Below are 57671 nucleotides of genomic sequence, written 5' to 3'. Positions count from 1 at the left end.
GGCCCCTCGTGCTCCACATTCCCGACTGGGAGGCGTACCGGGCCGCGCGCGGCACCTACTTCGACGTGACGGCCGAACCTCCGGGCCTGGTGGCGTACGGCCAGGACGAGCTGACCGACATCCTGGCCACCGGCGCCCACGACACCCCGCACGCCCGCGAGCTGCGGGCCGCGTTCCGCACGCGGTTTTGCCCCTACGACGACGGGCGCGCCGCCGAGCGGGTGGTGCGGCACCTGTTCCTGGGCGAGCCGCTCACCGCACTGCCGCCCGTGCTCCCGCCCGCCGAACGGCAGCCCGCGCCCTCGCCCGCCGCCTGCCGCCGCGCGGCCACCGGCCCGACGGCCACGCCCACCCGCAAGCCGCCCGAGCCGGAGCCGCCCTCCGCGCAGCCCGTCCCCGCGAACTGAGCCCCGCCGTTCGCGAAAGCCCCTCCCGCCCACAAGCCCCCTCGTCCACAAAAGGACTGGTGCGCATGCCCCGCTTCAGCGTCGTCGTCCCCGTCTTCAAGGTCCAGGGATTCCTGCGCGAGTGCCTGGACTCGGTGCTGACCCAGTCGTTCACGGATCTCGAACTCATCGGCGTCGATGACCACTCCCCCGACGGCAGCGGCCGGATCCTGGACGAGTACGCGGCCCGGGACACGCGCGTCCGCGCGCTGCACCTGCCCGTCAACGGCGGGCTCGGGCGGGCCCGCAACGCCGGGGTGGAGTCGGCGCGCGGCGACTACCTGCTCTTTCTCGACAGCGACGACAGCTACCTGCCCGGCGCGCTGGCCGCCATCGACCGGCAGCTGCGCGCCTGCGGCGACCCGGACCTGCTGGTCTTCGACCACCAGCGCTCCTACTGGTGGGGCAAGGCCGAGCCCAGCGTGTTCGGCGACCAGCTGGCCGGGCCCGGCACCCGGACCTTCACGGTCGCCGAACGTCCCGAACTGCTCACGCTCTTCCACGTCGCCTGGAACAAGGCGTACCGCCGCGCGTTCTACCGGCGCGAGGGCCTCGGCTTCGAGCCGGGCCTGTACGAGGACGCGCCGCTGTCCCACGAGGCGATGGTGTGCGCGCGCTCCATCGGCTGTCTGCCGCGCGTCTGCGTCGACTACCGCCAGCGCTACCAGGGCGCTATCACCCGCTCCCCCGGGCGCGAGCACTTCGACATCTTCCCGCAGTACGCCTCGCTGTTCGCCTTCGTGGCCCGCCGCCCCGAACTGGCGGCCCACCGCGCGGTGCTGTTCGAGCGGATGGTCTCGCACCTCGTCTTCTGCCTGCGGCGCCGCGACCGGGTCCGGCCCGCCGACCGGCGCGCCTACTTCCGGCAGGCGGCCCGCCACTACCGCGCCCACCGGCCGCCCGGCTTCCGCCCCCCGCCCCACGCGGCCCGCGACTTCGGGATGCTGGCGCGGCGCTCCTACCCCCTGTTCGCCGCCCGCGAGCGGGTGCGCCGCACGGCGGGCACGGTGCGGCGCACGAAACGGCGGGTGCGCCGCACGGCGGGCAGAGCCGCCTACCGCGGCTACTACGCGCTCCAGCGCCGACTGCCGCTCCGCGCCGACCTGGCCGTCTACTCCGCCTACTGGGGCCGGGGCGTGGCCTGCAACCCGGCCGCGATCGCGGACAGGGCGCGCGAGCTGGCCCCCCAGCTGCACGCGGTGTGGATCGTGCGGCGCGACGCTGTCGCCGCGCTGCCGCCGGGCACCGACTACGTGGTGCCGCACTCGCGCCGGTACTGGTGGGTGCTGGCCCGCGCGACGTTCTTCGTCAACAACGTCAACTTCCCCGACCACCTGGTCAAACGGCCCGGCCAGCGGCACATCATGACCCACCACGGCACCCCGCTCAAGACCATGGGCCTGGACCAGCAGCCGTACCCGGCGGCGGCCTCGATGAACTTCCGCGACCTGCTGCGGCGCGCGGGCCGCTGGGACTTCAGCGTCACCGCCAACCCGCACTCGGCGGAGGTGTGGGACCGCGTCTTCCCCTGCCCCTACGAGGACCTGCCGGCCGGATACCCGCGCAACGACCGCCTCGTGACGGCCACCTCGCGGGACATCACCGCCGTACGGGAGCGCCTGGGCATCCCGCGCGGCCGGATCGCGCTGCTGTACGCGCCGACGATGCGCGACTACCGCCGGGGCTATGTGCCCCGCCTGGACCTGGAGCGACTGAGCGCGGGGCTCGGCGAGGAGTACGTCCTGCTGGTGCGCACGCACTACTACTACGGCCGCGACCCGGCACTCGGGGAACTGCACGCCCGCGGCCTGGTGCGCGACATGTCGCGGCACCCCTCGACGGAGGACCTGTGCCTGGCGGCGGACGCGCTGATCACCGACTACTCGTCCGTGATGTTCGACTACGCCAACCTCGACCGGCCCATCGTCGTCCACGCCCCCGACTGGGACAGCTACCGCGACGCGCGCGGCGTCTACTTCGACCTGCTCTCCGGCCGCCCCGGCGAGACCCCCGGCCCGGTCACCCGCACCGAGGACGAACTGACGGCCGTCTTCCGCGACGGCACCTGGCGCGGCCCCGCCTCCCGCGCGCTGCGGGCCGCGTTCCGCACCCGCTTCTGCCCGTACGACGACGGCCACGCCGCCGAACGAGTGGTCCGCCGAACCCTCCTGGACCAGCCCCCCGAAGCCCTCCCGCCCATGATCCCGCTCACCGACCGACACCCGGCACCGCCCGCGGAAGCACCCGCCCCGCCCCCCGTCATCATCGAGACCCCCCACCCCACCCCCACCCCTGGCACCCCCCCGACCCCAGAGCCCCTCAACTGAACGACGCCCCGAAGGGGCGCGGGACTGTGTCATATGCGGCTTCGCCGCGTGGGCGCGCCGAGAAGGGGGCGCGGGCCCCCGGCCAAAACCCCAAGGCCCGGCCGCGAAGCGGCCTCAGCTCACGGGCAGCCGCCCATACCCCTCCCCGCCCGAAGGGCGACCCGCCCGGGCAGGGCGACCGTTACGGACGGGCCCCATCAGCCACCGCACCAACGCGAAGCGGCTGTCCGTGCCCGCCCGGCAAGGGCCCCGCTCCGGATCCGCGGCGATCTCGCCGCACAGCACGTGAACCTCCCCCCGCCAGGCCAGCTCCAGGGTCCGGCGGCGCCGCGGGTCGAGCCGCTCCAGGACACCCCCGCCGTGCGCCCCGATCAGCCGGGAGGCGCCCACGCACACCCGGTGCCGCGCGCTGTCGTCGAGGGCGAGGAAGTCCGGGCCGAACAGCTGGAACAGCTCGACGTGGAAGTGCCGCCGGTGGAAGCCGTCCCGCAGCGGCCCGGGGCCGAGAAAGCGGCAGGTCGTCTCGAAGATCCGCTCCGTGCAGCGCAGCCGCACCTCTGGCCCGGCCCGGTAGGTGATGTTGCTGGAGTCGGCGCGGCGCACGGCGAAGTAGTGGTCCTGGTCGGCCAGTACGGAGATGCGCCCGGCGCGGAAGCACGCTTCCAGGACGAACGGCTGGTCGCTGAAGACGGGCATGGTCTCGTCGTACCGGATGCCGTGCCGTTCGATCAGGGAGCGGCGGAAGAGTTTGGTGTTGGACAGCGCCCAGGGCAGGCCGTCGCCGACCAGCCGGATGGCGGGCGAGGTGCGGGCGAACACCCCGGTGGGCACGGTGCGTTCGCCCACGGCCGCCATCTTGCACAGCAGGATGTCGGAGCGGCAGCGGTCGGCGGTGGTGACCATGCGCTCCAGCGCCTCGGGGGCGAGGTGGTCGTCGGCGCCGAGGAAGAAGACGTACCGTCCGCGCGCCAACTCCAGGCCCCGGTTGCTGGGTGCGGCCGGGCCGCCGGAGTGGGGCTGCCACAGGGTGACCACCCGCCCGGGGTGGCGGGCCGCGAACCGTTCGATCTCCGCCGCCCCGCCGTCGGTGGAGCCGTCGTCGACGACGATGACCTCCATCCGCCGCTCCTCGATGGTCTGCGCGTCGAGCGAGGCCAGGCAGTGGGTGAGGTAGGGCATGGTGTTGTGGACGGCGACGACGACGCTGACGTCGGGCACCTGGTTCATCGCACTGCTCCGTTCCCGATCTCCAGGCGCCGCACCCCGGCCCACAGCGCGGGGTCGGTGACGCGGCGGCCGTCCACCAGGACCCGTACGTGCGGCAGTTGGTCGGCGGCCAGTTCGCGGTAGGCGGCGTGGTCGGCCTGCACGAGGGCGGCGGTCACGGGCTGGTCGGTGTGCGGGGTCAGCCCCAGTTCGGCCAGTTCGCCCGGCTCGTACATCGGGTCGGACACATACGGCCGGGCGCCTCGCGCGCGCAGTGCGGTGACCGTGGGGAAGACGCCGGAGAACGCGGTCTCCTTCACCCCGCCCCGGTAGGCGGCGCCCAGCACCAGGACCTCCGCGCCGCGCAGGTCGCCGTAGGCGTCGGCGAGGAGTTCGACGGCGTGGCCGGGCATGCCCTCGTTGGTCTGGCGCGCGCTGCGCACCACGGCGGCCTCGGGGTCGTTCCACAGGTACATGCGCGGATAGACGGGGATGCAGTGCCCGCCGACGGCGATGCCGGGACGGTGGATGTGGCTGTAGGGCTGGGTGTTGCAGGCGTCGATCACGGCTTCGACGTCGATGCCGGACCGGTCGGCGAAGCGGGCGAACTGGTTGGCGAGCGCGATGTTCACGTCCCGGTAGGTGGTCTCGGCCAGCTTGGCCAGCTCGGCGGCCTCCGCCGAGCCCAGGTCCCACACCCCGTTGGGCCGCTCCAGATCCTCGCGTACGTCGAATTCGAGCACCGACTCGTAGAAGCGCACCCCGTCCTTGGCGGAGGCCGGGCCGATGCCGCCGACGAGCTTGGGGTAGCGGCGCAGGTCCGCGAACACCCGCCCGGTCAGCACCCGTTCGGGGCTGAAGACCAGGGAGAAGTCCCGCTCGGCCGCCAGCCCCGAGCCCTCCTCCAGCAGCGGCGCCCAGCGCTCCCGGGTGGTGCCGACCGGCAGGGTCGTCTCGTAGCTGACGAGGGTGCCGGGGCGCAGCCCGGCGGCGACGGCGCGGGTGGCGCTGTCCATCCAGCCGAAGTCGGGCGCCCCGCGCTCGTCCACGAACAGCGGGACGACCAGGACGACGGCGTCCGCGCGGGAGACGGCCTCGGTGGTGTCCTCGGTGGCGGTCAGCCGCCCGGCCGAGACCGCCTCGCGCAGCCGCTCGTCCAGGCCCGCCTCACCCGGGAAGGGCGTCTCCCCGCTGTTGACGCTCGCGACCACGCGCGCGTCCACGTCGGCTCCCGTCACCCGGTGCCCCTTGGCCGCGAACTGCACGGCCAGCGGCAGCCCGATCTTCCCGAGCGCCACCACACAGATCCGCATTCCCGTCTCCTTCTGGCTGATCCCGTCGGTCCGGCTCCCCCGCCGGCTCCCGCACCGGCTCCCGCTGCATCTGCTGCTCCTGCTGGTTGTGCTGCTGCTTCTGCTGGTTCTGCTGGTTCTCGTGCTGGGGCCGGGGGGTGGCGTGCAGCAGTCCGGTGTAGAGCGCGTCGAGCGCGCGGGCCTGGGTCTGCCAGGTCCACCGCGCCAAGAGCCCCGGCGCCTCGTACGCGGCGCGGTAGCGGCCGGGGTCGGCGAGCACGGCCCGTACGGCGCGCACGTAGTCGGCGGTGTCCTCCGCGCGGAAGACCTCGCCCTGGCCCGTCTCGCGGGTGGTGGCGGCCATGGTGCGCACATCGCTGACCACCAGCGGCAGCCGGGCGTGCGCGTACTCGAAGAACTTGGTGATCAGCGCGATCTCGTGGTTGGTCCAGTGGTGGATGGGGATCGCACCCACGTCCGCCTCGGCGAGGAAGGGGACGACCTGCCGGTAGGGCACATACGGCAGGACATGCAGCCGGTCCCCGGCGCCGAGCGCCTCGGCCCGCGCGCGCAGCTGCCGTACATACCAGGACCCGGGCCGGTTGACGACCAGCGCGGTGTGTACTTCGGGCAGCGCGGGCAGCGCCTCGACCATGGTCGCCAGGCCCCGTTGCGGCGCGGCACCGCCGCTGTAGACGACGAGCGGGGTGCCGGGGCCGATACCGCACAGCTCTCGCAGGCTGGGGACTTCCTCTTCGCCCTCGGCCTCGGACTCGGCATCGGACTCGTCGGAGACTTCACAAGCACCAGGGGCACTAGGGGCACCAAGCACACCGGGCACACCGGGCACATCAGGGGCGTTGAGGACGACGGTGGGGTCGCGGGGCAGCCCATGGGTCTCGCGCAGGAGCCCGGCCAGCGTGTCGGAGACCGTGACGACCGCATCGGCGCAGGGCGCGTACTCGCGCTCGTGCGCGACATGCGCGGGCAGCCAGCGCGCGTCGTCCAGCCAGGGCCGCACCCCGGGCAGGTACTCGTGCGCGTCCCACACCAGCTTCACGGGCCGTCCCTCGGCCAGCGCGCGGGTCTTGGCGCGCGCCCCGACGCCCAGCATCCGGAAGTCGTTGGCGTGGATGAGGTCGGGGCGCAGTTCGTCCACGACCGGCCCGTAGGCCAGTTCGAAGTCGTAGAGGCTCGGCCACAGCCTGCGCCAGGCGCGGTCGCCCAGGACGCGCTGCCAGAACGCGATGCCGGCCCGGTCCAGCAGGGTGCCGGAGGCGCGTGCCGTCAGCCCCTCGTCGAGCTGCCGCTTACGGAAGCGCACCCACCGGTTCGCGAGCCGCGCCGCCGCGCGGGGAAGGGCCAGCCGCGCGGCGGCGTAGCGCGGACCGGACAGCATGGGGACGGCGGCGCGAAGCGCCGAGGCGGAGACGGAGGCGGAGGCAGCGGCGGGGGCGAGCAGGAGTGCGGCCCGGCGTGTGCGCAGTTCGTGGCGCCACGCCTTGACCCGCTGGAGGCGGTATCCGGCCGTCGTGCCGGGCTTGTAGGCCAGCGGCCTGGCCAGCAGGGGACGCCGGGACTCGCGCGGGGGGTGGGCGAGCGGCATGGGCACCGGCAGCAGCCGGACCTCGGCCCCGCCGATGTGCCAGGAGGCGGGCTTTCCGTTGGGCGAGCTGCCCAGCAGCGTCACCTCCCACCCGGCCTCGGCCGCCGAGCGCGCGGTCTTCTGCACCCGGGAGTCGGCGACCACCCCGTTGCACACGAGCATCACCACGCGTCCGCGCTTTCGCTTTCCCTCGGACGGCACATCGGGCGAAGCGGCTTGGAAGACCTCGGGGTCGGTGTCGAACTCCACGGGCCACCCCTTTCTCTCGACCCCTGAAATAGCGTATCCGCGCCTTCTGGAACGAGTACTGCCGAGAACGCTTATTCACCCGTTGAGCCTTTGCGGTGATGCGTAATGCGCGCGCGGGTGCGAAGAATCCAGCCCGCGCGGGCGCGAAGAATCCCGGCCCGCGCGGGTGCGAAGAATCCCGGCCCGCCTTTTCCTGCCGTACTCCGCGTTTCCGGACCGGGAATTCGCCACGTCCGGAAGGCGGAGTGCACGAGTGCGGCGAGGGCGCGCGGGCGCGCTCAGCTCAGGAAGCCGTCGAGCACCCCGGCCGTGTAGCGCCCGTCGTGGTAGGTCCGTACGTACGCCCGGGACTCCTCGCCCGTGCGGACCGCGAAGGCGCGGTCGTCCAGCAGGGATTCCAGCGCCGTACGGAGCGTGTCCGGGGTCGCGTTGACGAGGGGCGGGACGGCGCCGACCTCCTTATGCACCCGCTCGTCCAGAAAGGCCACTACGGGTTTGCCCGCGGCCATGCCCTCGCAGGCGAACGTCCCGTAGGTGCCGATGGCGAACTGGTCGATGACGATGTCCGCCTCCTTGACCAGTTTCCGCATCGCCGGCCACGGCAGCCCCTCGGTCAGCCGGAAGTCGATGGCGCCGCTACGGTCCAGTTCCTCCAGCACCGGCATCACCCGTTCGGTGCCCTTGGTCCAGCGCCTGGACGGCGCGTGCACGACGACGGGGCGCGCGCGTTCCATGACGGGCCGCTCGCCGGACCGGCCCGCGCAGCCGTCCCCGCCCGCCCAGCCCTCGACGTTCACCACCAGCGGAGCCCAACTCGCCCCCGGCAGATCGTCCAGCAGGTCGGGCGTCGTCACGAACAGCGGCAGCCCGCTCTCGGCGGCCACCCTCCGGTTGCGCGCGCTGTTGCGGATCAGTACGGCCAGGACATCCTCGGGCGCGGTGTGGAAGAGGGATTGCGCGTAGCGCTCCATGTGGCGCTCGGGGTCGCGCACATCGCTGCCGTGCGCCAGGAGCGCGACCTCGATCCCGGCGCCGCGCAGCGCGGGCAGATCGTCCTCGATGTGCTGGCCGTTCAACCATCCGAACGCGGGGGTGAAGGCGTCCGCGAGGTAGTGCGTATAGGAGCCGAGCACCCTGTTCACCCGGTCGAGCTTGACCTCGCGCCCGCCCAGCTGGCCGCGCGGGATGCGGACGTCGGCCGGGTATCCGCTCAGCGGTCCCGCGGTGGTGTGCGCGGTCACCTCGGCCGCGACGTCGGGCCTGGCGCGGCACACGGCGCGGGCGAACCCGGACAGCTGGCCCGCGTAGTTGGCGCAGCCCAGGCCGAGCCGTACGCGCGGCTGTCCGGGCCGGCCCTGGGGCGGGACCGGCCGCCAGTCCGGCACCGAGAGCGCGGCCTCCGGGTCGGGCTCGCGGGGGCGCTCGCGCCGGCTCGTGCCGGGCCACGGCAGCTCGCGCGGTACGAGAACCAGGCGGCCCTCCCCCGCCACCCCGGCACGGCCCTGCCCTTCACGTCCGGCGCGGCCCTCCTCTCCCACCCCGGCACGGCGCTCCCCCTCACGTCCGGCGCGGCCCTCCTCTCCCACCCCGGCACGGCGCTCGCCATCTGCCACGGCGCGGCGCTCGCCGTCCAGCGCCGCGCTGCCCGGCTCGGCCGCCGGCGCGGGGGCCGCCCCGGCGAGCGTCGCGTACAGCCTCAGCAGCCGGGGCGACTGCCGCTCCCAGGACAGTTCTTCGAGCAGGGCGGCGCTGATGTTCCGGGTGAGCACCTCCCGTTGCTCCAGTACGCCCCGGACCGCCTCGGCCAGCGCCCGCGCGTCCCCGGCGGCGCAGAGGGCGCCGACGCCGTACCCGTGCACGAGGAGTTGTACGGCCCGCACTCCGGTGCTGACCATGGGCAGCCCGGCATGCAGGTACTCGCCGACCTTCGCGGGCAGCGCGACCTCCGCGTCCGGTGTCACCTCCCGGCACACCAGGCCCAGGTCGGCGGTGGCGAGATACCCGGCCACCTGGGACTGCGGCACATACGGCAGCACATGTACGCGCTCGCGCACCCCGGCGCGCGCGGCACTGTCGAGCACGGCGCGCAGTTCAGGGCCGCGCTCGCCGTCGACGACCAGCGCCAGGTGTGCGCCGGGGAGTTCCGCGAGCGCCTCGACGGCGGTCGCCAGGCCCCGGTCGGGGGCGATGCGTCCGGTGTGCACCAGCAGCGGAACCCCCGGCTCCAGTTCGCAGGCCGCCCGTACCGAGGGCCCGCCCCGGTCGGCGCGTGCGGCGCGCGCCGCCTCGGCCACCGGCGCCTGGCCGACGATCACCGGCGTACGGGGCAGCCCGTGGCGCTCCTGGAGCAGGCGGGCCAGGCCACCCGAGGTGGCGGTCACCGCGTCGGCCCGGCCGATGAACTCCGCCTCCACGGCCGGGCAGGCGCTGGCCCGCGCCCGGTCCGGCCACCGGGTCCCGGCGACGTCCTCGTGCGCGTCGTAGAGCCAGGCGGTGCGCAGGCCGCGGGCCCGGAGCCGGGCCGCGCTGCGCGCCCCCACGGCGATGGCGGTGACCCCGGCGGCGTGGATGACATCGGGCCCGACCTCCTCGATGACGGGGCCGAATGCCAGGTCCCAGTCCAGCAGCGCGGGCCAGTCGGCGCGCCAGTCGCCGACGGGCCCTGGTGCTTCTTCGGCGCGGCGTGCGCGCTCCCTGCGGTAGAGCTTCACGCGGCTCTGGTGTGCCTGTCTGCGCAGCCGCACCCAGCCCTTGAGGGCCTGGGCCCGCACGCGGGCGGCCGGGTTGGCGGAGGTGTCGCCGAGCCAGCCGACCAGCGCGGTGCGCTCGCGCACCCAGGCGGCGTGCGCGGAGCGTGCGCTGGCCAGCGCGCGGTCGTCGGGCAGGCCCCAGTGTGCGAGCCGGGCGCGCGGCCCGCGCGGGGTGGCCCGGCGGGTCCGGGAGCGCTCCTGCATGTCGGCGGCGACCGGCACCCGGATGACGGTGAATCCGTCGCCGCTGTGGGTCTCGCGCCGGGTGGAGGCCGAGCGGGCGACGACGGTGACGTCCCATCCGGCGCGGGCCGCGGCTGCCGCGGCCTTCTCCGCGCGGGAATCCCCGCCGAGTCCGCCCGAGCTGATGACGGCCAGGCGCGGGCGGGTGACGGAATTCGCCATGGGAAATCTCCTGAACTCACCGCGCGGTCCACTGTCCGCGCCGCTGCCTCATTTCGGAGAAATCACCCTGGCACGCGGCCCGGCGCAGCGGAAGGAACGCCTCCGCCGATACGTCCGCTCAGCTCAGAAAACCGTCCAGCACACCGGCCGTATAGGTGCCGTCGTGATAGGTGCGCACATATTCCACGGATTCTCTCGCGGTGCGGACCGCGAATTCACGGTCGTCCAGGAGGGATTCCAGCGCGGTACGCAAGGTGGCGGGTGTGGCATTGACGACGGGCGGGCGGATGCCGACATTCCGGTGGACCCGCTCGTCCAGGAAGGCGACGACGGGCCGCCCCGCCGCCATGCCCTCGCAGGCGAACGTCCCATAGGTGCCGACGGCGAACTGGTCGATGACGATGTCCGCGTCCCGCACCAGCTCCCGCACCCGCTCCCAGGGCACGCCGGTCGCCATCCGGAACTCGATCGCGCCGCAGCGCTCCAGCTCCTCCAGCACCGGCACCACCCGCTCGGTGCCCTTCGTCCAGCGCTTGGACGGCGCGTGCACCACCACCGGGCGCCTGCGCTCCATCACCGGCCGCTCACCCGCCCAGCCCGCCCAACCCTCGACGTCCACCACCAGCGGAGCCCAGCGCGCGCCCGGCAGGTCGTCCAGCAGGTCGGGCGTCGTCACGAACTGGGGCAGCCCGCTCTTGGCGGCGACGCGCCGGTTGCGGGCGCTCTTCTTCGTGAGCGCCGCCAAGATGGCCTCGTCGGCGGCGTGGAAGTGCGAGTGCTCGTAGCGGTTCATGTGCCGCACGGGGTCGCGTACGTCGCTGCCGTGCGCCAGCAGCGCCACCTTGATCCCGGCCGCGCGCAGCGAGGGCAGGTCGTCCTGGATGTGGCCGCCGTTGAGGCGGCCGAGCGCGGGGGTGAAGGAGTCGGCGAGGTAGTGGGTGTAGGTGCCCAGCACGCGCCGGGCCCGGTCGAGCTGGAAGGCGAGGTCACCGGTGCGCTCCCCGACGGCGTAGAGGTCGGCGGGGTAGAGGACGCTCTGGTCGTGGGTGTGCATCACGACCTCGGCCGACAGGTCCCCGCGGCGCGCGCACAGCGCCCGCGCGAACCCGGCCAGCTGTCCGGCGGAGTTGGCGCAGCCCATGCCCAGGCGCACGGGGGTGCTCTCCAGGGAGCGCCACCCGGGCAGCGCGCGCGGCGCACCGGATGCCGGGGCGTTTCCGGCTCCGCTGCCGGGGCCAGGCTGTCCCGGCCTGCCCGCGCCGGGCTGTTCGGATGCCGACCAGGGCACCTCGCCGGGCACGAGCCGGGCCGCGGTGCCGGGACCGGCCAGCCGCTCGTAGAGGGCGAGCAGTCCGGCCGACTGGTGTTCCCAGGACAGCTCGCGCAGCAGCGGCCCGGTGATGCGCGCCGCCAACTGTTCCCGGCGGGCCAGCCCGCTCCGCACGGCGGTGGCGAAGGATGCCGGGTCGTCGGTGGTGAACACCTCTCCGACTCCCGTGCGCTCGACGAAGTCGCGCAAGGTCCGCACCGAACTGGTGATCATCGGCAGGCCCGCGTGCAGGTACTCGGCGGCCTTGGTGGGCAGCGAGATCTCACAGTTGGGCACGTGCCGGAAGCAGATCAGCCCGAGGTCGGCCGAGGAGAGGTATGCGGGCACCTGTTCCTGCGGCACATACGGCACGACGTGCACCCGCTCGCGCACGCCCAGCTCCTCTGCGCGGGACAGCAGCGCCTTGAGCGTCGCGTTCGGTTTGGGACCCGCCACCAGCGCCAGGTGTGCGTGCGGGAGTTCGGCCAGGCCCGCCACGGCGGTGTCCAGGCCGCGCTCGGGCCCGATCCACCCCGCGTACACCAGCAGCGGCACATCGGGGCCCAGCCCGCACGCGTCCCGTACGCAGGAGCGCCCGCCCGCCGAGGCGGCGACGGCCTCCCGTACCGGCGCGTTGGCGACCACCAGCGGCTCCTCGGGCAGCGCGTACGCCTCGCGCAGGATGCCGGCGAGTTCGGCCGAGACCGTGACCACCGCGTCGGCCCGCCGGATGAACTCCCCTTCCACGCCGGGGAAGGCCGAGTCGCGCGCCGCGTCCGGCCAGTCGATGCCGCGGACGAACTCGTGCGCGTCGTAGAGCCAGCAGGTGCGCAGGCCGCGGGCGCGCAGCCGGGCCGCGCTGCGCGCCCCCACCGCGATCATGGTGACGTCGTTGGCGTGGATGACGTCGGGCTCGATCTCCTCGATGACGGGGCCGAACGCCAGGTCGAGATCGACCAGTTCGGGCCAGTCGGCGCGCCAGTCGCCCCGCGCCTCGACGGGGCCCTCGGTGCGGCGGCGCTCCCAGTGGTAGAGCTTGCCGCGCCCCTTGTGCGCGTACCGGCGCAGCCGCACCCAGCCCTTGAGCAGCTCCCTGGTGAGCGCGGCGCGCGGATCGTCCGTCCCGGCCGCCCGGTGCAGCCAGCCGATGCGAGCGGTGTGCTCGCGCACCCACGCGGCGTGCGAGGCGCGGGCCCGCAGCCAGGCCCCTTCGTCCGGCAGGCCCCACTGGGTGAGGTGGTTGCGCAGGCGCGGGCGGCGGCGCGCGGCACCGGCGATCGTGCGCATGTGCGCGTTGACGGGCACCTTGACCACGGTGACCGGGCCCAGCACGGACCGCTCGCGACGCTTGGAGGGACTGCGGCCCACCAGTGTCACCTCCCAGCCCGCCCGCACCGCCGCGAGGGCGGTCTTCTGGACGCGGGAGTCGCCCGTGATGCCGTTCCCCACGATGACGGCCAGCCGGGGGCGGCCGCCGGTCCGCAGCCGGTCCGGCCCCGCTCCTGCGCTCGCTCCCGTGCTCGCCCCGGGCGCCGTCCCCGCCCCGGCCCCGGGGTCCGCTCCCCGCCCGGTCCCGATGCGCGCTCCCGTGCCGGCCCGGGGGCCCGCTCCCGCCCCCGTCATGCCGTGGGCTCCGCGAGACGGACCGGGCTGTGCCCGTGGTCCCCCGGCGCCGAGGGCGACCCCGAGGTGATCACGGCGGAGGCGACCTCAAGGGGCGTCGCCGTCTCCAGCGCTCCGGTCTCCAGCACTCCGGTGGTGCGGCGCGCTGAGGCCAGCACGGCGGCCGAGACCTCGACGGTGCGCAGCCCCTCCCGGGCCGTGACGATGCCGCCGCTCCCGCTCCCGCCCCGGACCGCGTCCCGGAATCTCTCGTGCTCGACGACCAGCGGCTCTCTCTTGGGGAAGGCGTAGCGCACGGTGTCGCCCTCGGCGACGCCCCGGAAGGCGCGCAGCGCCTCCCACTCGGTGGCCACCGCGCCGTTGGCGTGGAAGGTCAGGTCGGCGGTGAGCGTGTCGGCGACGAAGCAGCCGCGCTCGCCCGTGACGGCGGCGAACCGCTCCTTGAGCGGGCTGAGCCAGTTCACCAGGTGGCTGACCATGGTGCCGTCGGTCAGCGAGCCGACGACCGCGACCATGTCCTCGTGGTCCCGGCCGCTCTTGGAGACCGTACGGGCCGACAGCGACACGTACTCCTGTCCGGTGATCCAGCTGGTGAGGTCGATGTCATGGGTGGCCAGGTCCTTGACCACGCCGACGTCGGCGATCCGGTGCGGGAAGGGCCCCTGGCGGCGGGTGACGACCTGGAAGACCTCGCCCAGCTCCCCGGCCTCCAGCCGCTGCCGCAGCTGCTGGAGCGCGGGGTTGAAGCGCTCGATGTGGCCGACTCCGGCGACCAGGCCGCGCTCCTCGAACGCCGCTACGAGCCGCCGGGCCGCCTCGGAGGTGTGGGCGAGCGGCTTCTCGATGAGCGCGCACACTCCGGCGTCCGCGAGCTGGAGCCCCACTTGTTCGTGCAGCGCCGTGGGGCAGGCGACCACCGCGTAGTCGATTCCGCGTTCGAGCAGCCTCGCCACGTCCGTCAGCACCGGGACGCCGTGCAGGCAGCCGTGCGGGTCCCCCGCCGGGTCCACGGCGCCGACCAGTTCGACGCCGTCGAGCGAGGAGAGGATCCGCGCGTGGTTGCGGCCCATGGCCCCCAGCCCGATCAGCCCGGCGCGCAGGACCCGGCCCCCCGCTTCACCGTCCGCAGCCGCAGCCGCAGCCGCCGTTGCCGCTGTGGCTGTCGCTGGCGCTGTGGCTGTCGATATGGCTGTGGCCGGCGCTGGCCCTGTCGCTGTCGATATGGCTGTGGCTGCGGCTATCGCAGTCGTCGCCGCTGTCGTCCCTGTCACCCCTGTCACCCCTGTCATCGGGTCACCCCCACTGTCCGGGCCGCGCTGTCGGCGGCCTCCACGATCTGTTCCAGGTCGTCGGCGGTCAGCTGCGGGTGCACCGGCAACGAGAGCACCCCGGCCGCCGCCGCGTCGGTCACCGGGAGGTCGGCTCCCAGGTGCGCGTAGGGCTTGAGCCGGTGAATGGGCGTCGGGTAGTAGACGGCGCAGCCCACCCCGGCCGCGTCCAGCTCCCGCCGCACCGCGTCCCGCGCCTCGGCGCCGCCGGGCACGCGCACCGTGTACTGGTGGTAGACGTGCCGGGCGCCGTCCGCGACGAAGGGGGTGACCAGCCCGGTGGAGCCCAGCCCCTCGTCCAGGACCCGGGCGTTCGCCCGGCGCTGCTCGGTCCAGCCCGCCAGGCGTGCGAGCTGGACGCGGCCGATGGCGGCGGACACGTCGGTCATCCGCATGTTGGCGCCGACGATCTCGTTCTCGTAGCGCTGCTCCATGCCCTGGTTGCGCAGCAGCCGCAGGGTGCGGCCCAGCGTTTCGTCCGGTACGACGACCATGCCGCCCTCCAGGGCGTGCATGTTCTTGGTCGGATAGAAGCTGAAGCAGGCCGCGTCGCCGAAGGTGCCCACCGGCCGCCCGTGCAAGGAGGTGGCGTGGGCCTGGCAGGCGTCCTCGATCAGGGCGAGCCCGTGCCGCTGTGCGAGCTGGGTGAGCCCGCCCATCGGCGCCGGGTGCCCGTACAGGTGCACGGGCATCAGCGCGGCGGTGCGCGGTCCCACGGCATCGGCCACGGCATCCGGATCGAGGCAGAAGGTGTCGGGATCGACCTCGGCGAAGACGGGTTCGGCGCCGGCCAGCCGTACGGCGTTGGCACTGGCGGCGAACGAGAAGGAGGGGACGATCACCTCGTCGCCCGGCCCGAGTCCCAGCGCCAGCAGCGCCAGGTGGAGCGCCGAGGTACCCGAGTTGACGGCGATGCACGCGCGGCCCTCGACCAGCGCGCCGAACTCCTCCTCGAACGCCGCCACTTCCGGCCCCTGCACCACCCGGCCACCGCGCAGCACGCGCACGGCGGCGGCGACCTCCTCGTCACCGATGACCGGCTTGGCGGCCGGAATCATGTCTTTTCGCAGCCCTTGCATGGCGGTTGCCCTCCGGAGACCCCCGGCAGATTCGCCTTATGTGGACCCGCATCGGGGGGCGTTGTTGCACACCGGGCTTACTAATCACCCGTTCCGCCCACACGCGTGCGCCCGAACGGGGGAGCGAGGAGGCCGCCACGAGAGACGCAGCGTCATGTCATGGGGTGAGTTTCACGGAGCGTCAACGTGTCCCAGCACAGCCGACCCGTCCGGCGCCACCCGCTCCTCATAGCGCTCGCCCGTCTCCGGGCACTCCCACAGCCCGGGCGCCTCCAGGTCGGGCAGCAGCCGCGCCCCGGCCCGGCCCACCCAGCCGACCCTGCGCGCGGGCACGCCCACCACCAGTGCGAAGTCCGGCACATCGGCGGTCACCACCGCGCCCGCCGCCACCATCGCCCACCGCCCGACCCGGACCGGGGCCACACACACCGAACGGGCACCGAGCGAGGCACCGTCGGCGACGGTCACCCCCACCGCCTCCCAGTCCCCCGCCCGCTTGAGCGCCCCGCCGGTGTCCACGGCGCGCGGGGTGCGGTCGTTGGTGAGGACGACGGCCGGCCCGACGAAGACACCTTCACCCAGCCGGGCCGGTTCATAGACCAGGGCGTGGTTCTGGAGCTTGCTGCGCGCCCCGACCCGCACACCGGGGCCCACATAGGCGCCCCGCCCGACGACACAGTCCTCGCCCAGTACCGCGCCCTCGCGGACCTGTGCCAGCTCCCACACGGTGGTGCCGTCGCCCACGACGGCGTCCTCGGCCACCTGCGCGCCCTCCATCGTGCGCGGGGCGCGTGCCTCCTGCGCGGCCTGCGCGGCCTGTGAGGCAGGGGGTGTGGGTGCGGGCCGGGGTGCGGTGGACTCCGAGCCGGTGTCGGTGGTGGTCATACGGGGCTCGCTCTCTGTGCCGGAAGTTGCCGGGAGGCCGGGGCGGGGACTGGTGGGGACGACCGGGGGCGCTTCCGCGCCGCTGAGGCCGGTGGCCGCCGAGACCAGTGGCCGCTGAGGCCGAGGATGGCCGCGCGGTCGGCGGACGGCGCGCCCGGCGCGCCCGGCCGGGTGCGCGCATGGACCACACGGGTGCGCGCCTGGGCCGCCCGGGTGAGCCGGAAGCGGGCGGCGTGCCGTGGTCCGGGGGCCCGCCCGGAGCGGGCCAAGGTGGCGTCATGTCCCGCTCCGATGAGATCACCGCCCCCCAATCCGCCCGGGGAACGCGGGCTTTCGGCCTGCCCGGCACGCTGGCCCAGCGCTGGAACGCACTCGCCGTCACCGCCTGCGGCGCGACCGTCCTGGTGCTCGGATACCAGCACCGCTGGACGAACGACGACGCGCTCATCTACACCCGCGCCGTCCGCCAGATCCTCGCCGGGAACGGCCCCGTCTACAACGTGGGCGAGCGCGCCGAATCCTCCACCGGAACCCTGTGGCAGTGGCTGCTCGCGGCCGGGAGCGCCCTGCCCGGCGTGGATGATCCGCTGCGGCTGGCCGTGGTGCTGGGACTGCTGCTGACCGTCGCGGGCTTCGTCCTCGCCCTGGACGCCACCCGCCGGATGATCCGGGTGGCCCGGCCCTCCGGAGCGCTGCTCCCCGTCGGCGTGCTGTTGCTGCTGCCGCTGTGCGCTACCTGGGACTACGCGACCTCGGGGCTGGAGACCGGGCTGACCTTCGGCTATCTGGGCGCCGCCTGGTGGCTGCTCGTACACGCCCGCCGCTGCCTCGGCCCAGGGGCGGCCCGGCCCCACTCGACGCTCGCCGGCCGGGAGCTGCCCGGCCTGGCCCTCCCCCGGCGGGCCGTGCCCGGCCGCCCGTACCCGGGAGGGGCGCACTCCGCGCAGTCGCGCTCCGGTCCCGCACCCGCGAGCGAGGCCCACGCCGGGCAGCCACCCGCCGGATACGGTGCCCCGGCCCCGGTCTCCGGACGGCCGGACCCGCGCGGCCAGGGGCTGACCCGGACGGCGTTCGCACTCGGCCTCGGACCGCTGGTGCGGCCCGACCTCGCCCTGGTCAGCGGGGTGTTCCTGGTGGCGCTGCTGCTGTTGTGGCGGCCCCCGCTCCGCACGGCCCTCCGCTGGGCGGGCGCGGCGGCCGGACTGCCGGTGGCCTACGAGATCTTCCGCGCGGGCTACTACGGCGTACTCGTCCCGCTCCCCGCACTCGCCAAGGAAGCATCCGGTACGCAATGGCAGTTCGGCTGGGACTACCTGCTCAACACCGTGGACCCGTACCGCCTGTGGGTGCCGCTCGCACTGCTCGCCGTCTTCGCCGTGGGCACGGGCGTGCACCGGATGCTGCGCGGAAACCGTACGGGCCCGTGGCACGAGGCTCCTCAAGAGCCGGGCCAACAGCGCGCCGCCGACGCGGTGTTGCGGGGTGCGCCGGTACTGGCCGGGCTTCTTTCCGCGTTCTTCGTGGTGAAGATCGGCGGCGACTTCATGCACGGCCGGATGGTGCTGCCCGCGCTCTTCCTGGTGCTGCTCCCGGTCTTCCTGCTGCCCCGCACCCGCGCCGCCGCCGCCCTCGCGGTGAGCGTCGGTGTATGGGGCGCCGCCTGCATCGCGCTGTGGCGGCCACCGCTGGACAGCCCCGGGGAGCGGATCGTGTACGACTCGCACACCGTCTACGTCAACAGCCTCGGGCAGCGGCATCCGGTCACCCAGTCCGCGCACACCGAACGCCCCCGGCCCTTCACCCACGCCGTCCGCACCACCGCGCACGCCGGACTGCACGGGCTCGTACTGCGGCTGCCGCGCGAGGCGGGGTATCCGGTCGTCCCGCTGGCCCCGCACGTCGAGGCGCCGCTCGCCGGAGCCGAGGCGCGGCTGGGCAACGCGGGAGCCGTACTGCCGCTCGACGGCTGGGCCGTGGACCTCCTGGGGCTCGCCAACCCGCTGGGCGCGCACACGCTGCCGACGCAGAACCACAAGGCGGGCCACGAGAAACCGCTGGACCGCGCATGGGTCCTGGCCGATCTGACCGCGCCGGGGGCGCCCGTCCCCTACGGAGTCGATCCGCGCCGGGTCGCCGCCGCGCGCCACGCCCTGAACTGCGGCCCGCTGTCCGAACTGCGGGCCTCCACCCGGGCGCCGCTGACCGCCGCACGCTTCTGGGACAACCTCACGGGGTCCTGGGAGCGCACCCGCCTGCGGATCCCCGCCGACCCCCTCGACGCGGAACGCGCGGTATGCGGCGCGGGAAAGCCGGAAAAGTGAAGCATCCGGAGCACGCGGAAACCCGGCAGGCATCCGGATGCCTCCGGCAAGCGCCGCCCGGGATAGCGGCCTCTCCCGTCGAGCGGACGCGGCACCTCCCCGGATGCCTCGGCGAGCACCTCTGCGAGCACCTCTGCGGGCGCCTCCGCGAGCACCTTCGCGAGCACCCCCAGACGCCCGCGCGGGCGCGCGCCCGGGCGCCGCCGGCCGTCAGCGATCGCGCTCCGCGTAGGCCGCGCGGGCCCGCCGCAGGGCGCGGGTCAGCACCGGGGGCAGGAGGTCAGCGGCCACGCGTCGCGACAGGCGGCGAGGCACCCTCGGGCTCGCGGCGGCGCCCTCCCCGGACTTCCCCGCCTCCCCCGGCCCAGGGGCGTACCGCGAGACCGGGACGCGGGGCGCGTCGGCCTTCTTCGCTCCCACCAGCAGCAGCCGCCGCCCCGCCACCTCCTGCCACTGCAACCAGCACTTGCCGCGCGCGGTGAGTGCCTCGTGCAGCGCGTCCTGCCAGGGCTCGGCGTCCCCCCACGTCCCGTAGAACTTGTGGCCCGAGACGCACACCGGCCGCAGCCCGCTCTCCAGCACCGCCTGCCAGGTCGCGCAGGCGACCCCTGGGGTGTGCTCGGAGCGGTAGTCGTCCAGGACGACGATCCCGTCGGGGCGCAGCACCTGCCGCGCCGCCTGGATGTCGCCGTTCACGTGTTCGTACAGATGTGAGGCATCGACGTGCACGAAGCGGCAGCTGTCCGCTGCGACCTCGCGGGGCACGGCCGTCGTGGGGGCCTGCACGATGTGGGGCAGTTCGTCGTGGAAGGACAGGAAGTTCGCCTCGAACGCGTGCCGGGTGAGCGTCGCGTAGGAGCCGCGCGTCTCGCGCCCGTTGGCCTCGTCCGGTGCGTCGGAGTCGAAGAGGTCGCACACGGTGAACCGCTCGTCCGGATGCTGCAGATAAGCCCCCATCATCACCGCGCTCTTGCCCATGTAGGCGCCCATCTCCAGCAGGTCACCGCGTCGGCGCAGCTGCCGCTGCCTGCGCAGGAACCAGTCGAAGAGGATGACGTCCGTGCGGTAGAACCAGCCGGGCACGTCGTAGAACGAACGCGGCGGCTCTGGCAGGTCCTGACCTTGCTGAACCGCCCCCGGGGCGGGTATGGCTGCGGTGCTCATGGGGAGGGGGTCTCCTCTGGTACGGAGCGTGCGTCGGGCCTGCGGCCCTGTATAGGCGGCCGGAGGGAGCCGGCGCACGTCCCCGGGGCGGTGGTGGGCAGAGCTTCCACGCCTCGCCGCTCACCGGCCACCCGTGATTCAGTCCGCGTTACGGGCCACCCGGCCCGCTCCCGGCCGGACAGCGTTACGGGCCACCCGACCACCCGGCCCGCCCCGGCCGGACAGCAGGGGCGGGCCCGTCCGTCCGGCTCCCCGCCGGGCAGTAAGGAGCGGGCCCGCCCGTCCGGCCTCAGCGCGTCATGCCGGTGCAGGTCAGCGACCCGCCCTCGGCGCCGCGCCCCGGACACAGCCAGCCCGGGAAGGGCGGCTCGGCCAGGGGCCGCAGGACGCGCCTCAGGTGCGGCGTGCTCAGCAAGGTGGCGAGCAGCGCCGCCACGACCGTGGTCCCCGCCACCGCGAGCAGCCCGCCGGCGAGCACCGCCTGGTACCAGCCGAAGCCCTCGACCGCCTTGACGACCAGCCCGTGCAGCACGAACGGGTAGAGCGAGCACGCGCCCAGCGCCGTGAACCAGGTGCGGCGCGCCGGCGCGAGCGCCAGGAAGGCGGCCACCAGAGCGGCGCCGATCCCGAACAGCGCCACCCGGACGCCCACATACTGCAACGGCGGCACGCCCAACTGCTCGTAACTCAGGTCCATCTGGAGCCAGCCACGGCTCACCCGGGGCGCCGCCCACCAGGCCCCGGCCGCAGCCGCCACCATCACCGGGACCGCCCAGCGGCGGGCTGCCGGGTTGCGCAGCGGGCGCAGGTGCTCGGGGCGCAGCCGCAGCCCGAGCACGAACCAGGGCAGGTACATCAGCGTCTGCGGCAGCGCCAGTTCGGGCCCCAGTTCGGTGAACCCGGCCAGCACCGACACCAGCGCCGCGAACGCGACGGGCCACCGCACCGCGCGCCACAGCAGAGCCGTCAGCCGCCAGACGAACAAGGCGACGAGGAACCAGCACAGGTAGCTCGGCTCGGTGGGGGTGATGGTGAACGGCCGGTTCCAGCACAGCGCGTAGACGCCGCTGTAGGCCGTCTCGAAGAGCAGGTACGGCACCAGCAGCCGCACCAGCAGCCTGCGGATCTGCTCGGGGCGGCCGGTGAAGCCGCGCGAGAAGTAGCCGCACAGCATCACGAGCGCGGGCGCGTGGAAGGCGTACACCAGCAGCCAGGCGGCCTTCACCTCCCGCATACCGTCGGCGACCGGGCTCCAGTTGTGCCCGAGCACCACCAGGACGACCAGCAGGAACTTGGCGTTGTCCAGGAACGGGTCGCGCCCGCCCGCACCGCCGGCCGCCGACACCGAGGAGCCACCGGCCGCGCGCCCCGGGCCACGCTCCGCCCGCCCGGCGGGCGCCGGGACGCTCGCGGCGGCGCGCGCCGCATCCGGCGGGGCTGCCGAGGCCGACGGACCCGCCGGGGCTGACGGGGCGGCCGGGGCTGACGGGGCGGCCGGGGCGGACGCGTCCGGCAGGGCTGCCGGGGCAGGCGGGGCCGTGCGTCCCTTGGTGCCCGCCGGACGGCTTCCCGTCGCCGCCGAGCCGTCCTTGACCGGCTCCGGGCGCCGCCTCGCGCCTGTCGTACGGTCCCTGGCACCCGTCGGACGGTCGCGCTCTCCCGCGGCCCCGGGCCGGGCGCGCGGGCCCGTCGCCCCGGACGAGGGGGCGGGCAGCGCCGGCCCGGCCGGGGGCGGCGGACCCGGCGGCCCGTCGCCCTCGGCAGGCGAGGGGAAGGGGGACGCGGGGTACACATCGGGGGGCGCGGCGGCGGTGCCGCGTGCCGCGCGGGTGTCGGTGAAAGATTCCCAGGCCATCACGCCGTCCTTGGCTCACTCGTTCCGGGCGAGCGCCGCCCGTGCCACGGCCGGTTCCGGCCGGGCACACGCGGCTCGATCAGGGGCCGCGCGAGCCGTCGTGCGGGCGCGGTCGAGAGCAGCACGGACGTGGCGGCCCCGCCGGTCAGCGCGGCGGCCCGGGAGGGCCCCGGCGGACGCGGCGGCGCGCCCTCGCCGACGGCGTGGGCCGCCGTGGTCAGCGGTCCGTGCGGCGGATACGGGTACAGCGTCGAGTCCCAGGGCACGGCCCTCACCGGCCGCGCATCCAGGGCCTCGAAGACCGGACACAGCACCGGAGTCGGCACCGGATACAGCACCGGCGCCGCCACCGGCCCGCGCGGCCACGCGGAACGCCCGCTGCGAGCGGGGGATCCGGTGCGGCCGACGCGATCAAGGCGCCCGGTGCGACCGGCGCGGCGGGTGCGACCGGACCGATGAGTGGGGCTGGTGGTGTTGGTAGTGCCAGTGATGCCTGCGGTTTCCGGGAGACCGGAGCCACGGGGCTCCCCGATCGACCCCCTCGGCCGCCCGCGCCCGAGGCACGTCAAAACGATGAGCCGGAATGTCGCACTGTCGGGAAACACGACCCCCTCCCGCCCCGCAGAGCCCCCTCCCCGCGCCCACGGTTCCGCGAATCCGGCCGCTCCGTCGGACGGGGCTGCCTCGTTGAACAGGGCCGCCGCCGTGCCCGGCAGGCCCGTCGCAGCGGGCCGGGCCGCCGTCCCGCCGGGCAGGGCGGCGGTGACCGGGGGGCTGTCGGCGCCGCCCGGCCTGTCCCGGTAGCTGCTCTCGGAGGCCATTGATCAGACAGTAAGCGCGGTCTCGCGACTCCTCGTCGCGGCATGCCGCCACGGGGCCGAAAGAGGGACAGACGAGTGTTAAGAGCGCACTAGCCCTCATATCGCTCATATCGCATCTCTAATAATCGATAGGAATAATGGCGCAACACGGACCAATTGCCGTCCCAGACGGCTCCACACGTGTACCGGCGGCCCCTCGCGACGCCGCCGGTGAGCGCCCCGTACCGCATCCCCCCGCACCGCACCACCGCACGCAACAGAAAGCGGAGCCCACGATGAAGATCGTGTTCCTGCTGGACAACGCCTATGGAATCGGCGGGACGATCAGGTCGACGGTGAACCTGTCCGGGGCGCTCGTCGAACGGCATCAGGTCGAGGTCGTCAGCCTGCGCAGGGCAATCGACGAGCCCGCGCTCACGTTCGACCCCCGCGTCACCATGACCTCCCTGATCGACCTGCGCCGCTCCTCGGACGTCTACGACGGAGACCACCCGCTCTACCGCCGGCCCAGCGAACGCTTCACCGAGGGCCACGACCACTTCGAGCGGGGCATCTCCACCCGCCTCGGCGATGTCCGCCTCAAGGAACTGCTCGCGGACCTGGACGCGGACGTCGTGATCGGCACGCGGCCGAAGATCAACGACTATCTCGCCGGATACGGCAGCGACCGCTACCTGCGCATCGGCCAGGAACACCTGACGCACGCCATGCACAGCGACCACATCCGCACCCATCAGGACAAGGCGATCGCACACCTGGACGCGTTCGTCACCGTCTCCTACGCGGACGCGGCCGACTACCGCGGCGCCCTCCCCGACGCCCCCGCGCAGATCGTCTGCATCCCCAACGCCGTACCGCCCACCGACGTGGAGCCCTCGGACGGGCAGGCCAAGCTGATCGTCGCCGCCGGCCGCCTCATCAAGGTCAAGCGCTACGACCGGCTGCTGCGCGCCTTCGCCCTCGTCTCACAGCAGCATCCGGACTGGTCGCTGCGCCTGTACGGCCGGGGCAAGCAGCACGCCCCGCTGCGCGACCTCATCAACGAACTCGGCCTCTACGACCGCGCGTTCTTGATGGGCGCCCACTCCCCCATCGAGACCGAGTGGGCCAAAGGCTCGATCGCGGCGGTCTCCTCCGACGCGGAGTCCTTCGGCATGACGCTGGTCGAGGCGATGCACTGCGGCGTCCCGGTCGTCAGCACCGACTGCCGCTACGGGCCCGGCGAGATCATCGCCAACGGCAAGGACGGGCTGCTCTCGCCGATCGGTGAGAGCGAGGAGTTCACCGTGCGGGCCTACGCCGACGCGCTGCTCCAGCTCATCGAGGACCCGGGCCTGCGCTCCCGGATGAGTCAGGCCGCGCTACAGAAGGCGGCCCGCTACGCACCGCAGCGCATCGCGGGCGAGTACGAACGCCTCATCGAGCAGCTGCTGACGAAGCGCCGGGGCGCCCACGCGGCGGTCGGCACCCTGAGCGAGTCCGACATCGCGGGCACGCTCAGTCCGGGGGCGGGCTCCCCGGCGCGCGCGACCGGCGCGGGCAACGCGACCGGAACGGACAGTACGGCCGGAGCCGCCGGCTCCGGTAGGCCGGGCGGCGCGGGCAGTTCCGGCGGGGCCGCCTCGGACGAGTCCCCGCAGCCCCGGCAGCCCCGGCAGCCCCTCACCCCGCGCCGGCTCCTGGCCCCGCTCCTGCGTCCGGTGCTGGCCGGCATCCGGAAGCGGAAGCAGAACCGGAAACAGAAGGCCGCCAACGGGCTCCCGCGACCGGTGGCGTGGGTACGGGTCGGCCGGGACGGTTCGCTGCTGGTCCGGCTGCGCGCCGACAAGCTGCCCGCCGGGCCGGCGGCGCTCGTGCTGTGCCCCCGGCGGCGGGAGGCGGTCGAGCCGCTGCGCGTGCCGCTGCCCCCGCGCGGCCACGCGGATGCCGGCGGCTGGGTGGAGGTCCGCGTCTCGCCCACGGTCGAGAGGATGTCCGAAGGGCGCTGGGACGCGTACGTCGAGCGCCGCCCGGACGGCAAGCGGAAGCGGGTGAGGGCCGCCATGGTGGAGACGGCGCGGCTGCTGACGCTGCCCGCGCCGCTGGACCGGGACGGGGCCTTCGCCCCGTCGATCCCGTATGCCACGAGCGACGGGTATCTCGCCGTGCGCACCTGGCACCGCTCCGGACACGCGGAGGTCACCTCGGTCGCGCTGGATCCGCAGGGCTTCGTCCTGCGGGCGAGGCTCTACGGCGAGGCGGCACACGGTCCGGCCGGCGAGGGGCAGGAGGGTGCGGGGCCCGTCCTGGTCGCCGTTCCGCGCGGGAATCCGGAGCACGCCTTCGAGTTCCCGGCCACGCTCGGCCCGGATGACGGCCTGCCCGGCGAACTCGGCGCGGACAACGGCCTGCTGGGCGGCCCCGGCGCCGACGGCCCCGCGACCCGCCGCACCCGCACGGGCCCCGGCAGCAGCACCGGCCACGGATCTGGATCTGGATCTGGATCTGGAACCGGAACCGGAACCGGAACCGGAACTACCGGCACCACCCGCCTCACCGGAACCGACGGGGGCGGCGAGCAGGAGCCCGGTGGCGGTCCGCACACCGTCACCGTCACGCTGCCCTACGAGCTGCCCGCCGCCTTCGCCGACGGCGCCGAAGAGGACGTATGGGACCTGTGGCTGCGTCCGGCGGAGGGCCGCGCGCCGGTCCGGCTGGCGCGGCTGCTCGGCGACCTGGCGGACCGCAAGAAGACCGACGTCTCCCCCCGCGCCCGGCTGGGCGGCAGCGACCTGGCCGTGCAGCTGTACTTCTCGCTGAACAACAACCTCGTCCTCACCCTCAAGCCCGTCCGCGAGGAGGCCCCCATGGCGCACGAGGGCACTGCCGGGGAGCGGCGGGCGAGTGCGGCCGGGGACGGTCAGAGCCCCTCGTCCTCGCCCAGCGCCTCGGCCAGCGCCTGAGAGCGGTTGCGCCCTCCCTCGGTCGCCATGTCGTCGGCGGCGTCGGCCGCATCGGCCGCGTCGGCGGCACCGGCGACATCGGCGTACTCCGGGCGCAGTTCGGCGTGCTCCGCCGCCCGCCGCGCCCGCTCCTCGCGGGCCTCGGCGTCGGCGGCGAGGGCGAGCACCGCGCGGTTGAAGCGCACGAGCGAGGGCGGCTCGGCCGGGCCGAGCAGCCGGGCCTTCAGCGCCGAGCGGGCCGGGGCCAGCAGGTCCCCGCCGGGAAGGCGTACGGCGGACAGCAGTTCGGGGACGCCCGCGCCGTCGGGCCCCAGGATCGTGGCGGCCCGGACGGTGGGGAAGGCGGCGCGGAAGTCCTCCTCGTCCAGGCCGCTGGTGTTGACGACGGCGTACGGTTTCTCGCTGCTGAGGTAGTCCGAGACGACGGAGGACACGTCGGAGACCAGCAGGTCCGCCTCGTTGAAGCAGCTGAAGATCGCCGGGCGGCTGCCGGTGACGACCTGGTGCTCCCATGCCGGGAGCGACGCCCAGAAGGCCGCCTCCCACGCCTCCGTCGCCTCGGCGACCGCCAGGGCCCGGCCCGGTTCCGGGGCGGGCTGACGCAGCATCCGCTCCACCTCGTCGGCGTCCGGCCCGAAGGTGGCGCGGGTCAGCTCGTCCAGCCGCCGGGCCGCGGCCTCCAGCGCGGCGAGGGCCTCGCGGTCTGCCCGGCCGCCGTTCGGTTCGCGCACACGTTCCCGTGCCCGCTGCTCGGCGGCCCGCGCGATCAGGGCGCGGATGCGCCGGTCGGCGGCGCCCGCGCGCGGGTCCACCGAACCGGTCATCGGGTGCGGCTTGTAGAGCAGCCGCACGCCGGGGTCGGCCAGCAGCGCCGTGACGATCGCCTCGCCCGCCAGCAGCACGGAGGTGTTGCCCGGATCGTCGGTCCAGCCCTCCCAGGTCGGCGCGTACAGCACCGTCAGGAAGTCGCGCGGGTCCGCCACCGCCACCGGACGTGCCCGTGCTGCCTCATGTGCCCCTGCCGCCCCACGCGTTCTCGCCGCCTCGTGCGTTCCCGCCGCCCCCCGCGCCCGGGTCGGCTCGATGGAGGCCAGCTGGGGGCGGCCGACCTCGACCACGTCCTTGTCCTCCACGCCGATGTCGGCTAGCGCGTACCGCTCCCGGGCCGCCTCGCCCGCGACCCACACCTGGTCGTACGCCTTGGCATAGGGATTGCAGGAGGAGAGCTTGTCGCTCTCGCCGTGGTTGATGAAGGCATGTTTGAGCGTGGGGATGCGCAGAACCTGAGAGGTCTTCCCCGAGTTCGCCGGATGGAGCAGCACTTTGAGCGTGGAGTGCTCCAACCGCATCAGATGGGCGACCTTCGGCACACACAGGATGGGCACGTCGGTGGCCTCGATCTTCTGCACCATGAAGCGCTCACGCAGCACGATCAGCGGCCTGCCGTCCAGCTGGGCGAGCGTGGTCAGCCACATGTTCGCCTGGTAGGCGGAGGCGTTGCCGCCGGAGAAGTACAGGCCCACCGTCGGCCGGTATCCGGCCAGCCAGCCATCCAGCCAGGCCAGCGCCTCCTCCTCGCCCACCACCCGCTTGCCCGGGAGCAGCCAGGTGGCCAGGTACGCCGTCCCGGCCAGCAGCCCGGCGCCGCAGCACACGGCGACGGCCTGGGCCCACAGCGGCTCCCCCGTCCCGGCCGACACGGCCATCCCGGCCGTCGTCAGCGCTCCGACAGCGGTCAGCCGCAGCGCCCCCCGGCGTACGAACAGCCCCGGCGGCCCGGCGCTCGGCCGCAGGCCCGACGCGTCGATGTTGCGGGTGACGACGGGCAGCCGCCGCCGGGTGCGCACCGCGCCGGCCACGGACTGGCACAGGAAGTGCAGTACCCAGCAGCCCAGCACGGCGGGCAGCAGCCAGCCGCCCGGCCCGCCGGGACGCGCGACCCCCAGCCCGGCCAGCCCGCCCAGCAGCAGCGCGTCCCGCACCAGCTGCCGTACGGGGGCCGTGCACTGGGCCCGTGCCAGCCGCCGGACCAAAGCCCGCTCCCGGCTCAGCACCAGGACCTCGGCCAGGACCGCCAAGACCGCTCCGGCGATGACCAGGGCGGTGCCCCGGTCCACGATGCCGAAGGTCTGGAGGACGTACCCGGCGGCCAGCAGGGCCAGTGCCGCGCAGGACTCAGCGGTCTCACGCGCCGATCGCGCGCTGAACCGTTCCTCGTCCGCGCTCTTCACCACCGCACCCACACTTCACCGTAGGCGCGGCCCGGCCATCCCGTCGCGCGGCACACCCCCAAACGCGCGGACGGCCGCCGTGGCGGGGAAGCGTTGGGAGCCAGTTCCCGCCACGGCGGCCGTACGGCCCCGCTGCCTGCCGCTTCCCGGTTTTCCGCCTTCATCCGATGAAGCCCGTGTTGCGCCTTCACCCGGTGAAGCCCGAGCCGCCTTCTCCCGGTGGCGCGTTTTCCGCCCCCATCCGGTGCCGGGTGTACCGCCGCAGACTCCAGCGGCACACCCGGACGGGGGGACACCCGGCGGGGGCACACCCGGCCGAGGCCCCCGGCGCGGGGTGCGCCCGGCCGGACGGCCCGGACGGCCGGAGACCAGCGACCCGGCGGCGACCCGGTGGCGACCGGCGGCCTGGCGGCCGGAGCCGTCAGCGGTTGCTGCGCAGCAGCGTCCTCATCGTCCGCATGGCGACCGACAAGTTGGCCAGGTCGAAGGTCTCCGACGACTGGATCTCATCCAGCGTGGCCCGGGCCCGCACGAGGATCGCGCGGTTCTTCTCCTCCCACGCCTCGTACCGCTGTTCGGCGGACGCGGCGCCGTCCCCGGCCGCCAGGATGTCCGCCGTCAGCAGCTGGTGCGCGGCGTAGAGGTCCTCACGGATGGAGGAGCGGGCCATGGACTGCCAGCGGTCGGCGCGCGGCAGTTCGCTGACGCGCCCCTGGAGCTGGGTGATGCCGAGCCGGTCGGCCAGGTCGAAGTAGACCTGGGCGACGGCCATCAGATCCGTGTCGGTGCGCCCCGCGACGGCCACCACGTCCAGCGCCGAGAACGCCGCCGAGGAACCCGCCAGGCGCAGCGCCAGATCCGAGGGGACTCCGGCATCCGAGAGCTGGTCGTAGATCTTCTGGTGCCACTTGAGGTCGTCGCCCTTGAGCAGCTTGGGCAGCTCGGCCCAGACCGCCTCGACGCGCTCGGAGAACAGCTCGATGGTCTCGGCCAGCAGCAGCGGCTGGGGGCGGTTGTTGAGCAGCCAGCGGGTGCCGCGCTCGACGAGCTGCCGCGAGCGCAGCCGGATGCCGGTGAGAACGTCGGCGTCCACCTTGTTGTCGAGCGCCTCGGCCTCGTCCCAGATGTCGCCCAGCCGGAAGATGGCGCGGGCCGCCGTGTGGGCGCGCACGATCTCCTCGGTCGCCGCACCGGATTCTTCCTTCATCCGGTGCACGAAGGTCGAGCCCGCGGTGTTGACCGTGTCGTTGACCAGCACGGTCGTGACGATCTCCCGCCGCAGCGCGTGCGAGTCGATCTGCTGTCCGAAGCGCTCGCGCAGCGCCTTGGGGAAGTAGGCGTAGGCCAGCCGCTGGAGATAGCCGTCATCCGGCAGCGAGGTCCCGATCAGCTCACCGGTGACCATGATCTTGGTGTAGGCGAGCATCACGGCCAGCTCCGGCTGGTACAGGCCGTGCCCGGCCGCGAGGCGCTCGCGGATCTGCCGGTCGGTGGGCAGGAACTCCAGACTCCGGTCGAGCTTGCCCTCCTTGGACAGCCGCCGCATCTGCCGCTGGCTGGCCAGCAGCAGGCTGGGGGCCTGGGCCATCGAGTTGGCCAGCGCCGCGTTCTGCGCGTAGTTGTTGCGCAGCACCAGCGCGCCGACCTCGTCGGTCATCTCCGCCAGCAGCGAGTTGCGCTGCTTGACGGTCATATCGCCCTCGGCAACGACCGCGTTCAGCAGGATCTTGATGTTCACCTCGTGGTCGGAGGTGTCCACTCCGGCGCTGTTGTCGATCGCGTCGGTGTTGATCCGGCCGCCGCCCGCGGCGAACTCGATCCGGCCGAGCTGGGTGCAGCCCAGGTTGCCGCCCTCGCCGACGACCTTGACCCGCAGGTCCCGGCCGTCCACCCGGATGGCGTCGTTGGCCTTGTCGCCCACATCGGCGTGCGACTCGGCCGACGCCTTGACGTAGGTGCCGATGCCGCCGTTCCACAGCAGGTCCACAGGGGCGCTCAAGATGGCGCGCATCAGCTCGGCCGGGGTCATCTTGCTGACACCCGGCTCGATGCCGAGCGCGGCCCGCACCTGGGCGTTGACCGGCACGGACTTCGCACTGCGGGGGTGGATGCCGCCGCCCGCCGAGATCAGGTCCTTGTCGTAGTCGGCCCACGAGGAGCGGGGCAGTTCGAAGAGGCGGCGCCGCTCGGCGTAGGAGGTGGCCGCGTCCGGGTTCGGGTCGAGGAAGATGTGCCGGTGGTCGAAGGCGGCCACCAGGCGGATGTGCTCCGAGAGCAGCATGCCGTTGCCGAACACGTCACCGGACATGTCGCCGACGCCGACGGCGGTGAAGTCCTGGGTCTGGGTGTCGTGGCCCAGCTCCCGAAAGTGCCGCTCGACCGACTCCCAGGCGCCCTTGGCGGTGATGCCCATGCCCTTGTGGTCGTAGCCGGCCGAGCCGCCGGAGGCGAAGGCGTCGCCGAGCCAGAAGCCGTAGGAGACGGCGACCTCGTTGGCGATGTCGGAGAAGGTGGCCGTGCCCTTGTCGGCGGCGACCACCAGGTAGGTGTCGTCGCCGTCGTGCCGCACCACGTCCCGGGGGTGCACGACCTCGCCGCCGACCAGGTTGTCGGTGATGTCGAGCAGGCCGGAGATGAACGTCTTGTAGCAGGCGATGCCCTCGGCCTGCCAGGCGTCGCGGTCGGCGGCCGGGTCGGGCAGCTGCTTGCCGACGAAGCCGCCCTTGGCGCCCACCGGCACGATGACGGTGTTCTTGACCTCCTGCGCCTTGACCAGGCCCAGGATCTCCGTACGGAAGTCCTCGCGCCGGTCCGACCAGCGCAGCCCGCCGCGCGCGACCTTCCCGAACCGCAGGTGCACGCCCTCGACGCGGGGCGAGTAGACCCACACCTCGTACTGCGGGCGGGGGGCCGGCAGGTCCGGGATGGCCTGCGGGTCCAGCTTCATGGACACGTAGGTGTGCGGCCGGCCGTCATCGGCCGACTGGAAGTAGTTGGTGCGCAAGGTGGCCTTGATGACCGTGAGGAAGGAGCGCAGGATGCGGTCCTCGTCCAGGCTGGCGACCTGGTCCAGCGCGCCGTTCAGCTCCTCCAGGATGCCGTCCGTCAGCTCGTGGCCGGCGCCGGTGCGCGCCGGGTCCAGCCGGGCCTCGAACAAGCTGACCAGCAGCCGCGTGGTGTGCACGTTCCCGCGCAGGGTGTCCTCGATGTAGGACTGGCTGAAGGTGGCGCCCGCCTGCCGCAGGTACTTCGCGTAGGCCCGCAGCACCATCACCTGCCGCCAGGTCAGCCCGGCGGACAGCACCAGCGCGTTCAGCCCGTCGTTCTCGGCGCGGCCCGTCCAGACCGCCGAGAACGCCTCCTGGAAGCGCTCGCGGGTCTCCTCCCCCGGCCCCTGCTTGCCCTCGGGCATCCGCAGCCCGAAGTCGTAGATCCACGCGTGCGAGCGGTCGGCGCAGCGCAGCTCGTACGGCCGCTCGTCCACGACCTCCACACCCATGGCCTGGAGGCCCGGCAGCACCGCCGAGAGGGAGACCGGCCGGCCCGTACGGTAGATCTTGAACCGGCGCTCGCCCCGCGCGGCCCCCACCGGCTCGTACAGGCTCAGCGAGAAGTCGCTCTCGTCGCCGCCGCGCGCCAGCTGCTCGATGTGCTGGAGGTCGGCGACGGCGGTACGCGGCGAGAAGTCCGCCTTGTAGCCCTCGGGGAAGGCGTGCGCGAACTTCTGCGCCAGTTCGGCCGCCCGCTCCTCGCCGCACTCGGCGATCAGCGCCTCGCTGAAGCCGTCGGCCCAGGAGCGCGCCGCCTCCGCCAGCCGCGCCTCGATGCGGTCGGTCTCCCGGTCGGTCAGCTCCGCCAGCTCGGCACCGGACCGCACCCGGATGACGAAGTGCAGCCGGGAGAGGACCGATTCGGTGTTCCAGGCGGTGAAGTCGACGCTGGTGCCGTTCAGTTCCTCGGTGAGGATGTCCGTCAGCCGCAGCCTGACCCCGGTGGTGTAGCGGTCGCGCGGCAGGTAGACCAGCGCCGAGTAGTAGCGCCCGTACTCGTCCTTGCGCAGGTAGAGGCGGAGTTTGCGGCGCTCTTGGAGGTAGAGGACGGAGGTGACGATGTCGCGCAGCTCGTCCGCCGAGGTCTGGAACAGCTCGTCGCGCGGATACGTCTCCAGGATCTGGAGCAGGTCACGGCCCGCGTGGCTGTCCGGCGTGAAGCCCGCGCCCTCCAGCACCTCGGCGACCTTGCGCCGGATGACGGGCACGCGGCGCACCGACTCGGTGTAGGCCGCGGAGGAGAACAGGCCCAGGAAGCGCCGCTCCCCGACGACATTGCCCTCGGCGTCGAACTTCTTGACGCCCACATAGTCGAGGTACGAGGAGCGGTGCACCGTCGCGCGGCTGTTCGCCTTCGTGAGCACCAGCAGCCGGTGCTCCCGCGCCTTGGCCCGCGCGTCCGCCGGAAGGCGGTTGAACGAGGGAGAGACCGGATGCCCGCCCACGGAGCTGTGGTGCGGGTCGGAGCGCAGGATGCCCAGGCCCGTACCCGGCACGGGGTTGAGGCTCAGATCCTCGCCCTCCTTGCCGTCGGCGCCGTCGGTGGACTCCTTGTCCTCGGCGCCCGCCTTCGCACCGGATGCCTTGACGTTCTTGCCGGCCTTGGACGTCTTCCCGCCCTTGGCCGCCTTGGTGCTCTTGGCCGCCGCCTTGCCGTCCTGGGGCTCGCCCTCGGCGTCCAGTTCGTACTCGCGGTACCCGAGGAAGGTGAAGTGGTCATCGGCCAGCCAGCGCAGCAGCTCGCGGGCTTCCTCGATCTCGTCGTCGGGCAGATCGTCGGTGGGCTCGTCCGCCAGCTCGTCGGCGATGCGGAGCGCCGCGCCCTTCATCTTCTGCCAGTCCTCGACGGACTCCCGCACATCCGAAAGCGTCCGCAGCAGTTCGGAATTGATCTGCTTGAGATCGTCGCGGTCGGTCTCGCGGTCGATCTCGACGTGAATCCAGGACTCGACGACCGCGTCGTGCGGCAGCTCCTCGCGCCAGTTCGGCGTTCCGGCAGGCGTCGCGAGGTCGTCGCGCCCGGTGGCGAGCACCTCCAGCAGCTTCCCCGCCAGATCCCTGCGCACCACCATCTGCGGGTGGATGACCGCGTGGATGCCACGTCCCTGCTTGGTCAGCTCATTGGTCACCGAGTCGACGAGGAACGGCATGTCGTCGGTGACGATCTCGACGACGGTGTGCGTGTTCGACCAGCCGTTCTCGTCGATCGAGGGGGAGTACGCCCGGACGTTCGCCGTGCCCTGCGGCCGGTCCTGCGCGAGCCGGTAGTGGGCGAGAGCGGCCCCGAGAATGTCGACCGGATCGCGGTCGGCCAGGTCCTCCGGCGCCGTGTGCAGGTAGTACCGCTGGAGATACGCACCAAGGGCGTCGTCCGCAAGCCCTCGTACCGGGTGGTGTCCCCCGGCCGGGCTCTGTTCAGCCACCCGGGCGGCTTCTGCCAGCCGCTCGGCTTTCGCTTCATCCAGCTTGGTCTGCATGTCCTCTGGCTCCTGTCGCGCGCCGTTGCGTGACGTTGGGGTGGTGAAGGCACGGCTTCGGAACGCGGGGTCGCCGCTCGGGTCCGCCGCGGTGCCGGGAGATACGACCAGCGGCGCCCCGCACGCTGTCACGCGGGGGGCGCTGAGCGGAGGCTCGCCCGATGGCGGACCCTCCGGTGGATATCGCGCTGATCACGTGAGCAAGGCTATCGCCCCCGCCACCACGAGCGGCATGGGCCTTATGCGTGCCATGTGTACAACAAGACGACAAGCACTGCGCCGTTTCGGCCACCCCGACAGCGACGGCGAGTGAGCGGACCTTCACGGGCCGCCCTCGGCGCTCTCCGCCACGAGGCGCTCGGCCGTCTCCACCGCCTCGGACAGGCTGTCCACCACGGGCACCCCGGCCTCCTCCAGGCTGCGTCTGCTGTGGGAACCACCGGTGAACAACACCGCCCGCGCCCCCGCGTGCGCTGCCGCCAGGGCGTCGTCCACCGCGTCCCCGATCACCACCGTCCTGGCCGGGACGACCTCCTGGAGCGCCGCGAGGTGGCGCACCATCTGGGCCGCCTTACCGGCGCCGGATCGCCCGACCGAGCCGTCGATCCGCAGGAAGTGCCGCTCGATGCCGTAACCGCGCAACAGCGGCAGCAGCCGCTCGTGCGGCGCCAGCGAACACAGCGACTGCGTACCCCCGGCCGCCCCCTGGGCCGCCAGCAGCTCGGCAGCCCCCTCGGCGAGCCCGGCGGCCGGGGCGAGCTGCCAGTAGTACCGGTGGAAGGTCGCGTCCATGACCTCCCACTCGCCGTCGGTGGGCAGCCGGCCCATCAGCCGCTCGTAGAAGCGCCGCACCGGCACGCAGTACAGCTCCCGGTACCGCTCCAGCGTGATCGCCGGAAGCCCCAGCTCCTCGAATGCCGCGTTCGTCGCCTCGATCACCGTATGGATGTCGTGCAGCAGCGTGCCGTTCCAGTCCCACACAAGGTGGGCGCGACGACGCCCCGGAGCGCCGCCCCGGCCGTCATCGCCGCCGCCCGCGTCCTCCGCGCTCTCCTGTCCTCGGACCATGCATTCGACGGTACGTCGCGGGTGTGACAGCGCGCACCGGATTCCGCCGGACCATTACCCCGCACGGTCAAGAACCCGCAGGTCAGGATGGGTACGGCGAGGGTACGGAGCCAGGGAAGCCCCGAGAAAGGGACGGTGCGGAGACGGGCAGGACGCAGCCGAAGAGGGCGGGCTCAGCCAAAGAGGGCGGGACTCGGCCCAAGAGGGAGGGCTCAACCGAGGAGGGCGGGACTCAGCCCAGGGGCGCGGGACTCAGCCCAGGAGGGCGGGGATCTCCTGGGTGGCGAACCACAGCAGCTCGTGCGCCTCCGCGCCGTCCACAGCGTCCCGTGCGCCCTCGTCCTGCTTCTCGTACTGCTCCTGCTCCCCTGCTCCGGCGGCCCCGGCCCGGTCGGCCACCGCCCTCAGCGCGTCCGCCGCCGCGGTCACGTCCGCCCCCGCGTCGTCGGCGTCCACATGGACGGCCGCCGCCTTGGCCATGGGTACGGCGGCACCCAGCCGGACCCTGCCGACAGCCGCCCCGTCGGCCCCCTCGGACCGGCCTTCACCGGCACCGCCGGCCGCCTCGTCCGGATCCGCCGCGACCTCCGCGTCCGGCACCTCGACGGCGACGACCACCCTCCGCCCGGACCCGGCCTCGCTCCGGGACGCCTCCGCAAGCAGCCGCAACGAGGCCCGCGCCGCCTGGCCGAGCGCCGCGTACTCCAACTCCTCCTCGTCGTCGGAGGCACACCACTCGCGCAGCCCCTGGGTCACGGCGTACGCCTCAAGGGGGCCCGGCCCCAGTTCGCCGGCGTCGTGCGCCCGGCTCAGCGCGGGCAGGGTCGAGGGGAGATAGACACGCATGTCTGCCGCTTTCGTGTATCGCCGGACCGTCGGTGCCGCCAGCATACGGGCCGCCGCTCATCGGCGGCGCTGCCAGAGGCCGCGCAAAGCCGCAGGTGGACGAGGCGTGATGACAACCCGCGACGCCGAGGTAATCCGGATAGGTGAACCGTTCCGGGCCTTCTGGGGGCACACCCCCGCCCGTTGCGGCCGGGAGCGCGGCGCGGCTAGAACCGTTCCCAGCCGTCCAGTTACCGCCCGGTAGTCAGTCAGCCCTCCGGGCCCGGCCATTCCACGGGGGACCACCAGCCCATGACCACGAGCACCGCATCCTCGGCGCCCGGCCGCCAGCCGCGCAGGCGCGGCCCGCGCCAGACCTCGACCCGCCCGCCGGGCAGGCGCGACAGCCGCCGCCCCGCCGACTCGGCACTGCGCGCCGCGGCCCACCTCGCACGTGAACGCCAGCCGCCGTTCTGGTTCGCCCGCCGACTGCTGCTCGTCCTCAGCGGACAGTGCCCCGTCCACACCCTCCTCGCCCACGCCCGCGGCCCGGCCTACGACCGTCTCAGCGCCCTCGCCCCCGAGGCACCGCTCCGCCCGCGCGGCACGGACCGCTCGACGCCCGCCGTCCTGGAGGCCCGCGGCACCCAGCCCCGCGAGGGCGTCATCGAAGCCTTCGCCCGCATCACCACCGGCGCCCGCCAGCGCGCCATGGCCTTCCGCCTGGAACTCTGCCCCGACAACCGCTGGCGCTGCACGGCGATCGAACTCGACACCACACACTGACCCCGGGACCGGTCCAGCGGGGCCCGGCACTGGCTGAGACCGCGCCCCAGGGACGAGGCCCCATGCCGGACCACTCCCCCCACCGGTGCCGACCCGATCCCCGTACTGGGCGGGCCGGCGTGCTGAGATGCTCCGGGTCCCTGGGGCGCGGTCTCAGCCGGCAACGCGGCGGGCCGGACGCGGTCGCCGGCCGGAGTCAGCGGGGCGTTACGTGGCTCGCGAGGGCCCCTGAGCTCCGGCAGTGGATGTCGCGATCCACACCGAGCCAGAAGGCCCTCACCTTTTGTTCCCCGCCCGGATCAGGCGTGCCACTGTCACCGACGTGCAGGGACCACACACCTGACCGCGCTGCCGGGGCGCCGCACGACGCCGGACCGGTCATCCACAGCCGGGCACGACCCGACGAACCTGATCACCGGACTACGGCTGAAGGGACGGATGGAGCACAAGAGCCGGAAAGCGCTTGCCCTACCCTGCGTGTTTCCCGTTCGGTGATGGCGTCGGCGAGGCCGTCGGCCATGGCGGTCCAGCTGGAGTCCTGGATGTGTGTCTGGTCGTGGGCGGTGGATTGGTTACGGCCGACCACCGTGCCGACGCCGAGGTAGTCGATGACTTTGCCCTTGTGGACGCCCAGAAAGCCGTTCGCTCCTGCGAAGGATTCGATGACATGGTCGAATGCGGCGGCGGTTGTGCTGAACCGGTTGCCGCCTGTCGCCCGCAGTCCGGTGATGTAGGCGCGTATGCCGACGGCTTTGACAAGGTCACAGAAGTGCTCGTGCTTGCGGGACAGCTGCGTCCCCCGCAGGCTCTTGGCGAAGGCACCCTGCGTGGTGCTGTAGTCGGTCCTGCCGATGACGGCGTCCATGAAGTGGTTCAGCGGGGTCGCCGACCCGCTCGGCCCCGGCGGATAGCCGGGCGGCGGAACGGTCCAGGTGACCAGCGTCTTCGCCCAGTCCACCGGATCGCAGTAGGTACGGCTCTTGCGGCTGGGGCTGACCCGGCTGAATGCGGTCTTCGCCGCCCGTGCGCACCGGGCGATCTCCTCAAGTTCCCTGGCGACCTGTTCGCAGCCGTCAGGACCTTCCTGATGGATGGCGTCCGCTATGCGGCACGCCGATCCCACGACTGGTGTGATCGCGGCATGGATGTCAATGAACGACGAGGTGAAGACCCGTTCCACCTCGGAGCCGTAGGCGGGCACGAGGGGGCGAACCGTCTCGTTCGAGATGTTTGCGACATCGTAGTCGCCGTCCGCTCCGACGTGGCCGGCGTCGAGGAAGGTGAAATTGTTGAAGACCCAGTCCTCGATCGTCAGCCCCGGACCGCTGCGTCCCAGGCGCCGGCACACCTCGTCCCAGGGCCGTCTGATCGCCTCCGGGAGCTCGTCGGGGATGTCCTTGTTGCGGGGGACGAACATCCGGTCCACCCCGAACCGCCAATAGGAGTGGGCCAGCATGCCCAGCAGCATCGCCGCCCGCTTCAGGTCACGGTCCGGGAGGCTCACCGGATCCGACGGAAGGAGGGGGATGGATGCGATGGTCTTACGCGTCGTGGGGCTGAAAGAGAGAGCAGGCAGATCGCGGGCCGTCTGCTCCCATGCCTCGTACTGAGGCGGAAGGGCGCGTGTCCGTATCCGTCGGGGCAAGAAACCGTGACTGACCGTCAGGTCGCCGTCGTCCCAGGCAGGCTCCTTCTCACACTGCATGACGTAACGGCAAGTCGCACTGGCGTGGCCGTTCGCGGAGTTCATCTCAGGCCCTTTCGTCGGCTGCCTGGTATGTGAACCAGAAACTTTCTTCCCGCTGTGTCCAGTCCTCGATGTGCTGGAGGGCCTGCTGGATCGCTTCACCCGTTTTCTGCGGTGCGCTGTCCGGGCGTTGGCCGGCGGCCACTATTCGGAGCAGTGAGTCCAGCATCCCCGTCGTCGATGTGTGGATGTGCTCGACCAGGGAGAGCATCCGGCTCTCGTCCGCGGTCATCAGCAGTTCGGAAATGCGGCACTCGATCTTCCCGAGCAGGAGGTCGCGTGATTTCTGCTCGCCCGCCGGGGGCGGCGGGCCCACCATGTCGACGAGTCGGCGGCGGAAGGCAGATGAATGGTCGGCGACGAGGTGTGCGAGCCCCTGCCCGTAGTACGCCAATTGCAGGTGCGCGGGCCGGTCGGTGTCCCGCTGGACCTCGAAGGAGTTCCGGACCAGGAGGATGTGCTCGGCCAGCCGGCCCAATTCCTGCGCAAGGGGCGGCAGATCGGTTGGTTTCTCCAGCGCGGCCACGGACATTCCGGCCAGCCGCCGCGTGACCGAGGCGCGTTGGTGCGCGGGTACGTGGTGGAAGTCGGCCGAGACGTCCAGCCCCACACCGGCCAAGAGCACGGCGCACCCTCCGGGGTGACGCTCGACGAATTCGCCGACGTCGATCACCCGGCCGTTGATGATCAGCCACTTTTTGTGGCGGGTGACCTCCTCGATGACTTCTGCCGGTGTCACAGGGCCGCCTTCCGTGCCCATGGCCTCGATCGGGCTCCGGCTCGGTCGCACCCCGGACGCGGGTGGGCAGGAAAAGGGGTACCCATGCCAGGAACCGTGAGACCGACATTTTGCGTCATAGCATAAGAACGCAGGGAAAAGCCCATGATCTGGCTCCCATTGAAAGGAATGGACGTCGCAGAGCTGTCGTTGAGCCTTGGCGAAGCAGCGGCGCCCTCATCGGGCCGACTGGTCGGCCTCGGGCTTCAGCGCGCGCCGGAGAAGGGCGAGCTCTCGCCCTGATTCATGTACACATCATGCAAAGCCGCCCGGGAGAGGGTCAATGCTTTCCGAGGGCCCTCGAAAAGGGACGTCCGGGGCGCCTGAACAGGGGTTGTCCAAGGCGACACCGACACCTGCGTGCTTTCCGCGGAGCGCATTCTGTTGTGCGTGCGCACATCGCCCTTGGCGTACGAGTGGCATAAATTCAGGACAATTCACCGGAAAGATATAGCCACCCGAACCACGGTGGCGACCACTGAACACCTGCGGCGACAGCACGGGAAATATCGCGTCAACCCGGAGCATAATCACCGCAGTCGGACATTCGATATCAGGCGCGGGCAGAAGGGATCTGAAGCTCACCGCGCCGAGCACACCGGCGGACCTCCTCGGCGGAGATGATGAACCACTTGGCCACCGGTCCCGTTTAAGCGGCCGGAGCCTCCACCACAGGAGCAGGCGGCGGCTACTCGAATCCCTTTCGCCATCACTGATACATGTGAGTACGGTGCCCCGGATGTCCCTTATCGCGGTCGTCGAATATCACAGTCTTTTGCGTCGTGGACTGGAAAGCCTCATCTCCGGCCAACCGCGACTGAATCTCGTCGCCGTGGTGGCGGAGCCCTCGCAGATCGAGCAGCCGTGGACGCAGGCCGACGTGATCCTCTTCGGGCCGCATCCGCACGCGGCACCTCCCCTCGACGAGACGATCGGCGAGCTGGCCGACTGTGGGCGGGTGCTGCTCATCACCAGGCCCGCCGACCCGGGGCTCGTAGCACTCGCCCTCCAATCCGGTGCCCACGGCTGCGTCGCCGAGCACACCGAAGAAGACGAGCTTCTGCGCGCGGTGGACACGGTGGCCCACGGCGGGATCCATATCGCGGCAGAGCTCGCGGCGGGCCTGCGTGACGAATTGCGCAAGCCGCCCGCCGTGGCCCCCTCGACGCTCGCGCGCCGGGAGGTCGAGACGCTGCGCTGGCTCGCCGCCGGGTTCACCCACAGCCAGATCGCCCGGCGCATGGACCTCACCGAGGCAACCGTCAGCACGTACGTGAAACGCATCAGGAGCAAGCTCAACGTGGGCAACAAGGCCGACCTGACGCGCAGGGCGATCGAGCTCGGGCTGCTCCAGGAGGAGCCGGATCCGCTGGTGGCCGGTAACAGCCAGCGGATCCGGCGAATACCGTCGGCGGCGGGTGACCGGCGACCACCGGGTACAGCGGGCACCGCTGGCGGCCTGAGCCCGTCGGCGGGCGCGGTCACGTTGGCTGACCGGGCGGGATGAATTCTGGGCGATCATGCTGGAGGGGTTGTCCGTGGGGGACAGGTCGCTGTCGTACAAGGGGCACCGCTAGCCGGTCGAGGCCGTCTCCCACAGCGTATGGCTGTACTTCCGGATCCCCGCTCATCCTCCGCGAGGGCGAGGTGCGTCGATGACGAGACTGGCGCGCATGTGCGGCGATCACCCAGCCGGCCACACGGCGCGAGGCGATTACGCCGCGAGATGTGAGGGTCGACGTATACGGCACCCAGGGCGACGGAAAAGTCGCCACCCGCGTGAGACTCGCAGTCGTGACGAGTCTGGCCCTGGACGCGCAGGGCGACCTCTGCTCCACCGATACAGCCGACTGTCGCGTGCGAAGGTGGCGTACAAGACGCGCGCGCACCTCTCACGACGAGAGAGCGACAACCAGCGGGAGGCCGAGCCCGGCCCCGCTTTCCGCAAGCCACTCACAGCGACCGCCACCCAGGGCGTCAACGGCTCGCCGCTCCCGTGTGTCTGCCCGTGCTTTTCATCTTCTCCGGCCGCACGGGTTCCCACTTCCCCGGCGACGTCACCGCTGCGGAAGCCGTTACCGACGCCCACGGCCTCGCCACAGCCCCCGCACCGACCGCGGGCCCGCGCCCGGTGCGGTGACCCACACCATCGAAGCCCACCACAACCCCGGCAGCGACCCAGCCCGCTACCAAGCCGAAGTCCTCCGCGGCTTCTGACCCGAGGAGCAAGCCTCCAGCACTTCGAGCACGACTTCGCCTCCGCGGCGTCGGGCGTCCGGCTTGTGGATACGGTCCGCGCTTCCGCCGGGGTGGGCGGCGGCGGTGAAGGTGGCCGACACCGCAGCGCCCCGAACAGGTGCGCCGGGATAGAGCTTCGCGAGCTTGTCCACCAGCCGGGCACAGGCGTCGCGCTGCTGCCCTCCGGCGATGCGTCGGAGGGCGCGGAAATGCGTGCCGGATGTGGCCACATGCTCGAATCGGCGCACGCCGTGCTCCTTCTCCTGTCAGGCGGAGCGTCAACAAGCCGCGCTGCAGACGGTGTTCGGCAGCATCCACCCGGGCAGGCAACAAGTGGACCTGTTGGTGCTCACGTGGGGGTGACCGATGGTGAAGGTCGGAGCGGGAGCGTTGTTCCTGTTCTGCTACGTCGATGTCCTTGCTGTTCTGGCCATCGCAGACTGGATTTCCCATGTCGGTCCCCCGCTGCTCTACGGCGGTCCGATCGCTTTCGTCGCGGGGCTGGTCGCGCCTGCTGTGCATGATGCCCATGTGCGGAATCAGGAGCGCGGCGCGGGCCCCTAGGTCCCCCTCGTCCAGAGGCTCGGCCCTCATAGCGCGGCTCAGCGTCCATCGGAGAGCGACCGTCCTGGGGGCCGCACACAGCCCTCAACCCACGAATCCGCGAACAGCAGGCAGCAGGCAGCAGGCAGCAGGCAGCAGGCAGCAGGCAGCAGGCAGCAGGCAGCGGTACGCATATGGCCGGGGGCCGGACACTCTCAAGGTGTCCGGCCCCCGGCCATGTCAACGGTGCCGGGGCCGCGCGCTCCCCGGGTCACCTCACTTCCGCTTCTTGCGGCCCTTCTGGGCCTTCCGCCGCTCGGCGCGCGTGAGGCCGTCGGCCTGGGAGCGGACCGGGCCGGACTCGTCGCCGTCGGTACCGGAGCCCGTGTCCATCTCGCCCTCGACGACCCCGCCCTCGGCGGTCGGCGCGGAGAAGTGCAGGCGGTCCGGACGCTGCGGCTGGTCCAGGCCCTTGGCGCGGATGGCCGGGGCGGGGCCGGAGCCCGCGCCCGCCGGGACCGCTTCCTTGTCCAGCGACGGCGCGGACGAACCCGGCACCGCGTCCTCGACCGGCACCTCCTCGACCTGCTGCTCGACCTGGACCTCCAGGTTGAACAGGTAGCCGACCGACTCCTCCTTGATGCCCTCCATCATGGCCTGGAACATGTCGTAGCCCTCCCGCTGGTACTCGACCAGCGGGTCCTTCTGGGCCATGGCACGCAGGCCGATGCCCTCCTGGAGGTAGTCCATCTCGTAGAGGTGCTCACGCCACTTGCGGTCCAGCACGGAGAGCACCACGCGCCGCTCCAGCTCGCGCATGATGTCGGCGCCCAGCTCCGCCTCACGGGCGTCGTACTGCTCGTTGATGTCGTCCTTGATGGAGTCGATGATGAAGTCGGCCGTGATGCCCTCGCGGTCGCCCGCGGCCTCCTCCAGCTCCTCGATCGTGACCTTCACCGGGTAGAGCTGCTTGAAGGCGCTCCACAGCCGCTCCAGGTCCCACTCCTCGGCGAAGCCTTCGACCGTCTCGGCCTGGACGTACGCCTCGATGGTGTCGTCCATGAAGTGGCGCACCTGCTCGTGCAGGTCCTCGCCCTCCAGGACGCGGCGGCGCTCGCCGTAGATGACCTCGCGCTGCCGGTTGAGGACCTCGTCGTACTTGAGGACGTTCTTGCGGATCTCGAAGTTCTGCTGCTCGACCTGGGACTGGGCGGAGGCGATGGCCCTGGTCACCATCTTGTTCTCGATCGGGACGTCGTCGGGGACGTTCGCCATCGACATCACGCGCTCGACCATCTGCGCCTTGAACAGCCGCATCAGATCGTCGCCCAGCGACAGGTAGAAGCGGGACTCGCCCGGGTCGCCCTGTCGGCCGGAACGGCCTCGCAGCTGGTTGTCGATCCGGCGGGACTCGTGCCGCTCGGTGCCCAGCACGTAGAGGCCGCCCAGCTCCTTGACCTCGTCCACCGCCGCCTTGACCGACTTCTCGGCCTTCTCCAGCGCGGCGGGCAGGGCCGCGGCCCACTCCTCGACGTGCTCGTTCGGGTCCAGGCCCTGGGCGCGCAGCTCGTTCTCGGCCATGCCCTCGGCGTTGCCGCCGAGCTTGATGTCCGTACCACGGCCCGCCATGTTCGTCGCGACGGTGACCGAGCCCTTGCGGCCGGCCTCGGCGACGATCAGCGCCTCGCGCTCGTGGTTCTTCGCGTTCAGCACCTGGTGCGGGACGCCGCGCTTGGTGAGCTGCTTGGAGAGGTACTCCGACTTCTCGACGGAGGTGGTGCCCACGAGGATCGGCTGGCCCGTCTCGTGCTTCTCCGCGATGTCGTCGACGACCGCGTCGAACTTGGCGACCTCGGTGCGGTAGATCAGGTCGGCCTGATCGACGCGGGCCAGGGCCCGGTTGGTGGGGATGGGCACGACGCCGAGCTTGTAGATCTGGTGGAACTCGGCAGCCTCGGTCATCGCCGTACCGGTCATACCCGAAAGGGTGTCGTAGAGGCGGAAGAAGTTCTGGAGGGTGATCGTGGCGAGCGTCTGGTTCTCGTCCTTGATCTCCACTCCTTCCTTGGCCTCGATCGCCTGGTGCATGCCCTCGTTGTAGCGGCGGCCGGCGAGGATACGGCCGGTGTGCTCGTCGACGATCATGACTTCGCCGTCCATGACGACGTAGTCCTTGTCCTTCTTGTACAGCTCCTTGGCCTTGATCGCGTTGTTGAGGTAGCCGACCAGGGGGGTGTTGACCGACTCGTAGAGGTTGTCGATCCCCAGCCAGTCCTCGACCTTGGCGACACCGGCCTCGTGAATGGCGACGGTGCGCTTCTTCTCGTCGGTCTCGTAGTCGCCGGTCTCCGGCTTCTGGGTGCGCGGGTCGCCGGGCTCGCCCTTCTCCAGGCGCTTCACGAGCTTGGCGAAGTCGCTGTACCACTTCGTGGCCTGGTCGGCGGGGCCGGAGATGATCAGCGGCGTACGCGCCTCGTCGACCAGGATCGAGTCCACCTCGTCGACGATGGCGAAGTTGTGGCCCCGCTGCACCAGTTCGTCCTTCGACCACGCCATGTTGTCGCGCAGGTAGTCGAATCCGAACTCGTTGTTCGTGCCGTAGGTGATGTCGCAGGCGTACTGCTCACGGCGCTCGGCCGGAGTCATGTTCGCGACGATGCAGCCGACAGTGAGCCCGAGGAAGCGGTGGACGCGGCCCATCCACTCCGAGTCACGCTGCGCCAGGTAGTCGTTGACCGTGACGATGTGCACGCCCTTGCCCGAGATGGCGTTCAGATACGCGGGCAGGGTGCCGACCAGCGTCTTGCCCTCACCGGTCTTCATCTCGGCGACGTAACCGAGGTGCAGCGCCCCGCCGCCCATCAGCTGTACGTCGTAATGCCGCTCGCCCAGCACCCGCTTGGCAGCCTCACGCACGGTCGCGAAGGCTTCCGGCATCAGATCGTCCAGGCTCTCGCCGTTGGCATACCGCTCTTTGTACTCGTCCGTGAGGGCTCGCAGCTCGGCGTCCGACAGGTCGATGAAGTCCTCTTCGATGGAATTCACCTGCCGCGCGATGCGGTCCAGCTTGCGCAGGATCTTCCCTTCACCTGCACGCATGAGCTTGCCGAAGACGGACACTTAGGGTGGCTCCTTGCCGGTCGGGCCTGGCACGGTCTGCACGGTCGGTGCGCGGACGCGCGGTCCTCTCCTTGCTGAGGGCCTTTGCCGCACCGGCCATCGTATGCGAGGGACGACTGCCCCTGTACCCCCAACGTGCCGTAGCCCCGGAAGGTGCCGACGGGGCCCGGCGGCACAATCAGGATATGGAACCCCTCACACTGCGCACAGAGCGGCTGCTGCTCCGCCCTTTCGAAGAGCGGGACGTGCAGGCGGTCGCCACGGCCTGTGACGATCCCGAGATCCAGCGCTTCCTCCCGGTTCCCGAACCGTACACGCTCGCGGACGCCGGAGAATTCGTGCTGCGGACGAGCCCGGCGGGCTGGCGCGAGGACACGATGTACAACTTCGGCGTCTTCACCCACAGCGGCGAGCTGGTCGGCTCGATGGGTCTCGTACGCCTCGCCCACCTGCGCACCGCCATGCGCCAGGCCGAACTGGGCTTCTGGACGGCCCCGGGACAGCGCCGCCGCGGCTACACGGCCGAGGCGGGCCGGGCCGTCGCCGGCTGGGCCTTCACTTCGCTCGGCGTCGAGCGGCTGGAGTGGGTGGCACAGGTGGAGAACGAGGGGTCACACGCGGTCGCCCTGCGCCTCGGCTTCGTCGAGGAGGGCATCCAGCGCGCCCGCATCGTGCACCGGGGAACCCGCCGCGACGCACGCATCGCCGCCCTGCTGCCCTCCGACTGGGGCCACCCCCAGGAGACCCCCTACCTGCCCTCGGGCCGCGCTTAGGGGCTCTCGTTCGGCTCTTCGTGGATCAGGCCGCGGCGTCAGATGCGGTGCATCGCAAGGCGGAGGAGCTTCCTCGTACTGGGCGTACTGGGCGTACTGGGCGTACTGGGCGTACTGGGCGTACTGGGATGCTCCGACAACGCGGCGAGGCGCCGTAGCTGTCCTCGCGGACGCGCGAAGATCCACACGAGAGACCCCAGGGGCCGACGGGACCCCCGACACCCACGGTTCCGGCCTGCCCGCGGGGCCCCCGCAGGACGTCCGCACGGCCGCCGAGCCCCGAGCCCCCGGGGAGAGCGGGGAGCCGAGACCCGGGCGCGGGGAGCCGGTAGCTGGAAGCCGGGACCTCGCGGCCGGGGGCGGACGTCGGGGGCGGGGACGGCATCAAGGGGCCCAGCGGCGGGCGTTGGGTCCCCCTCGCGGGCGACCGGTCGGGGCCTGCCCCCTCCCGAAGTGGCCGGATCCACTGTCAGTGCCCGCATCTATGGTGTGCGCCATGGTCTCCGGCAACCCCCTCCCCGCCCCCGATGTCACGCTCACCGCCGCCGAAGCACGCCGGATCGCGCTGCGCGCCCAGGGGCTGCTGGGCGCCCCGGACCGACGCGCGGGTGCGCGCGGTGTGCTACGACAGCTGGGCGCCGTACAACTCGACACCATCTCGGTGCTGGCCCGTTCACACGAGCTGGTGCCCTACGCCCGGCTGGGCGCGGTCGGCCGCCAGGCGGTGGAGTCGGCCTACTGGTCCGGAGAGCACAGCTTCGAGTACTGGTCGCATGCCGCCTGTGTGCTGCCGATCGAGGAGTGGCCCCACTTCGCCTTCCGCAGGCGCGCGTTCCGTGAGCGGGGGCACCGCTGGCACCGGATGAAGGACCGCGAAGCATCCTGCGCGGCCGTCCGCGACCGGCTGAAGACCGAGGGCCCGCTGACCACGGCCGACCTCGGCGGCGGGCGCAACGGCGGCGAGTGGTGGGACTGGTCCGAGAGCAAGATCGCGGTGGAGTGGCTGCTGGACATCGGCGAGGTCGTCGTCACCGAGCGCCGGGGCTGGAAGCGCGTCTACGACCTGGCCGAGCGCGCGGTCCCCGGCACCCTGCTGCACGACGACATCGACGACCACGAGTGCCTGCGGCGCCTGGTCTCCCAGGCGGGCACCGCGCTGGGCGTCGCCACCCGCGCCGACCTGGCCGACTACCACCGCCTCAAGGGCGACCAGGTGAGTGCCGTCCTGCCCGAAACCGGCCTGGTGCCGGTCGAGGTCCAGGGCTGGGGCAAGCCCGCCTGGGCCGACCCGGCGGCACTGGCGGGCCCCCCGCGCGGCCGGCACCGCACCACGCTGCTCTCGCCGTTCGACTCCCTGGTGTGGGACCGGCCTCGAACCCAACGTGTCTTCGGCTTCACCCACCGCCTGGAGGCGTACGTCCCCAAGCCGAGACGGGTGCACGGATACTTCGCGATGCCGCTGCTCGCGGGCGGCGAACTGTGCGGTCGCGTGGATCCCGCCCGTGAGGGCTCGACACTGGTGGCCCGCCAGCTCTCCCTGCGGGACGCCAAGGCGGTCGAGCCGATGGCGGCGGCCCTGCGCGAGGCCGCCGAGTGGGTGGGCTGCGACGCGGTACGGGTCGAGCGCTGCGACCCCGAGCCCCTGCGCCCCCGGCTTGAGGAAACCCTGACCGGCCTCGGTGCCTAGGGTCTCTCGCTTGGATCTCCGCGGGTCCGCGACGACATCTGCGGGGGTATGGGGGCCACGGGGGCCGAGGGGGCCAAGGACCCTCGGCCGATCGTCGGCCGACGGAAACCGACCGCCACCCGGGTCCTCAGCGGATCTCCAGGATCTTCTCCCGCATCGCGTAGACCACGGCCTCCATCCGGGAGTGGAGCTGGAGCTTCTCCAGGATGTTGCGCACGTGGTTCTTCACGGTGTTCTCGCTGATGAACAACTCCTTGGCGATGTCCCGGTTGTTCATCCCGGTCGCCACCAGCTTGAGCACCTCCAGCTCACGGTCCGTGAGTTTGGGCGCGGGCACCAGCTTGCTCTCGTCGGTGCGCTGGATCATCGACTTGAACTCGGTGAGCAGCTTCGCCGCCATCGACGGGCTGATCTGCGACTGGCCGTCGGCAACCGCCCGGATCGCGGTGGAGACCTCGTCCGTGGAGATCTCCTTCAGGAGATACCCGGTGGCGCCCGCCTTGATGGCGTCGTAGAGGTCGGCCTCCTCATCACTGATGGTCAACATGATGATCTTGGCACTGGGGGCGACCTCCTTGATGGCGGTGCACGCCTCGATCCCCCCTCTCCTGGGCATCCGCACATCCATGAGCACGATGTCCGGCAGCAGGTCCGCCGCCTTGTCCACGGCCTCCGCGCCGTCTCCGGCCTCCCCGACGACCTGGATGTCCTCCTCCTGCGCCAGGACGATCTCCAGCCCCCGCCGGAACAGCGCGTGATCATCGACCACCAGTACCCGGATCGGTTCCGCACGCCGCTCCCGCGGCTCCTCCTCAGCCATCGGACTCGGATGCGCATCGGGCGTGGGCATCGCCGGCCCGAAGCTCTCCACCATCGTTCCTCCCCCTGCACCTATTCCGCACCAACCCCGCGACGGAGAAAGGCGGTTGGTGTGAGTCATGATGTTACTCATGCTGGCGCCCCCGGCCGGGTGCCAGACCCTGCCGGGGGCGCGAACATCAAGCCGATGGCTCGAAGGGCTCGGTCAGCCCTTGAGCGCTCCGCCCGCACCGGGCGGCGCTTCCGCGACGAGCGGATCCGACTCCAGATGAATCACGCCATAGTCGTAGCCGTGCCGCCGGTAGACGACACTGGGCTGCTTGGTCTCGGAGTCGATGAACAGGTAGAAGTCATGCCCTACCAACTCCATTTCGTAGAGCGCCTGGTCAAGCGACATGGGCGCAGCCGCATGGGTCTTCTCCCTGACGACGAGCGGCCCTTCGCCCTGAACCTCCAGTGATCCCATCCTGGTGACCACCGGCTGTCCGTCGGCTTCCTGCCGAGCGGCCGGATCGACGGCCGCGTCGAGTTCTCCGTTGAGTTCCGACGCGAGGTGAGCGGTTGCCGCCGCCACGCTGATCGGTGCGCGGGATCCCCCGCGGTGGACTCGGCGCTTGTCGGCTTGCTTGCGCAGCCGCGCCTCCAGCTTGCTGGATGCCATGTCCAGTGCCGCGTAGGGGTCGGAGGCCGCGGCCTCCGCACGAATGACCGGTCCACGGGTACGCAGCGTGATCTCTACCCTGTCGGAACGGTCGGCCTGCCGGGGGTTGTGCTCCTTGCACACCTCGACATCAAGGTTGATCACCTTGCCGTCGAGCTTCTTGATCTTCTCCAGCTTTTCGGCCACGTGCTTGCGGAACCGGTCGGGCACCTCTGTCTTTCGGCCCTTGACGACGATGTCCACGCAGAACTCCGTTCCCGGACCCTCCGCAGGTATCAGTGCGGAGCGTCCTTGGTGCACTGACGCCGGAGGCTCGGCCTCTGCCCGCTGCTCTCCGGCACAAGGTCGGCTTGCGAGTTTCACCTCCTTCTCCCCCGAAGGGAAGATCGCCACCCAATCCGAACGTACCTCCAGTGGGGGAGGCTCGGCACCCCCTACTGGTCCGTACCTCCAATCAGTGGACGCTTCCCTCGTACCACCTGCAACGATGCTGGCACTTTGATGGTTCCGGCCTGCTCTCCACAGCGGCCTCCCACGTCTCTGGAAACTCCGCGGTTTCCTCGTCACTCACCGGAACGGACTGCCAGGACAGCCGCTCCCCGCACGCCTCCCAGCGCCCGCGCCGCCTCCGCGAGCGACGCCCCTGTTGTCATCACATCGTCCACCAGCACCACCTCTCCCGCACACCCCAGCAGCCTCTCGCCGCCTGGCACCATCTCCAGCGCTCCGTCAAGATTCGCCGCGCGCTGCGCCGCGGTCAGCCCCGACTGGTCCGCCACTCGCCGTCGCTGCCGCAGCACCGCCAGCACCCCTGCAGGCACTCCTTCCCGCCGGAGCGCCCGTGCGGCCTCCAGCGCCAGCCGTCGCACCGGATCGTGCCCCCGCCCCGCGACTGCCCGGCGCGCCGAGGGCACCGGCACCAACGTCACCGGAGCCCCGCGCCCGGGGGACGGGCCGCGCCGGGAGGGCGGCCCGCGCCGAAGGGAGGCGGTGGGCGGAGTGGAACCACCGGCGGCGTGCGACGCCATCCGGACAGCGCCCGCGAGCGCCGCGCCCAAGGGCGCGGCCAGTCGCAAGGCACCCCGCTCCTTGTGAGCAAGCAGCGCGGCCCGAGCCTCGTCGGCGTACGTCAGTGCTGCGTACACCCGAGGCAGCCCGGACGGCACCTGCGACGGCCAGACCCGCCGCGGCACCGCGCCTTCCAGCACGCTGCTGCACTCGTCGCACAAGCGGCCCCGCACCCGCGGGCGGCCACAGCCGGCACACCCCACGGGCAGCACCAGACCTGCGATTTCCTGCTGGAGCCCCTGCCACGACTCCCGCATGTCCCCCACTGTGGCAGTCGCGAGCAGACCCCACCACCCCTGTGGATAACTTCCGCCACCGCCACCCGCCGAGGCGCACACAAGCTCGAACATACTTGCGCAGAAGGCATGTTGCGGCCCAGCCAGCAGGCTCACAGAGCCCCGCCGCCCCTGCACCGTGGTCGTGCCGGCAACCCGCGCCCCCAGCCGCCCGGCATGCCCGTACCCCCCGGAGCCGTGAACGAACCGCCGGGGCCTCCGGCCCGCTGGGCACCTCTCCGCACACCTGAGCCGGACTGGATCCGCCCGCCCCAGCCGGGCTGGATCCCCCCGCCTCAGCCGGGATAGACCGGCGCCGACCCGCTCTCCGTCAGCGTCTTCCAGTTCGCGTCGGGAGGCAGCCGCACGATCCCGTCCTCCGAGTCGGCCAGCAGCGGCCTGGTCTCGTCCTCGGAGGCGGCGACGCCCGTCACATCGTTGATGCCCGGCAGCGTCGGCTGGTCGGAGACGGAGCCGTCGGTCTCCATGTACTGGAGCTGTTGCACGCTCCCCGACTCGCGCCCCACCACCACGAGCCGGCTGCCACCGGCCCACGAGGCCGCCGCGACGTTCTCCAACTGAGGGGCTACCGGACGCAGTTGTTCGACAGTCAACTCCGGCTTGCGCTTCGTACCACCGCGCACCACCCTCCCGAGCTGGAGCGATACATGCCCGTCCGCCTCGCGCACGCGCAGCGCCAGGCGCACCCCGTCCGAGGCGATGCGCAGTGACTCGATGCGCTGGTCCTTGTCGAGGTCGGGCACGCGCACCTGCTCGGGCTTCTCCTTGCCCCCACGCAACCGCAGCAGCCGCGGGCGCTCCGGATCCCGGTCCGCCACCCAGAGGTCGCCCAGCCCGTCCCAGGTCGGCGCGGTCAGCCGGTCGGTCTCGTGCTTGGCCTTGCTCGTGAGCACCGGAGCATCCATCGAGGTGGGAGGGCTGCCCTCCAGCCGGCCGACGTACAAGGACCGGCGCCCCCGCGAGACGGCCGCCGCCTCGCTCTCCATCCGGTTCACGGCCACGGCGCCCATCTCCACCTGCCCGGTGCCCAGCGGCCCTTCGACGGGGTAGGGCTGCTCGCCCTTGCGCTGGAAGGCAGCGACCCTGTGCTTGCCGTCGATGAAGTACGCCCGCTTGGCACTGCCGTTGAGGCGGCCAGGCTGGTAGGTGTCAACCTGTTCGCGCGTCCGCACGCATATGTCGCGGTCCTTGGGGCCTGCCAGCTCGACCTTGCTGACCTTGGCGGACGCCTGGTCCTGCACGGTGTGGAGCACCTGCGCCGCCATCCGGACGCACTGCTTGCGGCCGGCCTTCGTGCCTTGAGCGTTCAGCCGTACCCGCAACGCCCCTGAATCGTCCAGGGACAGGTGCTGGCCGGGCGCCAGGCGAGTACCGCGCGGGAACGCCGAGGTGACGACCGGATCGATCCACCCCGAAGGCCCCTGGAGCAGCGCGGAGACCGTTTCGGTGACCGGGTTGATACGGCGACGCAGATACACCGGATCGGCCACGAGCACATTCCGCCCATCTGTGATCGAGTCCGCGTCATGTCCGAGCTGGGCGTAGTAATACGTGTTGATCGGCCGGTAGATGCGCTGGAAGTCCGACTCCCCGAGCACCAGCCCGTCCGGCATCCGGTCGATGCGCCACTGCCCCTCCACCTTGGTCAGGTGGAAGACCACGCTGTAATTGCCCTTGGCGGGCGAGTAGGCATGCTTGTCATCAACTTCCGCCATCCGGCTGCCGGATACCTCCACCGAATAGCCGGCCTTGGCGACCGTGCGCGCGGGGGGAGCCTTGCGGGCGGTCGGACCGTTGGAGAGCACGGTCGTACCGGCGAACGGATCCCAGTCGCGCGCCATCCGGTGCGTCAGGTACTCGCGAGCCGTCGGGAAGGTGGCCTCGTCGCTGGTGGTGGCCTCCAGGAAGCCGCGCACGATCTGCTGCGGCGCCTCGCCCTTTTGAGGGCTGACGCTGTAGACACGCACCTGGGAGTCGGCCTCGGCGCGATGCGAGGAGTTGACGTGATCGACGCTCCCGTCGTCCGGCATCGACGCACACCCGGCGAGCAGCGTTCCGCACGCCGCGAGCACCAGCAGCGCGCGCCACCGCTTTTGATGCTTCATCCGGTGCTCACTTTCCATCCCCGCGCCCCTCCTGACCGATCGGACCGGCTCTTCTCACCGGCTCGGCCGAGGAGGGAGCGGCCGGATACGAGGCGGCCGGCGAAGGACCGGACGACGAAGCATCCGGTACCGCTCTTTGCCCGGAGGCCGCCACAGAGGGCCCCATGCCGCTCTCCGCACGACCCTCTGTACGGCCCTCGCCCCAGCCCTCACCGGATGCCGCGCCCTCCCCGGCTCCCGTACCAGTACGGCCCCCGGGCCCCGCTCCCGCACCGCACCCGGGCTCCGGACCGGCCCCTGCGCCGTTCCCGGACGACGGTCCCTCCGCACGCCTGCTCCTGGGCACCGAGGCGGCCAGCCCCCTCTTGCGCCGCGAGTCGGCGGGCTCCAGCCGCAGCGGGGATCCGCGCAGTGGCTCTCCGGCCGTGCACGGAAGCACCAGCAGGAACTGCGAGCCGTCCCCCGGCTCGCCCCAGGCCCGCAGCCATCCCCCGTGCAGACGGGCGTCCTCAAGGGCGATCGAGAGGCCGAGACCGGTGCCGCCCGTGGTCCGGGCACGCGCCGGATCGGCCCGCCAGAAGCGGTTGAAGACGCGCTCCGCCTCACCCTCCTTGAGGCCGACGCCGTAGTCACGTACGGCCACCGCGACCGCGCCGGCGCCGGTCGCCAGCCGGACGACCACGTCGCGGCCCTCCCCGTGCTCGACGGCGTTGCCGACCAGGTTGCGCAGCACCCGCTCGATCCTGCGGCTGTCCACCTCGGCGATCATGGGCTGTTCGTCGCCCCGTACGAGAATCCGGCTGCCCTTGCGGTCGGCGAGCGGTTCAGCCCCCTCGGCCACGCGGTGGACCACATCCCGCAGGTCCGTCGGGGCCGCCTCCAGGTTGGCCGCACCGGCGTCGAACCGGCTGATCTCCAGCAGGTCGCCCAGCAGAGACTCGAACCGGTCCAGCTGTCCGAGCAGCAGTTCGGCGGAACGCGCCGTCGCCGGATCGAAGTCCTCGCGCGCCTCATGGATGACATCCGCCGCCATCCGGACCGTCGTCAGCGGCGTACGCAGCTCGTGCGAGACGTCGGAGACGAAACGGCGCTGCATCCGGGACAGCTCTTCCAGCTGCAAGATCTTGACCTGGAGGTTCTGCGCCATCTTGTTGAAGGACTCGCCCAGGCGTGCGATGTCGTCCTCGCCGGTGACCTTCATCCGCTCCTGGAGCCGCCCCGCGGCAAGTCGCTCGGAGATTCCCGCGGCCATCCGGACGGGCGTGACGACCTGCCGCACCACCAGCCACGCGATGGCTCCCAAAAGCACCACCACGAATACCCCGGCAGTCGCCAAAGTGCCCTTCACCAGGCTCAACGACTCCTCTTCCTGCGAGAAGGGGAAAACGTAGTAGAGCTGGTACGGATTGCCCCGCGCATCGTTGAGCCGCTTCCCGACGATCAACGCGGGGTCACTGCCGTGATCTTGCCGATAGACCCGCGCATAACGGCGGTGCGTACCGGGCTGCTCGTCCAGCGCCTTGCGCAGATCCGCCGGAACGCTCTCCTCCGGCCGGATGTCACCGGAGGACCTCGGCCCCCGGGTGCCTATGTTGTTGCTGCCGGCGAACGGCGCCTCGTTGTTCTTCGAGCCGAGCGCCACCACCGAGTAGACGCCCTGCCCACCGCTGGCCAGCTGCTCCACCAGATTGTTCAGCCACGTACCCGCGTTCTGGACGCTTCTGCTGCCGCGCACGCTGTCATCGGAGCCGCTGCGCCCGCCGCCCGCGCCGTCGGCCATCTGCTGGGCCGCCGCGAACCCTCCGGATGCCTGGCTCTGGGCGGTCTTCTCCTTGGCCTCCAGGAGACCGTTGCGGACCTGGCCGATGACGACGATGCCGAGCAGCAGCACCACACCCAGCGACAGCAGCAGCGTCGCGGCGACGACCCGCAGCTGGATGTTGCGCCGCCACAGCCGCATCACGGGCAGCAGCGGCCTGCGCACCCACCGTACGAAGAAGCGCACCATGGGGCGCGCACCGGGCCCGGTCGCGCCCTCTGGCAGCAGCCCGTCGGAGAAGAGCACACCACTTCGCCACAAGCGCCCGAATTTGGATATATCGGACTCACGACCCGCCTCCCGCCCCCCGCCGGTGCGGTGCGGGGCGGGGCCGTTCCGACTCATGTCAGCTGGGTCCGGCCTTGTAGCCCACCCCGCGCACGGTCACCACGATTTCCGGCCGCTCCGGATCCCTCTCCACCTTGGAACGCAGACGCTGCACATGAACGTTGACCAGACGGGTGTCGGCCGCGTGCCGGTACCCCCACACCTGCTCCAGCAGCACCTCGCGGGTGAACACCTGCCAGGGCTTGCGCGCCAACGCCACCAGGAGATCGAATTCCAGCGGGGTCAGAGCTATCGACTGCCCCTCCCGCTTCACCGAATGCCCGGCCACATCGATCACCAGATCACCGATGGCCAGCTGCTCCGGCGCCGGCTCCTCCGAGCGCCGCAGCCGCGCCCTGATCCGTGCCACCAGCTCCTTCGGCTTGAACGGCTTGACGATGTAGTCATCCGCCCCCGACTCCAGCCCGACCACCACATCCACCGTGTCGGTCTTGGCGGTCAGCATGACCACGGGAACCCCGGATTCCGCCCGGATCAGACGGCAAACCTCAATGCCGTCCCGTCCAGGCAGCATCAAATCGAGCAGCACCAGGTCCGGCTTGACCTCACGGAAGGCGGCAAGCGCCTTGTCGCCGTCCGCGACGAACGACGGTTCAAAACCTTCTCCGCGCAGCACGATGCCAAGCATCTCTGCCAATGCGGTGTCGTCATCGACGACAAGGACGCGTCCCTTCATGCCCTCATCATCCCATTACCCGATCCGGTAGTTCCCGTTCGTGACGCGGAACACAATGCGGCAATGCTCTCAGCCGTGACGGGAGAGGCCACGCCCTGGTCCGTCACAATGGCCGTGACCAGGGAAGACGGCGTCACATCAAACGCCGGGTTGTACGCCTGGGCCCCCACTGGAGCCAGCGAGAACCCACCCCCGGACTCCGGCCCCGCACCTCCCCGCTCACGCGCCCAGAGAAGCTCCGTGACCTCCTGCCCCGAGCGCTGTTCCACCTCGATGCCCTCCCCCGTCCCCGTCTCCAGATCCACCGTCGTCACCGGAGCCACCACCAGGAACGGCACCCCGTGGTATCGAGCGAGCACAGCCAGCGGATAGGTGCCCACCTTGTTCGCCACCGAGCCGTCTGCCGCGATCCGGTCCGCCCCCACGAGCACCGCGTCCACCTCACCCGCGGCGAACAGCGCCCCGGCCGCGCCGTCCACCAGCACGCTGTACGCCATCCCCTCCTTGGCCGCCTCATACGCCGTCAACCGCGCCCCCTGCAGCAGAGGCCGCGTCTCATCCACCCACAGCCGCCGAAGCTCCCCTGCCCTGTGCACCGCCTTGACGACGCCCAAAGCCGTGCCCTTCCCCCCGGACACCAGCGAGCCGGTGTTGCAGTGAGTCAAGATCCGCAGCCCGCCACCCGGAACCAGCTCTTCCAGCAGCGCACTCCCATGCCCCGCTATCCGGTCGCTCGCCTCGGCGTCCTCACGGTGCAGCGTCCTGGCCTCCGCCAGCGCGTGCGCGGCAGCGCCCTCCGGTGCACCCCCGGCACGAACGGCAGCCTCGTACGCCCCTTGCACACGTCTCGCGCCGTACGCCAGATTCACAGCCGTCGGTCGCGCCTGCGCCAACTGCTCCGCCGCATCCGCCACATCGAACCCGCGCGCCGCCGCCAGCGCCACCCCGTACCCCCCGGCGAGCCCCAGCAACGGCGCACCCCGCACGGCCAGCGACTGAATCGCCTCCACCAGCCCCGGCACATCCGTGCACACCCGCTCGACCTCCTGGGCCGGCAGCCGCGTCTGGTCGAGGAGCACCACCACCGGCCCCTCGGGTCGCTCTTCGTAACGGAGCACCGGCACACTCTCTTCAGCCATCCGCCCAGTCTGCCTTCCCATCCGGCTCCCATGAAGGGGCAGCCACAGCTCCCGCCCGGCCGCGATCACGCCCTCCCGTGGGACGATGGGCAGCCCATCAGGCGCCGGACTACCCACCACGAGGTGACCTCACGTGAACGACTCCCCGGGCTCGGCTTCGCCCGGACCTTCTTCGTCCGAAACCAGCTCCTCCGAAACGAGCCAAGGGGCCCCGGACGACGACAAGGAGCGCACAGCCCCCGAGGCAACACCCCAGGACAGGAGTCGGACCCACCCCGCCACCGACCGGACCCCCCACAACTGGGCCGCCCAGCAGCCCCCCGCCGTCCCCCGCCAAGGCGGCCCCCAACGCTGGGGCGACGCAGGAGCAACGCGACCGTCTTCAAGCCCCCGGCCCGGCGCCATCGGCGGCGGGCGGAACAAGAGCTGGAACACCAACTGGAGCCAGTACCAGCAGGCAGCCAAGCCAGGCGTCATCCCGCTGCGCCCGCTGGGAATCGCCGAGATTCTCGACGGCGCGATGAACACCATGCGCGTCCACTGGCGCGGCGCCCTGGGCATCTCGCTCACGGTCGCGATCATCACCGAACTGGCCACGACCATCGCCCTGCACGTCTGGTTCAGGGACGACAACCAACTCGCCGCCCTCGCAAAGAACGACAGTCCCAGCTTCGAAGATCTCAACCACGCGCTCACCGGGTCCCTGGGCAGCCTCTCCGTCACCGCCCTCATCGCCATGCTGGGCAGCGTGATCACCACGGGCATGCTCACCATCGTCGTGAGCCGCGCGGTCCTGGGCCGCCAGATCACCATTGCGGAAGCATGGCGCGACTCGCGGCCTCAGCTACTGCGCCTGCTCGGCCTGCTGATCCTCATCCCGCTCCTCGTCTCGGCCGTCGTGACGCTGTGTCTGCTGCCCGGACTCCTCGCCACCCTCGCCGGCTCCGCGAACGCAGGACTCTCCCTGCTATCCCTCGGTGTCATCGGAGCCGCCGTCGCAGGGACCTGGACCTGGGTGCGCCTCTGCCTTTCGGCGCCCGCCCTGATGCTGGAAAAGCAGAGCGTCCTCACCTCGATGCGCCGCTCCGCCAAGCTCGTACGCGGGAGCGGGTGGCGCATTCTGGTCATCCAACTCTTCACAGGACTGCTGGTCCTCGCGATCTCCTTCGTCGTCCAGCTGCCGACAGCCGCCATCGCCACGCTCCTCGGCGACGGCGCCGGCAGCTCGCTGATCACCGGCGCCGGCTCGGTCATCGCATCGGCCATCGCCCTCTCCCTCAGCGCCGGCATCACCGCGCTCCTCTACCTCGACCAGCGCATCCGCCGCGAGTCCCTGGACCTCGAACTGGCCCGCGCCGCAGCAGCCCCCGGCCACGAACGCGAATAGCCCCACGCTCGCCTCCCGCCACCGAGAGAACGACGCGCTGATCAAGACGCACTGATCAAGCAGCCGACGACGCCCTCAACGGAACGAGCACCCAGCCCGTCGTCCCCTCCCCCAACCTCGCCTGACGACAAGAAAGACGACAGACAACAGCTCACACGCCGCCCCCGCGACGTCGCCCCGCCAAGCGGAACCACCCTCAAGCCGACCAACGCGCGAGCATGCTCCCCCGGAGAGAACAAAATTCAGCGGCCCCAGCCCCTCTATGAGTTTCTCCAGAGGGCCTGTTTTTGGGCATAAAAAATAGCCCTGCCGGCCAGTGGCCAACAGGGCTATCTCTAAAAGAAGTTCGGCGGTGTCCTACTCTCCCACACGCTCCCGCATGCAGTACCATCGGCGCTGAAAGGCTTAGCTTCCGGGTTCGG

36 protein-coding genes and 1 rRNA gene (1 of these 37 running past the window's edge) are annotated in these 57671 nt (G+C 71.9%); 10 read left to right on the top strand and 27 right to left on the bottom strand.

The window, feature by feature from the left end; translation table 11 throughout:
• Positions 1-407: the 3' end of a bifunctional glycosyltransferase/CDP-glycerol:glycerophosphate glycerophosphotransferase gene (locus tag ABD339_RS29945; protein WP_344570286.1), read on the top strand. Its footprint begins 1984 nt before the window's first position; 407 of the gene's 2391 nt are visible here — the last part of the coding sequence; its start codon lies beyond the left edge, outside the window; its stop codon occupies positions 405-407.
• A 65-nt stretch (positions 408-472) separates the two neighbouring features.
• Entirely contained in the window at positions 473-2773 is a 2301-nt protein-coding gene (locus ABD339_RS29940; protein WP_344570285.1) for a bifunctional glycosyltransferase/CDP-glycerol:glycerophosphate glycerophosphotransferase, read from the top strand.
• 114 nt (positions 2774-2887) lie between these two features.
• Here ABD339_RS29940 and ABD339_RS29935 read toward each other — a convergent pair whose 3' ends face one another.
• The 8 genes from ABD339_RS29935 to ABD339_RS29900 all read right to left on the bottom strand — a co-directional run bounded on the left by ABD339_RS29935 (position 2888) and on the right by ABD339_RS29900 (position 16397).
• Positions 2888-4000, bottom strand: a complete 1113-nt coding sequence (locus ABD339_RS29935) for a glycosyltransferase family 2 protein (RefSeq protein WP_344570284.1) — start codon at positions 3998-4000, stop codon at positions 2888-2890.
• Entirely contained in the window at positions 3997-5244 is a 1248-nt protein-coding gene (locus tag ABD339_RS29930; RefSeq protein ID WP_344570298.1) for a nucleotide sugar dehydrogenase, read from the bottom strand. Before ABD339_RS29930 ends, ABD339_RS29935 begins: the two co-directional genes overlap by 4 nt.
• On the bottom strand, positions 5147-7039 hold the full coding sequence (locus ABD339_RS29925) for a glycosyltransferase family 4 protein (RefSeq protein WP_344570297.1): 1893 nt from the start codon (positions 7037-7039) through the stop codon (positions 5147-5149). The genes ABD339_RS29930 and ABD339_RS29925 overlap by 98 nt, the downstream gene beginning before the upstream one ends.
• A gap of 365 nt (positions 7040-7404) precedes the next feature.
• Positions 7405-10281, bottom strand: coding sequence for a glycosyltransferase family 4 protein (locus ABD339_RS29920; RefSeq protein ID WP_344570283.1), 2877 nt, complete (start codon positions 10279-10281; stop codon positions 7405-7407).
• Between the two features lie 118 nt (positions 10282-10399).
• Positions 10400-13213, bottom strand: a complete 2814-nt coding sequence (locus tag ABD339_RS29915) for a glycosyltransferase family 4 protein (protein WP_344570282.1) — start codon at positions 13211-13213, stop codon at positions 10400-10402.
• Complete coding sequence (locus ABD339_RS29910; RefSeq protein ID WP_425576142.1) at positions 13210-14502, bottom strand: Gfo/Idh/MocA family oxidoreductase; 1293 nt, start codon at positions 14500-14502, stop codon at positions 13210-13212. Before ABD339_RS29910 ends, ABD339_RS29915 begins: the two co-directional genes overlap by 4 nt.
• Positions 14499-15620 (bottom strand): DegT/DnrJ/EryC1/StrS family aminotransferase, encoded by a 1122-nt coding sequence (locus tag ABD339_RS29905; protein WP_425576141.1) that lies wholly within the window; start codon positions 15618-15620, stop codon positions 14499-14501. Before ABD339_RS29905 ends, ABD339_RS29910 begins: the two co-directional genes overlap by 4 nt.
• A 171-nt stretch (positions 15621-15791) precedes the next feature.
• Positions 15792-16397 (bottom strand): acyltransferase, encoded by a 606-nt coding sequence (locus ABD339_RS29900; RefSeq protein WP_344570296.1) that lies wholly within the window; start codon positions 16395-16397, stop codon positions 15792-15794.
• 386 nt (positions 16398-16783) lie between these two features.
• On the opposite strand from ABD339_RS29900, the gene ABD339_RS29895 reads away from it, so the two are divergent.
• Positions 16784-18826 (top strand): arabinofuranosyltransferase AftB family protein, encoded by a 2043-nt coding sequence (locus ABD339_RS29895; protein WP_344570279.1) that lies wholly within the window; start codon positions 16784-16786, stop codon positions 18824-18826.
• Between the two features lie 210 nt (positions 18827-19036).
• On the opposite strand, the gene ABD339_RS29890 is transcribed toward ABD339_RS29895, so the two are convergent.
• The 3 genes from ABD339_RS29890 to ABD339_RS29880 all read right to left on the bottom strand — a co-directional run bounded on the left by ABD339_RS29890 (position 19037) and on the right by ABD339_RS29880 (position 22183).
• Complete coding sequence (locus ABD339_RS29890) at positions 19037-19990, bottom strand: class I SAM-dependent methyltransferase (protein ID WP_344570278.1); 954 nt, start codon at positions 19988-19990, stop codon at positions 19037-19039.
• A 289-nt stretch (positions 19991-20279) separates the two neighbouring features.
• Positions 20280-21845, bottom strand: coding sequence for an acyltransferase family protein (locus ABD339_RS29885; protein ID WP_344570277.1), 1566 nt, complete (start codon positions 21843-21845; stop codon positions 20280-20282).
• Positions 21845-22183 carry a hypothetical protein gene (locus ABD339_RS29880; protein WP_344570276.1) on the bottom strand — a complete coding sequence of 113 codons (339 nt, stop codon included), beginning with the start codon at positions 22181-22183 and terminating at the stop codon, positions 21845-21847. Before ABD339_RS29880 ends, ABD339_RS29885 begins: the two co-directional genes overlap by 1 nt.
• 758 nt (positions 22184-22941) lie before the next feature.
• Here ABD339_RS29880 and ABD339_RS29875 point away from each other — a divergent pair.
• Positions 22942-25608, top strand: a complete 2667-nt coding sequence (locus ABD339_RS29875) for a glycosyltransferase family 4 protein (protein WP_344570275.1) — start codon at positions 22942-22944, stop codon at positions 25606-25608.
• Here ABD339_RS29875 and ABD339_RS29870 read toward each other — a convergent pair.
• From ABD339_RS29870 to ABD339_RS29855, 4 genes are all read right to left on the bottom strand, one after another.
• A complete protein-coding gene (locus tag ABD339_RS29870; protein WP_344570274.1) occupies positions 25566-27842 on the bottom strand; it encodes a hypothetical protein in 2277 nt (758 codons plus the stop codon). The genes ABD339_RS29875 and ABD339_RS29870 overlap by 43 nt on opposite strands.
• A gap of 418 nt (positions 27843-28260) precedes the next feature.
• Positions 28261-33366, bottom strand: a complete 5106-nt coding sequence (locus ABD339_RS29865; protein ID WP_344570273.1) for an NAD-glutamate dehydrogenase — start codon at positions 33364-33366, stop codon at positions 28261-28263.
• Between the two features lie 321 nt (positions 33367-33687).
• The gene (locus tag ABD339_RS29860; RefSeq protein ID WP_344570272.1) at positions 33688-34434 is read right to left on the bottom strand and encodes an HAD family hydrolase; all 747 of its coding nucleotides are present in this window, start codon (positions 34432-34434) and stop codon (positions 33688-33690) included.
• Positions 34435-34686: 252 nt separating this feature from the next.
• The gene (locus ABD339_RS29855; RefSeq protein WP_344570271.1) at positions 34687-35280 is read right to left on the bottom strand and encodes a DUF6912 family protein; all 594 of its coding nucleotides are present in this window, start codon (positions 35278-35280) and stop codon (positions 34687-34689) included.
• Between the two features lie 291 nt (positions 35281-35571).
• Here ABD339_RS29855 and ABD339_RS29850 point away from each other — a divergent pair, with 291 nt between their 5' ends.
• Positions 35572-36045: an Rv3235 family protein gene (locus tag ABD339_RS29850; RefSeq protein ID WP_344570270.1), complete on the top strand. Its 474-nt coding sequence runs from the start codon at positions 35572-35574 to the stop codon at positions 36043-36045.
• A gap of 412 nt (positions 36046-36457) precedes the next feature.
• On the opposite strand, the gene ABD339_RS29845 is transcribed toward ABD339_RS29850, so the two are convergent.
• A complete protein-coding gene (locus ABD339_RS29845) occupies positions 36458-37750 on the bottom strand; it encodes a PrnB family protein (protein WP_344570269.1) in 1293 nt (430 codons plus the stop codon).
• Positions 37751-37796: 46 nt separating this feature from the next.
• The gene (locus ABD339_RS29840; protein ID WP_344570268.1) at positions 37797-38531 is read right to left on the bottom strand and encodes a cytochrome b5-like heme/steroid binding domain-containing protein; all 735 of its coding nucleotides are present in this window, start codon (positions 38529-38531) and stop codon (positions 37797-37799) included.
• A gap of 778 nt (positions 38532-39309) precedes the next feature.
• Here ABD339_RS29840 and ABD339_RS29835 point away from each other — a divergent pair.
• Complete coding sequence (locus ABD339_RS29835) at positions 39310-40077, top strand: LuxR C-terminal-related transcriptional regulator (protein ID WP_344570267.1); 768 nt, start codon at positions 39310-39312, stop codon at positions 40075-40077.
• 679 nt (positions 40078-40756) lie between these two features.
• Here ABD339_RS29835 and ABD339_RS29830 read toward each other — a convergent pair.
• Positions 40757-41056 carry a hypothetical protein gene (locus ABD339_RS29830; protein ID WP_344570266.1) on the bottom strand — a complete coding sequence of 100 codons (300 nt, stop codon included), beginning with the start codon at positions 41054-41056 and terminating at the stop codon, positions 40757-40759.
• 118 nt (positions 41057-41174) lie between these two features.
• On the opposite strand from ABD339_RS29830, the gene ABD339_RS29825 reads away from it, so the two are divergent.
• Complete coding sequence (locus ABD339_RS29825; protein ID WP_344570265.1) at positions 41175-41372, top strand: hypothetical protein; 198 nt, start codon at positions 41175-41177, stop codon at positions 41370-41372.
• A 255-nt stretch (positions 41373-41627) separates the two neighbouring features.
• Here the strand turns inward: ABD339_RS29825 and secA are convergent, their stop codons facing one another.
• A complete protein-coding gene (secA, locus tag ABD339_RS29820) occupies positions 41628-44471 on the bottom strand; it encodes a preprotein translocase subunit SecA (protein WP_344570264.1) in 2844 nt (947 codons plus the stop codon).
• 185 nt (positions 44472-44656) lie between these two features.
• Between secA and ABD339_RS29815 the strand changes: the two genes are divergently transcribed.
• Positions 44657-45244 (top strand): GNAT family N-acetyltransferase, encoded by a 588-nt coding sequence (locus ABD339_RS29815; RefSeq protein WP_344570263.1) that lies wholly within the window; start codon positions 44657-44659, stop codon positions 45242-45244.
• A 496-nt stretch (positions 45245-45740) separates the two neighbouring features.
• Positions 45741-46931, top strand: coding sequence for a winged helix-turn-helix domain-containing protein (locus ABD339_RS29810; RefSeq protein WP_344570262.1), 1191 nt, complete (start codon positions 45741-45743; stop codon positions 46929-46931).
• A gap of 127 nt (positions 46932-47058) precedes the next feature.
• On the opposite strand, the gene ABD339_RS29805 is transcribed toward ABD339_RS29810, so the two are convergent.
• From ABD339_RS29805 to mtnA, 7 genes are all read right to left on the bottom strand, one after another.
• On the bottom strand, positions 47059-47805 hold the full coding sequence (locus tag ABD339_RS29805; protein WP_425576140.1) for a response regulator: 747 nt from the start codon (positions 47803-47805) through the stop codon (positions 47059-47061).
• Between the two features lie 150 nt (positions 47806-47955).
• Complete coding sequence (hpf, locus tag ABD339_RS29800) at positions 47956-48654, bottom strand: ribosome hibernation-promoting factor, HPF/YfiA family (protein WP_344570260.1); 699 nt, start codon at positions 48652-48654, stop codon at positions 47956-47958.
• Between the two features lie 320 nt (positions 48655-48974).
• Complete coding sequence (locus ABD339_RS29795) at positions 48975-49736, bottom strand: ComF family protein (RefSeq protein ID WP_344570259.1); 762 nt, start codon at positions 49734-49736, stop codon at positions 48975-48977.
• Between the two features lie 314 nt (positions 49737-50050).
• Positions 50051-51898, bottom strand: coding sequence for an LpqB family beta-propeller domain-containing protein (locus ABD339_RS29790; protein ID WP_344570258.1), 1848 nt, complete (start codon positions 51896-51898; stop codon positions 50051-50053).
• Positions 51888-54044: an MtrAB system histidine kinase MtrB gene (gene mtrB, locus ABD339_RS29785; protein ID WP_425576139.1), complete on the bottom strand. Its 2157-nt coding sequence runs from the start codon at positions 54042-54044 to the stop codon at positions 51888-51890. The genes ABD339_RS29790 and mtrB overlap by 11 nt, the downstream gene beginning before the upstream one ends.
• Before the next feature lies 1 nt (position 54045).
• Positions 54046-54723 (bottom strand): two-component system response regulator MtrA, encoded by a 678-nt coding sequence (gene mtrA / locus ABD339_RS29780; protein WP_344570257.1) that lies wholly within the window; start codon positions 54721-54723, stop codon positions 54046-54048.
• A complete protein-coding gene (gene mtnA, locus ABD339_RS29775) occupies positions 54720-55862 on the bottom strand; it encodes an S-methyl-5-thioribose-1-phosphate isomerase (RefSeq protein ID WP_344570256.1) in 1143 nt (380 codons plus the stop codon). Before mtnA ends, mtrA begins: the two co-directional genes overlap by 4 nt.
• A 133-nt stretch (positions 55863-55995) precedes the next feature.
• Here mtnA and ABD339_RS29770 point away from each other — a divergent pair, with 133 nt between their 5' ends.
• Positions 55996-57249, top strand: a complete 1254-nt coding sequence (locus tag ABD339_RS29770) for a hypothetical protein (protein ID WP_344570255.1) — start codon at positions 55996-55998, stop codon at positions 57247-57249.
• 344 nt (positions 57250-57593) lie between these two features.
• Here ABD339_RS29770 and rrf read toward each other — a convergent pair.
• A 5S ribosomal RNA gene (gene rrf, locus ABD339_RS29765) occupies positions 57594-57671 on the bottom strand; the annotation flags it as partial.

This window comes from Streptomyces axinellae (assembly GCF_039532135.1).
Taxonomy (GTDB): domain Bacteria; phylum Actinomycetota; class Actinomycetes; order Streptomycetales; family Streptomycetaceae; genus Streptomyces; species Streptomyces axinellae.
The sequence above is the reverse complement of the archived record's forward strand: the minus strand, read 5'-3'. Positions and strand labels throughout refer to the sequence as shown.

Coding starts and splice junctions, on each gene's coding strand:
- ABD339_RS29940 (WP_344570285.1), top strand. CDS start 473: ATGCCCCGCTTCAGCGTCGTCGTCCCCGTCTTCAAGGTCCAGGGATTC.
- ABD339_RS29935 (WP_344570284.1), bottom strand. CDS start 4,000: ATGAACCAGGTGCCCGACGTCAGCGTCGTCGTCGCCGTCCACAACACC.
- ABD339_RS29925 (WP_344570297.1), bottom strand. CDS start 7,039: ATGCTCGTGTGCAACGGGGTGGTCGCCGACTCCCGGGTGCAGAAGACC.
- ABD339_RS29920 (WP_344570283.1), bottom strand. CDS start 10,281: ATGGCGAATTCCGTCACCCGCCCGCGCCTGGCCGTCATCAGCTCGGGC.
- ABD339_RS29915 (WP_344570282.1), bottom strand. CDS start 13,213: ATGACGGGGGCGGGAGCGGGCCCCCGGGCCGGCACGGGAGCGCGCATC.
- ABD339_RS29910 (WP_425576142.1), bottom strand. CDS start 14,502: ATGACAGGGGTGACAGGGGTGACAGGGACGACAGCGGCGACGACTGCG.
- ABD339_RS29905 (WP_425576141.1), bottom strand. CDS start 15,620: ATGCAAGGGCTGCGAAAAGACATGATTCCGGCCGCCAAGCCGGTCATC.
- ABD339_RS29900 (WP_344570296.1), bottom strand. CDS start 16,397: ATGGAGGGCGCGCAGGTGGCCGAGGACGCCGTCGTGGGCGACGGCACC.
- ABD339_RS29895 (WP_344570279.1), top strand. CDS start 16,784: ATGTCCCGCTCCGATGAGATCACCGCCCCCCAATCCGCCCGGGGAACG.
- ABD339_RS29890 (WP_344570278.1), bottom strand. CDS start 19,990: ATGAGCACCGCAGCCATACCCGCCCCGGGGGCGGTTCAGCAAGGTCAG.
- ABD339_RS29885 (WP_344570277.1), bottom strand. CDS start 21,845: ATGGCCTGGGAATCTTTCACCGACACCCGCGCGGCACGCGGCACCGCC.
- ABD339_RS29875 (WP_344570275.1), top strand. CDS start 22,942: ATGAAGATCGTGTTCCTGCTGGACAACGCCTATGGAATCGGCGGGACG.
- ABD339_RS29865 (WP_344570273.1), bottom strand. CDS start 33,366: ATGCAGACCAAGCTGGATGAAGCGAAAGCCGAGCGGCTGGCAGAAGCC.
- ABD339_RS29860 (WP_344570272.1), bottom strand. CDS start 34,434: ATGGTCCGAGGACAGGAGAGCGCGGAGGACGCGGGCGGCGGCGATGAC.
- ABD339_RS29855 (WP_344570271.1), bottom strand. CDS start 35,280: ATGCGTGTCTATCTCCCCTCGACCCTGCCCGCGCTGAGCCGGGCGCAC.
- ABD339_RS29850 (WP_344570270.1), top strand. CDS start 35,572: ATGACCACGAGCACCGCATCCTCGGCGCCCGGCCGCCAGCCGCGCAGG.
- ABD339_RS29845 (WP_344570269.1), bottom strand. CDS start 37,750: ATGCAGTGTGAGAAGGAGCCTGCCTGGGACGACGGCGACCTGACGGTC.
- ABD339_RS29835 (WP_344570267.1), top strand. CDS start 39,310: ATGTCCCTTATCGCGGTCGTCGAATATCACAGTCTTTTGCGTCGTGGA.
- ABD339_RS29825 (WP_344570265.1), top strand. CDS start 41,175: ATGGTGAAGGTCGGAGCGGGAGCGTTGTTCCTGTTCTGCTACGTCGAT.
- ABD339_RS29815 (WP_344570263.1), top strand. CDS start 44,657: ATGGAACCCCTCACACTGCGCACAGAGCGGCTGCTGCTCCGCCCTTTC.
- ABD339_RS29810 (WP_344570262.1), top strand. CDS start 45,741: ATGGTCTCCGGCAACCCCCTCCCCGCCCCCGATGTCACGCTCACCGCC.
- ABD339_RS29805 (WP_425576140.1), bottom strand. CDS start 47,805: ATGGTGGAGAGCTTCGGGCCGGCGATGCCCACGCCCGATGCGCATCCG.
- ABD339_RS29795 (WP_344570259.1), bottom strand. CDS start 49,736: ATGCGGGAGTCGTGGCAGGGGCTCCAGCAGGAAATCGCAGGTCTGGTG.
- ABD339_RS29790 (WP_344570258.1), bottom strand. CDS start 51,898: ATGGAAAGTGAGCACCGGATGAAGCATCAAAAGCGGTGGCGCGCGCTG.
- mtrB (WP_425576139.1), bottom strand. CDS start 54,044: ATGAGTCGGAACGGCCCCGCCCCGCACCGCACCGGCGGGGGGCGGGAG.
- mtrA (WP_344570257.1), bottom strand. CDS start 54,723: ATGAAGGGACGCGTCCTTGTCGTCGATGACGACACCGCATTGGCAGAG.
- mtnA (WP_344570256.1), bottom strand. CDS start 55,862: ATGGCTGAAGAGAGTGTGCCGGTGCTCCGTTACGAAGAGCGACCCGAG.